53 protein-coding genes, 1 other RNA gene, 2 pseudogenes and 1 riboswitch are annotated in these 56,246 nt (G+C 66.4%); of the genes and pseudogenes, 26 read left to right on the top strand and 30 right to left on the bottom strand.

Features of this window, described 5'->3' with window-relative positions; all coding sequences use genetic code 11:
* The first annotated feature begins 95 nt into the window (after positions 1-95).
* The 3 genes from N7573_RS13960 to pepQ all read left to right on the top strand — a co-directional run bounded on the left by N7573_RS13960 (position 96) and on the right by pepQ (position 4,153).
* On the top strand, positions 96-2,375 hold the full coding sequence (locus tag N7573_RS13960) for a DUF1631 family protein (protein ID WP_279912585.1): 2,280 nt from the start codon (positions 96-98) through the stop codon (positions 2,373-2,375).
* Positions 2,372-2,746: a PilZ domain-containing protein gene (locus tag N7573_RS13965; RefSeq protein ID WP_049400720.1), complete on the top strand. Its 375-nt coding sequence runs from the start codon at positions 2,372-2,374 to the stop codon at positions 2,744-2,746. The genes N7573_RS13960 and N7573_RS13965 overlap by 4 nt, the downstream gene beginning before the upstream one ends.
* Before the next feature lie 75 nt (positions 2,747-2,821).
* Complete coding sequence (pepQ, locus tag N7573_RS13970; RefSeq protein ID WP_279912586.1) at positions 2,822-4,153, top strand: Xaa-Pro dipeptidase; 1,332 nt, start codon at positions 2,822-2,824, stop codon at positions 4,151-4,153.
* A 450-nt stretch (positions 4,154-4,603) separates the two neighbouring features.
* Here the strand turns inward: pepQ and N7573_RS13975 are convergent, their stop codons facing one another.
* Positions 4,604-5,926 (bottom strand): aminopeptidase P N-terminal domain-containing protein, encoded by a 1,323-nt coding sequence (locus tag N7573_RS13975; RefSeq protein WP_279912601.1) that lies wholly within the window; start codon positions 5,924-5,926, stop codon positions 4,604-4,606.
* Positions 5,927-5,931: 5 nt separating this feature from the next.
* Entirely contained in the window at positions 5,932-6,480 is a 549-nt protein-coding gene (locus tag N7573_RS13980; protein ID WP_189719986.1) for a YecA family protein, read from the bottom strand.
* 153 nt (positions 6,481-6,633) lie between these two features.
* On the opposite strand from N7573_RS13980, the gene N7573_RS13985 reads away from it, so the two are divergent.
* From N7573_RS13985 to N7573_RS14020, 8 genes are all read left to right on the top strand, one after another.
* Positions 6,634-6,855 (top strand): TIGR02449 family protein, encoded by a 222-nt coding sequence (locus tag N7573_RS13985; protein ID WP_005410898.1) that lies wholly within the window; start codon positions 6,634-6,636, stop codon positions 6,853-6,855.
* Positions 6,852-7,148: a cell division protein ZapA gene (locus tag N7573_RS13990; RefSeq protein ID WP_005410899.1), complete on the top strand. Its 297-nt coding sequence runs from the start codon at positions 6,852-6,854 to the stop codon at positions 7,146-7,148. Before N7573_RS13985 ends, N7573_RS13990 begins: the two co-directional genes overlap by 4 nt.
* 152 nt (positions 7,149-7,300) lie before the next feature.
* Positions 7,301-7,486: non-coding RNA, 6S RNA (gene ssrS, locus N7573_RS13995), on the top strand.
* Positions 7,487-7,569: 83 nt separating this feature from the next.
* Entirely contained in the window at positions 7,570-8,163 is a 594-nt protein-coding gene (locus tag N7573_RS14000; RefSeq protein WP_279912587.1) for a 5-formyltetrahydrofolate cyclo-ligase, read from the top strand.
* Positions 8,160-8,639, top strand: coding sequence for an EVE domain-containing protein (locus N7573_RS14005; RefSeq protein ID WP_032128370.1), 480 nt, complete (start codon positions 8,160-8,162; stop codon positions 8,637-8,639). Before N7573_RS14000 ends, N7573_RS14005 begins: the two co-directional genes overlap by 4 nt.
* A gap of 22 nt (positions 8,640-8,661) precedes the next feature.
* On the top strand, positions 8,662-9,309 hold the full coding sequence (gene rpiA, locus N7573_RS14010; protein WP_006389802.1) for a ribose-5-phosphate isomerase RpiA: 648 nt from the start codon (positions 8,662-8,664) through the stop codon (positions 9,307-9,309).
* A gap of 21 nt (positions 9,310-9,330) precedes the next feature.
* Entirely contained in the window at positions 9,331-9,777 is a 447-nt protein-coding gene (locus tag N7573_RS14015) for a DUF192 domain-containing protein (RefSeq protein WP_032128371.1), read from the top strand.
* Between the two features lie 297 nt (positions 9,778-10,074).
* Positions 10,075-10,920, top strand: coding sequence for a SirB1 family protein (locus N7573_RS14020; RefSeq protein ID WP_049400716.1), 846 nt, complete (start codon positions 10,075-10,077; stop codon positions 10,918-10,920).
* A 59-nt stretch (positions 10,921-10,979) separates the two neighbouring features.
* Here the strand turns inward: N7573_RS14020 and N7573_RS14025 are convergent, their stop codons facing one another.
* Positions 10,980-11,204: a rubredoxin gene (locus N7573_RS14025; RefSeq protein ID WP_080291769.1), complete on the bottom strand. Its 225-nt coding sequence runs from the start codon at positions 11,202-11,204 to the stop codon at positions 10,980-10,982.
* Between the two features lie 34 nt (positions 11,205-11,238).
* Here N7573_RS14025 and thiE point away from each other — a divergent pair, with 34 nt between their 5' ends.
* Together thiE and hemL are read left to right on the top strand one after the other, a co-directional pair.
* The gene (thiE, locus tag N7573_RS14030; protein WP_279912588.1) at positions 11,239-11,865 is read left to right on the top strand and encodes a thiamine phosphate synthase; all 627 of its coding nucleotides are present in this window, start codon (positions 11,239-11,241) and stop codon (positions 11,863-11,865) included.
* 16 nt (positions 11,866-11,881) lie between these two features.
* Positions 11,882-13,171, top strand: coding sequence for a glutamate-1-semialdehyde 2,1-aminomutase (gene hemL, locus N7573_RS14035; RefSeq protein ID WP_279912589.1), 1,290 nt, complete (start codon positions 11,882-11,884; stop codon positions 13,169-13,171).
* A 131-nt stretch (positions 13,172-13,302) separates the two neighbouring features.
* On the opposite strand, the gene azu is transcribed toward hemL, so the two are convergent.
* Entirely contained in the window at positions 13,303-13,752 is a 450-nt protein-coding gene (gene azu / locus N7573_RS14040; protein WP_049460658.1) for an azurin, read from the bottom strand.
* A gap of 123 nt (positions 13,753-13,875) precedes the next feature.
* Here azu and N7573_RS14045 point away from each other — a divergent pair, with 123 nt between their 5' ends.
* Positions 13,876-14,478 (top strand): HAD-IA family hydrolase, encoded by a 603-nt coding sequence (locus N7573_RS14045; protein WP_279912590.1) that lies wholly within the window; start codon positions 13,876-13,878, stop codon positions 14,476-14,478.
* 53 nt (positions 14,479-14,531) lie between these two features.
* Here N7573_RS14045 and N7573_RS14050 read toward each other — a convergent pair whose 3' ends face one another.
* On the bottom strand, positions 14,532-15,758 hold the full coding sequence (locus N7573_RS14050; RefSeq protein ID WP_279912591.1) for an acetylornithine transaminase: 1,227 nt from the start codon (positions 15,756-15,758) through the stop codon (positions 14,532-14,534).
* Between the two features lie 63 nt (positions 15,759-15,821).
* On the opposite strand from N7573_RS14050, the gene N7573_RS14055 reads away from it, so the two are divergent.
* Positions 15,822-16,694, top strand: a complete 873-nt coding sequence (locus tag N7573_RS14055) for an ion transporter (RefSeq protein ID WP_279912592.1) — start codon at positions 15,822-15,824, stop codon at positions 16,692-16,694.
* 65 nt (positions 16,695-16,759) lie between these two features.
* On the opposite strand, the gene N7573_RS14060 is transcribed toward N7573_RS14055, so the two are convergent.
* From N7573_RS14060 to N7573_RS14070, 3 genes are all read right to left on the bottom strand, one after another.
* The gene (locus tag N7573_RS14060) at positions 16,760-17,710 is read right to left on the bottom strand and encodes a YiiG family protein (RefSeq protein ID WP_279912593.1); all 951 of its coding nucleotides are present in this window, start codon (positions 17,708-17,710) and stop codon (positions 16,760-16,762) included.
* Between the two features lie 32 nt (positions 17,711-17,742).
* Positions 17,743-18,735, bottom strand: coding sequence for a YiiG family protein (locus N7573_RS14065; protein WP_180848019.1), 993 nt, complete (start codon positions 18,733-18,735; stop codon positions 17,743-17,745).
* Between the two features lie 93 nt (positions 18,736-18,828).
* Entirely contained in the window at positions 18,829-19,647 is an 819-nt protein-coding gene (locus N7573_RS14070) for an NAD(P)-dependent oxidoreductase (RefSeq protein WP_279912594.1), read from the bottom strand.
* Between the two features lie 108 nt (positions 19,648-19,755).
* Between N7573_RS14070 and N7573_RS14075 the strand changes: the two genes are divergently transcribed.
* Positions 19,756-20,439 (top strand): hypothetical protein, encoded by a 684-nt coding sequence (locus tag N7573_RS14075; RefSeq protein ID WP_279912595.1) that lies wholly within the window; start codon positions 19,756-19,758, stop codon positions 20,437-20,439.
* A gap of 44 nt (positions 20,440-20,483) precedes the next feature.
* On the opposite strand, the gene N7573_RS14080 is transcribed toward N7573_RS14075, so the two are convergent.
* The 3 genes from N7573_RS14080 to N7573_RS14090 form a co-directional block, all read right to left on the bottom strand.
* Positions 20,484-20,846 carry a DUF4288 domain-containing protein gene (locus N7573_RS14080; RefSeq protein WP_071228176.1) on the bottom strand — a complete coding sequence of 121 codons (363 nt, stop codon included), beginning with the start codon at positions 20,844-20,846 and terminating at the stop codon, positions 20,484-20,486.
* A 157-nt stretch (positions 20,847-21,003) separates the two neighbouring features.
* Positions 21,004-21,510: a DUF2867 domain-containing protein gene (locus N7573_RS14085; protein WP_279912596.1), complete on the bottom strand. Its 507-nt coding sequence runs from the start codon at positions 21,508-21,510 to the stop codon at positions 21,004-21,006.
* Positions 21,507-22,169 (bottom strand): serine/threonine-protein kinase, encoded by a 663-nt coding sequence (locus N7573_RS14090; protein WP_049403914.1) that lies wholly within the window; start codon positions 22,167-22,169, stop codon positions 21,507-21,509. The genes N7573_RS14085 and N7573_RS14090 overlap by 4 nt, the downstream gene beginning before the upstream one ends.
* 85 nt (positions 22,170-22,254) lie before the next feature.
* On the opposite strand from N7573_RS14090, the gene N7573_RS14095 reads away from it, so the two are divergent.
* Complete coding sequence (locus N7573_RS14095; protein ID WP_279912597.1) at positions 22,255-24,249, top strand: bifunctional DedA family/phosphatase PAP2 family protein; 1,995 nt, start codon at positions 22,255-22,257, stop codon at positions 24,247-24,249.
* Positions 24,250-24,423: 174 nt separating this feature from the next.
* Here the strand turns inward: N7573_RS14095 and N7573_RS14100 are convergent, their stop codons facing one another.
* The 3 genes from N7573_RS14100 to N7573_RS14110 form a co-directional block, all read right to left on the bottom strand.
* Positions 24,424-25,002, bottom strand: a complete 579-nt coding sequence (locus N7573_RS14100; protein ID WP_279912598.1) for an LON peptidase substrate-binding domain-containing protein — start codon at positions 25,000-25,002, stop codon at positions 24,424-24,426.
* The gene (mpl, locus tag N7573_RS14105) at positions 24,999-26,363 is read right to left on the bottom strand and encodes a UDP-N-acetylmuramate:L-alanyl-gamma-D-glutamyl-meso-diaminopimelate ligase (RefSeq protein WP_279912599.1); all 1,365 of its coding nucleotides are present in this window, start codon (positions 26,361-26,363) and stop codon (positions 24,999-25,001) included. The genes N7573_RS14100 and mpl overlap by 4 nt, the downstream gene beginning before the upstream one ends.
* 328 nt (positions 26,364-26,691) lie before the next feature.
* Positions 26,692-27,255, bottom strand: coding sequence for an adenylate kinase (locus N7573_RS14110; protein WP_032128385.1), 564 nt, complete (start codon positions 27,253-27,255; stop codon positions 26,692-26,694).
* A gap of 136 nt (positions 27,256-27,391) precedes the next feature.
* Between N7573_RS14110 and N7573_RS14115 the strand changes: the two genes are divergently transcribed.
* The 3 genes from N7573_RS14115 to N7573_RS14125 all read left to right on the top strand — a co-directional run bounded on the left by N7573_RS14115 (position 27,392) and on the right by N7573_RS14125 (position 30,158).
* Positions 27,392-28,648: a 6-phosphofructokinase gene (locus tag N7573_RS14115; RefSeq protein WP_049421714.1), complete on the top strand. Its 1,257-nt coding sequence runs from the start codon at positions 27,392-27,394 to the stop codon at positions 28,646-28,648.
* A gap of 205 nt (positions 28,649-28,853) precedes the next feature.
* Complete coding sequence (locus N7573_RS14120; RefSeq protein ID WP_049400701.1) at positions 28,854-29,648, top strand: hypothetical protein; 795 nt, start codon at positions 28,854-28,856, stop codon at positions 29,646-29,648.
* A gap of 120 nt (positions 29,649-29,768) precedes the next feature.
* A complete protein-coding gene (locus tag N7573_RS14125; protein ID WP_107431529.1) occupies positions 29,769-30,158 on the top strand; it encodes a DUF488 family protein in 390 nt (129 codons plus the stop codon).
* A 165-nt stretch (positions 30,159-30,323) separates the two neighbouring features.
* Here N7573_RS14125 and N7573_RS14130 read toward each other — a convergent pair whose 3' ends face one another.
* Positions 30,324-30,827 carry a hypothetical protein gene (locus N7573_RS14130; protein WP_032128388.1) on the bottom strand — a complete coding sequence of 168 codons (504 nt, stop codon included), beginning with the start codon at positions 30,825-30,827 and terminating at the stop codon, positions 30,324-30,326.
* Positions 30,828-31,135: 308 nt separating this feature from the next.
* Between N7573_RS14130 and N7573_RS14135 the strand changes: the two genes are divergently transcribed.
* Positions 31,136-33,163 carry a sodium-translocating pyrophosphatase gene (locus N7573_RS14135; protein WP_279943198.1) on the top strand — a complete coding sequence of 676 codons (2,028 nt, stop codon included), beginning with the start codon at positions 31,136-31,138 and terminating at the stop codon, positions 33,161-33,163.
* A 93-nt stretch (positions 33,164-33,256) separates the two neighbouring features.
* Here the strand turns inward: N7573_RS14135 and N7573_RS14140 are convergent, their stop codons facing one another.
* The 5 genes from N7573_RS14140 to N7573_RS14160 are packed head-to-tail and all read right to left on the bottom strand — an operon-like array spanning position 33,257 to position 36,209.
* Positions 33,257-33,976, bottom strand: coding sequence for an energy transducer TonB (locus N7573_RS14140; RefSeq protein ID WP_279943199.1), 720 nt, complete (start codon positions 33,974-33,976; stop codon positions 33,257-33,259).
* The gene (gene exbD / locus N7573_RS14145; RefSeq protein ID WP_279913015.1) at positions 33,973-34,398 is read right to left on the bottom strand and encodes a TonB system transport protein ExbD; all 426 of its coding nucleotides are present in this window, start codon (positions 34,396-34,398) and stop codon (positions 33,973-33,975) included. The genes N7573_RS14140 and exbD overlap by 4 nt, the downstream gene beginning before the upstream one ends.
* 9 nt (positions 34,399-34,407) lie before the next feature.
* A complete protein-coding gene (gene exbB / locus N7573_RS14150; RefSeq protein ID WP_279913016.1) occupies positions 34,408-35,136 on the bottom strand; it encodes a tonB-system energizer ExbB in 729 nt (242 codons plus the stop codon).
* Positions 35,123-35,590: a YbaN family protein gene (locus tag N7573_RS14155; protein WP_279947936.1), complete on the bottom strand. Its 468-nt coding sequence runs from the start codon at positions 35,588-35,590 to the stop codon at positions 35,123-35,125. Before N7573_RS14155 ends, exbB begins: the two co-directional genes overlap by 14 nt.
* Positions 35,591-35,621: 31 nt before the next feature.
* Positions 35,622-36,209 carry a biliverdin-producing heme oxygenase gene (locus N7573_RS14160; RefSeq protein WP_279913019.1) on the bottom strand — a complete coding sequence of 196 codons (588 nt, stop codon included), beginning with the start codon at positions 36,207-36,209 and terminating at the stop codon, positions 35,622-35,624.
* A gap of 105 nt (positions 36,210-36,314) precedes the next feature.
* On the opposite strand from N7573_RS14160, the gene N7573_RS14165 reads away from it, so the two are divergent.
* Positions 36,315-36,572, top strand: coding sequence for a DUF2789 domain-containing protein (locus N7573_RS14165; RefSeq protein ID WP_010483993.1), 258 nt, complete (start codon positions 36,315-36,317; stop codon positions 36,570-36,572).
* Between the two features lie 102 nt (positions 36,573-36,674).
* Positions 36,675-37,130: a hypothetical protein gene (locus N7573_RS14170; RefSeq protein ID WP_279913020.1), complete on the top strand. Its 456-nt coding sequence runs from the start codon at positions 36,675-36,677 to the stop codon at positions 37,128-37,130.
* Positions 37,131-37,220: 90 nt separating this feature from the next.
* Here the strand turns inward: N7573_RS14170 and N7573_RS14175 are convergent, their stop codons facing one another.
* From N7573_RS14175 to N7573_RS14190, 4 genes and pseudogenes are all read right to left on the bottom strand, one after another.
* Positions 37,221-40,139, bottom strand: coding sequence for a TonB-dependent receptor (locus N7573_RS14175; protein WP_279913021.1), 2,919 nt, complete (start codon positions 40,137-40,139; stop codon positions 37,221-37,223).
* A 335-nt stretch (positions 40,140-40,474) separates the two neighbouring features.
* Positions 40,475-41,407 (bottom strand): FecR domain-containing protein, encoded by a 933-nt coding sequence (locus tag N7573_RS14180; RefSeq protein WP_279913022.1) that lies wholly within the window; start codon positions 41,405-41,407, stop codon positions 40,475-40,477.
* Positions 41,408-41,511: 104 nt separating this feature from the next.
* Positions 41,512-42,012, bottom strand: a complete 501-nt coding sequence (locus tag N7573_RS14185; protein ID WP_014038389.1) for an RNA polymerase sigma factor — start codon at positions 42,010-42,012, stop codon at positions 41,512-41,514.
* 72 nt (positions 42,013-42,084) lie between these two features.
* Positions 42,085-42,557, bottom strand: a pseudogene (locus tag N7573_RS14190) (hypothetical protein).
* 184 nt (positions 42,558-42,741) lie between these two features.
* Between N7573_RS14190 and ppa the strand changes: the two are divergent.
* Together ppa and N7573_RS14200 are read left to right on the top strand one after the other, a co-directional pair.
* On the top strand, positions 42,742-43,278 hold the full coding sequence (gene ppa, locus N7573_RS14195; RefSeq protein WP_005410935.1) for an inorganic diphosphatase: 537 nt from the start codon (positions 42,742-42,744) through the stop codon (positions 43,276-43,278).
* Positions 43,279-43,430: 152 nt separating this feature from the next.
* A complete protein-coding gene (locus N7573_RS14200; protein WP_032128397.1) occupies positions 43,431-44,552 on the top strand; it encodes an HDOD domain-containing protein in 1,122 nt (373 codons plus the stop codon).
* A gap of 56 nt (positions 44,553-44,608) precedes the next feature.
* Here N7573_RS14200 and N7573_RS14205 read toward each other — a convergent pair whose 3' ends face one another.
* The 6 genes from N7573_RS14205 to thiC form a co-directional block, all read right to left on the bottom strand.
* On the bottom strand, positions 44,609-44,818 hold the full coding sequence (locus tag N7573_RS14205; protein WP_032128398.1) for a hypothetical protein: 210 nt from the start codon (positions 44,816-44,818) through the stop codon (positions 44,609-44,611).
* A 170-nt stretch (positions 44,819-44,988) separates the two neighbouring features.
* Positions 44,989-47,847 carry a TonB-dependent receptor gene (locus tag N7573_RS14210; protein WP_121504427.1) on the bottom strand — a complete coding sequence of 953 codons (2,859 nt, stop codon included), beginning with the start codon at positions 47,845-47,847 and terminating at the stop codon, positions 44,989-44,991.
* A 49-nt stretch (positions 47,848-47,896) separates the two neighbouring features.
* Positions 47,897-48,796, bottom strand: a complete 900-nt coding sequence (locus N7573_RS14215; protein ID WP_032128400.1) for a helix-turn-helix transcriptional regulator — start codon at positions 48,794-48,796, stop codon at positions 47,897-47,899.
* Positions 48,797-48,911: 115 nt separating this feature from the next.
* Positions 48,912-51,236 carry a winged helix-turn-helix domain-containing protein gene (locus tag N7573_RS14220; protein ID WP_071228159.1) on the bottom strand — a complete coding sequence of 775 codons (2,325 nt, stop codon included), beginning with the start codon at positions 51,234-51,236 and terminating at the stop codon, positions 48,912-48,914.
* A 260-nt stretch (positions 51,237-51,496) separates the two neighbouring features.
* A complete protein-coding gene (locus tag N7573_RS14225; protein WP_032128402.1) occupies positions 51,497-52,168 on the bottom strand; it encodes an ion channel in 672 nt (223 codons plus the stop codon).
* 138 nt (positions 52,169-52,306) lie between these two features.
* A complete protein-coding gene (gene thiC, locus N7573_RS14230; protein WP_049421745.1) occupies positions 52,307-54,151 on the bottom strand; it encodes a phosphomethylpyrimidine synthase ThiC in 1,845 nt (614 codons plus the stop codon).
* A gap of 82 nt (positions 54,152-54,233) precedes the next feature.
* Positions 54,234-54,335: riboswitch (TPP riboswitch) on the bottom strand.
* Between the two features lie 245 nt (positions 54,336-54,580).
* Between thiC and N7573_RS14235 the strand changes: the two are divergent.
* Positions 54,581-56,156 (top strand): annotated as a pseudogene (locus N7573_RS14235) (BCCT family transporter).
* Positions 56,157-56,246 lie beyond the last annotated feature (90 nt).

The following is a 56,246-nucleotide window of genomic DNA, read 5'->3' on the forward strand; positions in this document are numbered from 1 at the left end:
GAACGGGATGCACATTCGCCCTAAAGTAGCGCCGACAGCGGCCGACACGGTAGATTCACCAGATCGATCCGCGGGAATCCGGATACCGCCTGCCGATGTCAGCTGTCTTTTCCATCACTCCTGCCGACAAGAACCGCCTGGCCGCCAGCGACCTGCCACCGCGGGTACGTGAGCTGCTGGGCGCGCTGATCGGCCTGTGCCGGCAGACGCTGGCCGCGCCCCTGATCCTGACTGTCGAAGCGCTGGAGCAGACCCTGCTGCACGACGCCGATCGCGCACGCAATCCGCAGCAGCAGGCCGAGCTGATGGCCCAGCGTGGACAGCTGCACGCCTTCGCCGGTCACTTCGCCGACCGCATGCTCGATGCCGTTGCCGACGCCCTCGCACGGTTGCGCGAACCGGGCAGCGGTGTCAGCACCAGTGCTACGCCTCCAGCACTGCCGGGCATGCTCGGGCTGTCGCTGGTTGATGAGCACGAAGTGGATCGCGACCTGCTGCTGACCGAGATGGTGCGGCGCGAAACCCTGCGTTCAACCAACACACTGAACCTGCTGGGCCAACGCCTGGGGGTACTGGCGGCGGCGCCGGCCTTCGAGGCCGACACCCTGCCGCTGGCGCCGCAGGCACTGTGCGCGATGGTGCGCCGGATTGCCGAACAGGACGCGCTGAGCGTCGAGGTACAGCTGGCGCTGTATCGCAGTTTCGAACGACAGGTGCTGGAACGGCTGGGCGATATCCTTGACCGTGCCAATGCGCTGCTGGCCCAGTCCGGCGTACTGCCTGGGCTGGTCTACACCCCCTACCTGGCACGCTCGTCGAGCACGCGGCGGATCATCACCCAGTCGGTGGGTGGCGGCCGCACCACGCAGCCGGCCAAGCGCAGCGCGGCCCCCCTGACCGGCTGGAACGGTTCGGCACCGGCCGGCTCCTGGTCCAGCCTGGTACAGGACGCCTTCCACGAGGGTGGTGCAGCCGGCCCCGCCACGCCGGGCGTGACCACATCCACCGGCAGTGCTTTGCATGAGCTGCTGCAGCAGGCCCGGCACGCCAACCCTGCCCCGGCGGACCGCGGCGCAGTGCCCAGTGCCGCAGTCGACGCGGTACTCGCGCGTCTGCAGGCTCAGTCCAGCGCGGCAACCGGCGTGGCCGACCTGCAGGCCGCCGTGGTCGCGCAGCTGCGCAGCGAGCATGGTGCGCAGGCCCAGCTGGGCAGTCACGACCGGGACAACCTGGACCTGCTGCGCATGCTGATGCAGCAGGTGCAACAGCAGCAACGTCCCGATCCGGTGCCGGCCGCCCTGCTGGCCCGCCTGCAGGTGCCCCTGGCACGCGCGGCCATGGCCGACCCGGGCTTCTTCGTACGCGACGAACATCCCGCGCGCGAGCTGCTCAACCAGATTGCCGAAGTCGGCGCCAACTGGCTGGGCGACGATGACGTCGACCCGCAGCTGCTGCAGCGCATGGCGCAGAGCGTGCAGGGCCTGCTCGGCCAGGATGCACGCGCGCCGGAAGCCTTCGCCGCTGCCAACGAAGACGTGCAGCAGCACCAGCGCGCGGCGGCCCATCGTGCCGAACTGGCCGAGCGCCGCCACGTGGAAGCCGCGCGCGGCAAGGAACGATTGGAACTGGCCCGTCGCCAGGCCACCGCACAGATCGACCAGTGCTGCGACACGCAGTCGCCACCGCGCTTCGTGCAGAGCCTGTTGCGCCAGGCCTGGGCCGATGCACTGACCCTCACCCGCCTGCGCCATGGCGATGATTCGCCACAGTGGCAGGAACGCCTGCAACAGACCGAGCGCATCGCTGCCATCACCGCACAGGCCATCGACGCCCCCGGCGGCACCGATACCGCGTTGGCAGCGGACGTGGAGGCCGCACTGCTGCAGGTCGGCTACCACGCCGAGGAAGCCGCCGCCGTCGCGCGCAGGCTGGCCACGCCCGGCGGCGAGGATGAAAGCACCTCGCGTACCGAACTCAGTGCCCGCCTGAAGGCACGTGCGCGCCTGGGCGAACACGCCGGCGCGCCCACCGGCACGGCGCCTGCAACGCCCCGCAGCAGTGCCGAAGAAGCCGCCTACCAGCAGCTGTCCACGCTGCCGTTCGGCAGCTGGTTCGACATCGATACCGGTGATGGCACGCTGCGCCGCCAGCGCCTGTCCTGGTACAGCCTGCTGACCGGCCACGCCCTGTTCGTCAATCCACGCGGGCAGAAGATCACCGATACCGACCTGGATACGCTGGCACGGCAGATCAGTGCCGGGCGCGCGCAACTGGTCACCGAAGACAAGGGCCGGCTGGTCGACCGTGCCTGGGAAGCCAGCCTCGGTGCGCTGCGCGCACTGGCCACGGGCCGCGCACAGGAGACCCCCGCATGAAAGCCGTACCGCCGCAGGACACCCGCCGCGCGCCGCGCCGCCAGGTCTCGGACCTGGTGCCGGTCACCGACCAGATGCGCGAGTGCGTGGTCGGGCGCCTCGGCAATGTCTCCGAAACCGGCATGCTGATGCTGGCCAGCGTGCCGCTGCGCGAGGATGCGTTGTACCAGCTGCGCTTCCCGTTGCCACTGGGTGATGGCCGTCAGCAGGCCATCGATGTGGGCGTGCACCTGCTGTGGAGCGAGCCCGCACATGCACCCGGCCAGAGCTGGACCGGCTTCCGCTTCCTGACCCTGTCACGCGAACATCGGCAGCTGTTGCGCCAGTGGGTGGGCGAGGACAGCGACGAGGGACCGGTTTCGACGGCCTGAGTGCCGGTTCCGGCACAGCGGTTTTTCGCGGTATGCGGCAGAATCTAGGGCCGTTTTCCGTGTCGAGCCACCGCAATGATCCAGCAAGACCCCGGCGCCCTGTATTCCGACCACCTGGCCGTGCTGTGCCGACGCGCCGAACAGGCGCTGGCCCGCGGCGGCTTCGATCATCTGGTGGTGCCTAGCGGCACCCTGCACTACCAGGTGTTCGACGACCGCGACTACCCGTATGCGGTGAATCCGCAGTTCAAGGCCTGGCTGCCGCTGACCCGCGTGCCCAACAGCTGGATCGTGTTCACCCCCGGCAAGCGCCCGGCGGTGATCTTCCACCAGCCGTTCGATTACTGGCACGTGGTACCGGACGCACCCAGCGGCTGGTGGGTGGAGCACTTCGACATCCACATCATCCGCAAGCCCGAAGAGGCGCTGGCGCTGCTGCCGGCCGATCCGTCGCGCTGCGCGATCCTCGGCGAGCCGCAGAGCGCGCTGGGCAACTACGTGCCGAACAACCCGGCGCCGGTGGTGAACTACCTGGAATGGCACCGCGGCAGCAAGACGCCGTATGAAATCGCGTTGATGCGCCAGGCGCAGGTGCTGGGCGTGCGCGGCCACCGCGCCGCCGAGGCCGCATTCCGCAACGGCGCCGACGAGTTCAGCATCCACATGGCGTACTGCCAGGCCGTGGGCCAGGATGCCACCGAGCTGCCGTACGGCAACATCGTGGCGTTGAACGAACATGCCGCCGTGCTGCATTACACCGAGCTGGGCCGCAAGGCGCCGCAGCCGCTGCGCAGCTTCCTGATCGATGCCGGCGCCAGCGCGCACGGCTACGCCAGCGACATCACCCGCACCTACGCCGCACAGGGCCACGACGAATTCGCGGCGATGATCGCCGCCGTCGACGCTGCCCAGCAACAGATGTGCGCAGCGGTGCGCCCGGGCTTCGACTACAAGCAGCTGCACGTGGACGCACATCTTTCGCTGATGGGCGTGCTGAAGGACTTCGGCGTGATCAAGGTCTCGCCGCAGACCGCAGTGGAAACCGGCGTCAGTGCCGCGTTCTTCCCGCATGGCATCGGTCACCTGATCGGCCTGCAGGTGCACGACGTGGCCGGTTTCGCGGCCAGCGACGAGGGTGGCCGCATCGAGCGCCCGGCGGGCCACCCGTACCTGCGCCTGACCCGCGTGCTGGAACCGGGCATGGTGGTGACCATCGAACCGGGCCTGTACTTCATCGACATGCTGTTGAATGAAGTGAAGGATGCCGGCCATGGCGATGCAATCAACTGGGACCGCGTGGACTTCTTCCGTCCGTATGGCGGCATCCGCATTGAAGACGAAGTGCTGTGCACTGAAGGCGAGGCGGACAACCTGACGCGGCCGGCGTTTGCGGCGGCGAACGGCTGAGCCCCTCGTGGTTTGACGCTTGGAGCTAAAGCCGGCCTTTGACAGTTTCCTGCCGCGTTCAACCACAGAAAAGAAAAAAGAAAAGCAGAAGCGGGTCGCTCGCTGCGCTCGCTCTGTGTCGACCAAGGTCGACACCTACCAACAGCCGCGCGTTCCAACGGCCGCAGTGGCCAGTAGATCCACGCCATGCGTGGATGATTCATTCGATATCTGACAGATGTGCCGACCAACGGTCGGCACCCACCAACAGCCGCCTGAACCTGTCAAAGGCGAGGCACTGTGGGTTTGCGGGGTGTGAGCCGCATGGATGCGGCGACCAAGCCTACAGGGACGTACTTGCGGCGTCCCCGCAAACCCACAGTGCCCCGCCCTCCCACGGAATGCCGCTTCGGTTTTTGACGTTGCCGTTGATTGCAGCAGGTGCAGGGCTGTAAGCCCTGCCGAAACCCCTTACCCCGCCATCGCCGCTTCAATCTCGTCGGCGCTGCGCGCCAGGCCTTCGGTCAGCACGCGATGCCCGTCATCGGTGATCAGCACGTCATCCTCGGTACGGATCCCGATACCGCGCCAGCGCGGTTCCACCGTCGTATCGTCCACGCCGATATACAGCCCCGGCTCGATGGTGAACGCCATGCCCGGCTCCAGCAGCCGCGAATCGCCGGCCAGGCGATAGTCACCCACGTCGTGTACGTCCATGCCGATCCAGTGCCCGGTCTTGTGCCGGTAGAAGCGCTGGTACAGGCCCTCGGACAGGTTCTTTTCCAGCGTGCCCTTCAGCAGCCCCAGCCGCAGCAGGCCCTCGGTCAGGGTCTGTACCGCAGCCAGGTGGCCGGCCTCGTACGGTACGCCCGGCTTGGCCTGGGCCAGTGCCGCGGCCTGCGCGTCACCGACCAGGTCGTGCAGCGCGCGCTGCTCGGCGCTGAAGCGGCCGTTCACCGGGAACGTGCGGGTGATGTCGCTGGCATAGCCGCGGTATTCGGCACCGGCGTCGATCAGCACCAGCTCACCATCGCGCGAACGTGCGTTGTTGTCGCGATAGTGCAGGATGCAGCCGTTGCGGCCGGCACCGACGATGCTGCAATAGGCCGGCACCGCGTCGTTGGCGCGGAACACGCGTTCCAGCTCCGCCTGCAGTTCGTATTCGTGGATGCCGGCCTTCGCCGCTTTCATCGCCGCCAGATGCGCACGCACGCTGATCTGCGCGGCGTGGTGCATCAGCGCCACTTCGGCGCCGGACTTGAACAGGCGCTGCTCATGCAGCAGGTGGCCCAGCTCCAGGAACTCATGCGGCGGCTGCGCGCCGTGGCGCACCTGCGAACGCACGCGGTTGACCCAGCCGATCAGCTTCAGGTCGAAATCGGCGTCGCGACCGAAGTGGTAATAGACGCGCGAACGCCCTTCCAGCAGGCCCGGCAGGATGTCGTCCAGATCGTCGATCGGGTACGCATCGTCCATGCCGTACTGCGCCACCGCACCTTCCTGGCCGGCGCGGCTGCCGTCCCAGGCCTCGCGCTCGGCGTCGCGCTCACGGCAGAACAGGATGGCCTCGCCGTGACGGCGGCCCGGGATCAACACCAGCACCGCTTCCGGCTCCGGGAAGCCGCTCAAGTACTGGAAGTCCGAATCCTGCCGGAACGGGTAATGGGTATCGAGGCTGCGCACCTTCTCGGCGGCGGCGGGAAGCACCAGGATCGCATCCTCGCCGGCCATGTCCATCAGCTGGCGGCGGCGACGCTTGTATTCGCCGGCCGCGATGCCGGTGCGCTGCTTGATGTCCATCAGTTCAGGCGCTGCCGATGGCGCGAGGCCAGCACCACGTCACCGTGCAGCAGCAGTACCGCCACGCGGATGAATTCCTCGATCTCGGACAGGGCTTCGTCATCGTCATCGCCACCGGCCTCGAAATCCTCGCTGGAGGCACGCGCCAGGCTGGCCATGTCGGTCAGCGCTTCTTCACCCTCTTCGGACAGGATCGGGCGGCGGCCGCCGCTGCCCAGGCCGAAGCCGCCCAGGAAGGAACGGGTCCAGCTGAACATGGCATCAGCCTGCGCGGACACGTCGTCGCCATCGGTCAGCAGCAGTTCGAAGGCGAAATCGCGGTCTTCCAGTTGCTTGATGGTGACCTGCAGCAGCTGCCCCAGCACGCTGTCGGCGGCCACCGGCGGCAGGTTGTCGTCGGCCAGCACACGCGCCGGCCAATCATTGCCGGGGGCACCACCGGCGGCCAGCCAGCCGCACAGTGCGCCGTGCAGCTCGGCAGCGGTGGCGCCCAGGCCCAGTTCCTGGCTGGCGCGGGTAACGTCGTCGACGGAGGGAAGTTCGGTCATCGTGCGGCTCGTTCGGAAAGGAAACCCGGGGCGCGCACGCGCGCGCCCGTGAGACCCCGTAGTGTAGCAACCCGACGGCATCCTCTCTGCGACCGTCAGGCCTTGCTGCGACAACGCTTGACCGCCCTTACCCGGCTTGCCTATCGTGCCCGTATGGAACCCGCCGATCCCCTTGCCCAGCTGCAGGACTTCGCTGCCCGCGTGGAAGCGTTGCTTGAACGCAACCAGCGCCTGGCCGAGGAGAACCGCAGCCTGCGCCACCAGCAGGAACAGCTGGTGGCCGAGCGTTCCACGCTGCTGGCCAAGAACGAGCAGGCACGCTCGCGGGTGGAAGCAATGATCAGCCGGCTCAAATCCCTGGAGCAGCACACATGAGCGCCGAACCGGTCAGTGTCCGCATCCTCGATCGTGAATACACCGTGGGTGTCGGCGGCGATGAACGCGACAGCCTGATGGCCGCCGCGCGCCTGCTCGATGCGCGCATGCGCGAAATCCGCGGCAGCAACCGCATGGCCGCGGTCGACCGCGTCGCCGTGCTGGCGGCGTTGAACCTGGCCCATGAACTGCAGCTGCTGCGTGACGAGAACGCCCGCCAGGCAGTCGCCCTGCAGCAGACGCTGGCCGACCTGAACCGGCGCCTGGACCGCGCGATCGACGGCACCCCGTAGAAGAGGGGACGGAGGGAATCAAGGCGCATTCGCCCCTTCCGTGCCGGAAACGTCTTAATCCCCTCCGTCCCCTTTTCTCATATCTGAATTGGCACGGACTGTTGCCGACGAACGGCCTATCCAGATCCTGCGTGCTGGCTATAATGGCCACGCGTTCTCTGCGGTACTCGACGGCATGTGCAAACATTCGCCTTGTCCCTTAAGAACGACACCGGGAGCGCGACAGCGCCGGGAGTGCAGGTCCGCCTTGTAGCGGGAAGCCCGATGGTTCTCCAGCGTTCCCACTTGAGCCCCCGGGTTCAAGGTCGTTTCGCATGCATCGACATTGCGGAGAATGCAATATTCCAGCAAGGGCGGCGTCTTCGGGCGTCGCCCTTGTTCTTTCCGGCACAATGACGGCTGATCCTTGCCGCACGCTGCCATGACCGACCCGCGCCAGGCCCTGCGCCACGACCTGCGGCAACGCCGCCGCGACCTTTCCGCCGCTGAGCGCATTGCCGCCGCCGAATCCCTCGCCGATGCCCTGCTGGCCCTGCCGTTCGCCCCGCGCGAAGGCGCCGTGGCCGGCTACTGGGCGCTGGATGGCGAAATCGCCCTGCACCGCTGGCAGCTGCAGCTGCCCGAAGGACTCTCCTACTGCCTGCCAGTGCTGGCCGGCGACGTGCTGCGCTTCGCGCCGTGGCGGCCCGGGCAGCCGCTGACCAGCAACCGCTATGGCATTCCCGAGCCGGACGTGGCGATGGAAGACACCCTGGAACCGTCGCAGATGGCGCTGGTAGTGACCCCGCTGGTGGGCTTCGACACACAGTGCCGGCGGCTGGGCATGGGGGGCGGCTGGTATGATCGCAGCTTCGCCTTCCGCCACGACCGGCCGGCGCCGCCCTGGCTGGTCGGCGCTGCATTCGCGGTGCAGCAGGTCGAGTCCTTGCCGGTGGCGTCGTGGGACGTGCCGGTGGATGCGATCTGCACCGAAGACGGCACCCTGTTCCCCTCCGCTGCCCCCGTGAACGCATGACCGCCCGCAAGCGCTACTGGCTGATGAAGTCCGAACCGGACGCCTTCTCCATCGATGACCTGGCCAAGGTCAAGGTCGAACCCTGGAACGGGGTGCGCAACTACCAGGCGCGCAATTTCATGCGCGATGGCATGCAGGTGGGCGACGGCATCCTGTTCTACCACTCCAATACCAAGGTGCCCGGCATCGTCGGCCTGGCCACGGTGGCCAGCCCGGCCTATCCGGACGACACCCAGTTCGACCCGAAATCCGACTACCACGACCCCAAGAGCACGCGCGAGAACCCGCGCTGGATGCTGGTGGACGTGGCCTTCGACCGCAAGCTCAAGCAGGTGATCGCGCTGGACGAGATCAAGCTGCACGCCGAAGAACTCGGCGAGGGCTTCCCGCTGGTTGCCAAGGGCAACCGCCTGTCGGTGTTCCCGGTGACGGCTGCGCAGTGGAAGCTGCTGCTGTCGCTGGAAAAGAAATCCTGATTCCCTGCCTGAGAGTTCTCCCATGTCCGAAGCCAAGCGCCTGGCCGCCGAGAAAGCCATCGAGTACGTTGAAGACGGCATGATCGTCGGTGTCGGCACCGGTTCCACCGTGGCCTATTTCATCGATGCCCTGGCCCGCATCCAGCACCGCATCAAGGGTGCCGTGTCCAGCTCCGAACAGAGCACCGCGCGCCTGAAGCAGCACGGCATCGAGGTGATCGAGCTGAACCACAGCGGCAACCTGTCGCTGTACGTGGACGGCGCCGATGAGTGCGATGCCAACAAGTGCCTGATCAAGGGTGGCGGCGCCGCACTGACCCGCGAGAAGATCATCGCCGAGGCCAGCGAGCGCTTCATCTGCATCGTCGACCCGAGCAAGCAGGTGCCGGTGCTGGGCAAGTTCCCGCTGCCGGTGGAAGTGATCCCGATGGCGCGCAGCCTGGTCGCCCGCCAGATCCGCGACATGACCGGCGGCCAGCCGACCTGGCGCGAAGGCGTGGTCACCGACAACGGCAACCAGATCCTGGACATCCACAACCTGCAGATCACCGATCCGGAAAAGCTGGAGCGCGAGCTCAACCAGCTGCCCGGCGTGGTCTGTGTCGGCCTGTTCGCACGCCGCCGGGCCGATGTGGTGATCGTCGGTGGTGAGCCGCCGGTCGTGCTCTGACCCTTTCGAAGGATCCTGACGATGTCGCTGTTGCGTTCGCTGCTGATGCTTCCGCTGCTGGCCCTGGCCGGCTGTGCTACCGACGCGGCCCGCCATTGGGTCGAGCTGGATGGCGCCCGCTACCAGGTGGAGCTGGCCACCAACGATGAAACCCGCGCGCGCGGGTTGATGTTCCGCGACCAGATGGCCGCCGATCACGGCATGTTGTTCATCCACGACCGCGAGGAAATGCAGGCGTACTGGATGAAGAACACCAAGCTTGCGCTGGACATCCTGTACTTCGACAGCCAGCGCAAGCTGGTCAGCCAGCAGCGCGACGTGCCGCCGTGCTCGGCCGGCGACATGTGCCCGCCCTACCCCAGCGGTGGCCCGGCGCGTTACGTGCTGGAGCTCAACGCCGGCCAGGCCGAGAAGCTCAAGCTGAAGGACGGGACCCAGCTGACCTTCGGCCCGGGCATCGAGAAGTAAACGATGCGACCGGCCAGCGGCCGGCACCCGCCGAATCAACATCAAAGGCAAAAGCTGGGTTACCGAGGGATGGCGGGGCGGTGTGGACTTGCAGGACACGCCGTAAACCCGTCCCGGGGGGCTCGTAGGCGCCATCCATGGCGCCTGCGGTCCTGCAAGCCCACACCGCCCCACCTCTGACAGTTGGCCGGCGGCTGTTGGCAGGTGTCGACCTTGGTCGACACGACATTTCCAAGGCGATGTTCTTTTCACGCGGCACCGCTTGAAACCGCCTGCAATTGCCGCCAGTCTGTGGTCATGCAGGACCAGATCTCACTCCCCGACTGGGATGCACTGGCCGACCTCGAAGACGAGGCGCTGCCACTGTTGCCGACCGCGCTGCTGATCGCGCGCGATGAATACCCCGATCTGCAGCCGTCCACCTACGACGCGCTGATCCAGAGCCATGTCGACCACCTCCGTTCGGAAGTGGACAGCATCGACAACAGCCCATTGAAGATGGCAGCGATCAATCGCCATCTGTTCGACGAGCTGGGCTACAGCGGCGACCACGACGAGTACTACGACCCGCGCAACAGCTACCTCAACCAGGTATTCGAGCGCCGCCTGGGCAACCCGATCTCGCTGGCGCTGGTGCAGATGGAAGTCGCGCGCCGGCTGGGCATTCCGCTCGACGGCGTGTCCTTCCCCGGCCATTTCCTGGTGCGCCTGCCGGTGGACGACGGCGTGCTGGTGATGGATCCGTTCAATGGCGGCCGCCCGCTGGACGTGGACGAACTGCGCGAGCGGGCCAAGTCACACCTGGGCGGGCAGATGCCCGACGACCAGGTGCTGGCGCAGATCCTCGACCCGGCCCCTGCGCGCGCGATCCTGATGCGGATGCTGCGCAACCTGCACGGTGTGTATGCCGAAGCGGGCGAATGGGACCGTGCCGCACGCAGTGCCGACCGCCTGCTGAAGCTGGCCCCGGAGCAGGACGACGCGCTGCGTGACCGTGGCCTGGCCTACCTGCAGCTGGAGTATCTGGCCGGTGCCCGCCACGACCTGGGGCAGTATCTGAAGCGCAACCCGGAAGCCAGCGATGCGCAGTGGCTGCGCGAGAAGCTGATCGACCTTGGCGGGCCGGTGCCGCGGCTGCATTGAGGTTGTCCGGTGTGCGGACCAACGGTCCGCACCCACAGAAGGGCCTGCAGGCCCCGCCATCAATCGACCTCGACCATCTCGAAATCGGCCTTGGTCACCCCGCAATCCGGGCAGGTCCAGGTCTCGGGAATGTCTTCCCAGCGCGTCCCCGGCGCGATGCCCTCTTCCGGCAAGCCTTCCGCTTCGCTGTAAAGGAAGCCGCAGACCACGCACATCCAGGTACGCAAGGTGGTGGGGGTGGCATCGCTCATCGGATAATCAAGGCTGGATTCACGGGCCGCCATTGTCCCATCGCGGTCCACTCACCGGTAGCCATCGATGACTTCTGCTTCCCCGGCGCCCCGCGGCGTCTACCTGATCACCCCGGACGAGCCGGATACCGCGCGCCTGCTGGCCCGTACCGCGCCGCTGCTGGCCGCCGGCGCCACCTGGCTGCAGTACCGCAACAAGACCGCCAGCGACGCGCTGCGGCGCGAGCAGGCCTTCGCCCTGCAGGCGCTGTGCGCGGAACACGGCGTGCCGCTGATCGTCAACGACGACCCGGCGCTGGCCAAGGCGGTCGGCGCCGCCGGCGTGCATCTGGGCGGCACCGACGGTGACATCCCCAGCGCGCGCGCGCTGCTTGGTGCCGAGGCCATCATCGGCGCCTCCTGCTACGACCAGCTGGCCAATGCCGAGCAGGCCGTTGCCGCCGGCGCCAGCTACGTGGCCTTCGGCGCGTTCTTCCCGACCACCACCAAGGTCACCAACAGCCGCGCCCATACCGACCTGCTGCGGCAAAGCGCCGCACTGGGCGTGCCGCGGGTGGCGATCGGCGGCCTGACGCCGGACAATGTCGGTCCCATCATCGACGCCGGCGCCGATCTGGTCGCCGTGGTCAGCAGCGTGTTCGCCGCCGAAGACCCGGTTGCGGTCCAGCGCGCCTACCTCGCCCAGTTCGCGTAACGCCCAGGAAAGCCCCATGAACCACGACCAGTCCCACGCCCTGTTCTCCCGCGCCCAGCAGTTGCTGCCGGGCGGCGTCAATTCGCCGGTGCGCGCGTTCAAATCGGTCGGCGGCGAACCGTTCTTCGTCGAGCGCGCCGATGGCGCCTACCTGTACGACGTCGATGGAAACCGCTACATCGACTATGTCGGTTCCTGGGGCCCGATGATCGTCGGCCACAACCACACGGCGGTGCGCCAGGCGGTGAAGAAGGCGATCGACAATGGCCTGTCCTTCGGCGCGCCCTGCGCGGCCGAAGTGACCATGGCCGAGACCATCACCCGACTGGTGCCGTCGTGCGAGATGGTGCGCATGGTCAACTCCGGCACTGAAGCCACGCTGTCGGCGATCCGGCTGGCGCGCGGCGCCACCGGCCGCAACCGCATCGTCAAGTTCGAAGGCTGCTACCACGGCCATGGCGACTCGTTCCTGGTCAAGGCCGGCAGCGGCATGCTGACGCTGGGCGTGCCGACCTCGCCGGGCGTGCCGGCCGGCCTGAGCGAACTGACCCTGACCCTGCCCTACAACGACTTCGAAGCGGCTACTGCCCTGTTCGAACAGCAGGGTGACGACATCGCCGGCCTGATCATCGAACCGGTGGTCGGCAACGCCAACTGCATTCCGCCACGCGAAGGCTACCTGCAGCACCTGCGCGACCTGTGCACGAAGCACGGCGCGCTGCTGATCTTCGACGAAGTGATGACCGGTTTCCGCGTTGCCCTTGGCGGTGCACAGGCGCACTACGGCATCACCCCGGACCTGACCACCTTCGGCAAGATCATCGGCGGCGGCATGCCGGTGGGTGCCTACGGCGGCCGCCGCGAGCTGATGCAGCAGATCGCCCCGGCCGGCCCGATCTACCAGGCCGGCACGCTGAGCGGCAACCCGGTGGCGATGGCCGCCGGCCTGGCGATGCTGGAACTGATCCAGCAGCCGGGCTTCCACGCCGACCTGGCCGAGCGCACCGCGCGCCTGTGTGCCGGCCTGGAAGCGGCCGCCGCCGACGCCGGCGTGGCGGTGACCACCACCCACGTGGGCGCCATGTTCGGCCTGTTCTTCACCAGCGAGAAGGTGGAGACCTATGCGCAGGCCACCGCCTGTGACATCCCGGCGTTCAACCGCTTCTTCCACGCGATGCTGGAGCAGGGCGTGTTCCTGGCGCCGTCGGCGTACGAGGCCGGCTTCCTGTCCAGCGCGCACGACGATGCCGTGATCGAGGCCACGCTGGCCGCCGCACGCGTGGCGTTCAAGGCCGCCAAGGGCTGAGCCCGCTCTGCACGAAAAAGGGGACGGAGGGGATTAAGTCGTTTTTGCACAAACGACTTAATCCCCTCCGTCCCCTTTTTCATCCACGCATGGCGTGGATCTACTGGTAGAGCCACGCCATGCGTGGCTGCTCAACCGAAGACGAACTTGCCCTTCATCATCGCGAAGTGGCCGGGGAACGAGCAGAAGAAGGTGTAGTCACCGCCCTTCTGCAGGCCCTGGGTAGAGAAGCGCACGCGCGCGGTTTCACCACCGCCGATCACCTTGGTGTGCGCCAGCACGCGCTTGTCGGCCTTCGGCAGGTAGCTGTCGGCCAGGGTCATGCGCATGCCAGCCATCGCCACCGGCTGGTAATCCGCGCTGCGGGTCAGCACCCAGTTGTGGCCCATCGCGGTAGCGGCCAGCTTGCCGGTGTGGCGCAGGGTCAGGTCCACGGCGGTGCAATCAGCGGCCACCTTGATCTCGCGGCTGCTGAAGCTCATCTGGTCGGTGCTGTCGATGCTCACCGCACACACCCGCGCCATCGCTGACGGCGCCAGCATCAGCGCGCCCAGTCCCACTGCCACCATCCAAGCCTTCATCGTTGCATCTCCTGCGGATTCAAGCGCCATTCTAGGCAGGCCCCTGCGGCCGCGTCTGCGACCGTCTGTCGCATGGCTGCTCCAGGGTTTCCCGCGTGTTCACTGCAATGGCATGCTCGACCAATGCGGATCGACCTGTTGCTGCTGGATGTGGATGGCGTGCTGGTGCACTACCAGCGCGCGCAGCGCGTGCTGCACCTTGCGCAGGCGCTGGACGTCGCGCCGGAAACCGTGCAGGCCGCGCTGTACGACAGCGGGCTGGAAGCGGCACATGACAATGGCACGCTGGATGGCCCGGCCTATCTGGCGCAGCTGAGCAAACAGCTGGGCCGCACCGTTGATGTGCACACCTGGACCGCGGCGCGGCGGGCCGCCAGCCATCCGCAGGCTGCCGTGTTGCAGCGGCTGCAGGCCCTGCAGTTGCCGATGGCAGTGCTGACCAACAACGGCGCGCTGATGCAACAGGCCTTGCCCACCCTGCTACCGGAACTGTTCCCTGCCCTGCAGGACCGCGTGTTCTGCAGCGCCGATTTCGGCCTGCGCAAACCGGCGCCGGAAGTCTTCCTGCGCACGCTTGATGTACTCGGCGTGGCGCCTGCGCGCACGCTGTTCGTCGATGACCTGTTCGCCAACGTGCGCGGCGCACGCGCCGCCGGCCTGCACGCGGAAACCGTGCGCGATGGCCGGGGATTGGGCAAAGTGTTGAAGCGTTACGCGGTGAGCTGATCGGGGTCAGAGCCCTCTCCGCAGGAGAGGGATCCGACCCCAGCGCCGCGGCGTCAGCGCGCGGCGATGAACGCAGCAATCGCTGCGCGCAGGCGCTTCAGGCCTTCGGCCACTTCTTCGTCAGTGATGTTCAGCGACGGCACGAAGCGCAGCACGTCCGGGCCGGCCTGCAGGGTCAGCAGGCCCTGCTCGGCGGCGTGGTCGAGGATCGCACCGGCCTGGCCGGCGAAGTCCTTGCTCAGCACCGCGCCCAGCATCAGGCCACGGCCACGCACGTCGCTGAACACACCGAACTCGTCGTTGATGCGGGCGAAGCCATCGCGCAGCGCCTTCGACTGGCGGCTGACGTTGGCGGCGATCTCCGCCGAGGCCAGCTTGCGCAGTGCCACGCGGGCCACCGCAGCAGCCAGCGGGTTGCCGCCGAAGGTAGTGCCGTGTGCGCCGAACTGCATGGTTTCGGCCACCTTCGGGCCGGCCAGCATCGCGCCGATCGGGAAGCCGCCGCCGAGCGCCTTGGCCAGGGTGACCATGTCCGGCACCACGTCGTCCTGCCAGTGCGCGAACAGCGTACCGGTACGGCCCATGCCGGCCTGGATCTCGTCCAGCACCAGCAGCGCATTGTGCTGGTCGCACAGCTCGCGCACGCGCTTGAGGAAACCGGACTTGGCCGGCATCACGCCGCCCTCGCCCTGGATCGGCTCCAGCATCACTGCAGCCACGTCGCCGGCGGCCATCGCGGTTTCCAGCTGCACCTCATCGTTGAAATCGATGTAGCGGAAGCCACCGGGCAGCGGCTCGTAGCCTTCCTGGTACTTCGGCTGGGCGGTGGCGGTCACCGCGCCCATGGTGCGGCCGTGGAAGCTGCCGCGGAAGGTGATGATCACCCGCTTGTCGGCCGGACGCCCCTGGCTGGAGGCCCACTTGCGGACCATCTTGATCGCCACTTCATTGGCTTCGGCGCCGGAATTGCACAGGAACACGCGCTCGGCGAAGCGGCTGGCCTTCACCAGCTCCTCGGCCAGGTGCAGCGGCGGCGCGCTGTAGAACACGTTGCTGGTGTGCCAGAGCTTGCCGGCCTGCTCGACCAGTGCGGCCATCAGGTCCGGGTCGTTGTGGCCCAGGCCGCACACCGCGATGCCAGCCGCCAGGTCGATGAACTCACGGCCCTGGCTGTCCCACACGCGGGCGCCCTGGCCTCGCTCCAGTACCACCTGGCGGGGCTTGTAGACCGGCAGGTAATAGTGCGAAAGGGAGATCAGCGGATCGGTAGCAGCGGTCATGGCAGTCGGCAGGGTTCAGGAATCCCCATTCTCGCGCCGGAACCCCTGCGGCACAATGCGCCCATGCGACCGTTTTCCGCCCCCCAGCTGAACCCCGCCACCGAGACCGGCTGGCGCCGTCGGTGGTTCGACATCATCTACCGCCACGACACCCGGCCTTCGCGCAATTTCGACCTGATCCTGGTGGTGGCGATCATCGCCAGCATCCTGGTGGTGATGATCGACAGCGTGCAGCACCTGCATGCCGAATGGTCCACCGGCCTGTACATCCTGGAATGGGGCTTCACGATCATCTTCACCGCCGAGTACCTGCTGCGGCTGGCGGTGGTCAAGCGCCCGCTGCGCTACGCGGTGAGCATCTGGGGCATCATCGACCTGCTGTCGATCCTGCCCGCCTACCTGTCGATGTTCATCCCCGGCGCGCAGAGCCTGCTGGTGGTGCGCGCGCTGCGCATCCTGCGCGTGTTCCGCATCCTCAAGCTGACCCGCTACATCGAGGAAAGCGGCATCCTGATGACGTCACTGTGGCGCAGCCGGCGCAAGGTGCTGGTGTTCCTGTTCACGGTGATCACCATCACCATCATCGCCGGTGCGCTGATGTACGTGATCGAGGGCCCCGAACACGGCTTCACCAACATCCCGGCCAGCATGTACTGGGCGGTGGTGACCATGGCCACGGTCGGTTTCGGCGACATCGTGCCGCAGACCGTGCTCGGCCGCTTCGTCACCTCGGTGCTGATCCTGATCGGCTACAGCATCATCGCCGTGCCCACCGGCATCTATACCGCCGAACTGGCCAGCACCATGCGTGAAGCCGAGCAGGCCGCGCGCCGCGATGCGCGCGGCTGCCCGGACTGTGGGCTGGAAGGCCATGAACCGGATGCACTGCACTGCCGCAAGTGCGGCGGCAAGCTGCCGGATGCGTTCAACCATTGAGGCACATGCCGGCCAGCGGCCGGCACTACCTCTCGGCGGTTACGCATGGATGCGTGTGCCGTTGCTCACCGCATGCGGTTGCTGGTGGTCACCAGATCATTGTATGCGGCGAGGATCGTTGACTGCGCTCCTTCCGGGTCGGTGGTGAGCCAACTACCCGACGCCTTCCGCTCTGCCGCCAGTGCTTCGGCGGTGATCGGCTTGTGCTGCTCCAGGCGCTCGACGCCACGTCCCGCAGTACGCACCAGCTTGTCCGCCGAACGCTGCACGTGGCCCCACATCGGGTCGTCCTTGCCGACGCCGCCGTTCTGGATTTCCGTCACCAGTGCCTGATAGTCAGCCAGCTGCACGCGCAGCGCCGCAACATCCGGTGCGTCGTCCTGGAACGCCGTGGCCAGTAGCTTGCCGTCGCCCAGCAGGCGAAGGTGATAGTAGGCCAGCGAGCGCCCTTCGCTCTCCTCGATCTGCTTCAGCTGCGCGGCACGGCGATCGTTCTCGTTCTTTTCCAGCGCCACATCCATCGCTTCGCTGGCCTTGAAGAAATCAGCATAGGCCTGCATCAGCGGGGCATGCTGGCTGCGCATCCCTTCACCGCCATCACGACGATAATCCTCGCGGGTGAAGTAACCATCGGCGCGCTCGACCAGGGTGTTCAATGCCTGGAAGGCCTGCTGATAGTCACGCGCGGGGCCATCCATCGGCAAGGCCGGGGTCTTCGCCAGCGCGTCGGTCAGTGGCTGGCCGCAGTACTCGACGCGGTGCGACAGCACCTTGCCGGGCGAACGCGGTTGCGCTTCATTGCCGGTCGGGCCGGCTTCAGGGTCCTTCATCCAGCTGGTGTAGGTCTGGAAACCCTCGTGAATGGGTTGTTCAACGCCGTTGTAGCACTCGATGTAGGCGTTCACCTTCTCCAGGCTGGGGTCGGCCAGCGACAACCCTGCCGGTTTGTTGCAGCCGCTCAGGCCAGCCACAGCGCCGATCAGCAGCAGCGGCGCGATACGCAGACAGGAAGTCATCATGGTCTCTCGCATGGGTGCTGGCGCGCCGGTCACTGGCGGTTGCTCTGGAAAACGAGCGTGTTGTATTCCTGCATGAGCTTGCTGGCAGAGCCACGCGGCGCCATCGACGGCGAATCAAGCATGCGTCGTTCGAAATCGGTGTAAGGCTTTTTCTCGCTGACGCGCTGCAGCCGCTCCTTGCCTTCGCGCCGGAAATTCTCGGCCCCACGCTCGAAGCCTTCCCAGTCCGACTTGCCCGGTTCCTGGTCGGCAACCTTGGCGTGCGCTTCATCGGAAATGCGGTTGAAGGCATCCAGGCGTTCGCGGGCCTTGGCCTGATCGAAATCATCCTCGCTCATCAGATCCATGATGGCCTTCGCTTCCAGCATCATCGCCAGACGGTAGTACTCGCGCGTGCGCCCCTCGGCCTGTTCCAGCGCCTTGAGCTGCTCGCGCTGGGCAGCGTCGTTCTGGCGCTCCAGCTCGGCATTGAACGTTTCGCTGGCAGCCACGAAATCCTTGAAGGCGGCCATCAAGGGCGCGTGCAGCTGCTTGCCCTTGGCGAACTGGTCGTCTTCGTAGTCCTGGCGATCGTAGTAGTCATGCGCGCCCTTGCTGACCGGCACCAGCGCCTTCAGCGCCTGCTGGTAGTGACCTGCAGCCGCATCGAGTTCGGCCAGCGCCGGCTTGGCAGCAATCGCCTCGGTCACCGGAGCGTCGCACTGCTTCATGTCGTAGTCGCTGATCTCGAACGGGCCGTACACGTGCGTCTCGCGTCCGGTCGGGCCAGCGTCGACATCCTTGATCCAGCGCGTGTAGGACTGGATGCTGCCGTGGGTTTTCGAATCCAGCGCGTTGAAGCAGCCGATGTAGGCGTTGAGCTTGGCGGTCAACTGCTGCTGTGTATCGGACGGGGCCGTGCTGGCGTCCGGCGTGCCGGAGGCAGCGGCGCCACCCGCAGCTACGGGTGCCTTGCCACCGCAGGCGGTCAGGATCAACGACAGCGAAGCGGCCAGCGCCGCGACGGAAAGAGTGCGTGACATGTGCTCACATCCTTGTTGAAAACGATTACAGCCACGCATTCTAGCGCAGCAGGCCGAGGGTCGCAGCCCTCGGCCTCTTCCAGCGACGCGCGGTCAATCCAGGAACAGATCCGGCAACAACGGCCGCGACGGATCCACCGCGTATCCGGAAAGATCGGTGATACCGGCCTGTGCCAGCACTTCATCGTCGATCAGGAACTGGCCGTGGAAGCCGGCCGCTTCACGCACCAGCACCGCATGTGCGGCATCGGCCATGATCTGCGGCGTGCGGCAGCCAGCCGCATCCACGCCCGGAATCATGTTGATCGCATCGGTGGCGATCACCGTGCGGGGCCACAGCGCATTCACCGCCACGTCCTGCGGACCGAATTCGGCGGCCAGACCCAGGGTGACGAAGCTCATGCCCATCTTCGCCAGCGTGTAGCCGGTGTGCGGTGCCCACCACTTCGGCTCCAGGCTCGGCGGCGGCGCCAGGGTGAGGATGTGCGGGTTCGGCGCCTGCAGCAGGTACGGCAGGCAGGCCTGCGCACACAGGAAGCTGCCACGCGAATTGACCTGCTGCATCAGGTCGAAGCGCTTCATCGGCGTATCCAGCGTGCCGCGCAACCAGATCGCGCTGGCGTTGTTGATCAGGATGTCGATGCCACCGAAGGTATCGACCGTGGCCGCCACCGCCGCCTGCACCTGTTCTTCCTCGCGGATGTCGCACTTCAGGGCCAGGCCCTGGCCGCCAGCCGCCGTTACCGCTTCGGCCGCGGTATGGATGGTGCCCGGCAGCTTCGGGTTCGGCACCGACGACTTGGCCGCAATGGCCACATTGGCGCCGTCGCGCGCAGCGCGCAGTGCGATGGCCAGGCCGATGCCGCGCGAGGCACCGGTGATGAAAAGCGTTTTGCCCTGCAGACTGCCCACGTTCCACACTCCAGCGTATGCAATGAGCCGCTAGTATGCCGCGCCGACGCGGAGTTCACCTGTCCTTGACGATACTCGGGCCTCCAGACAACGCACGAGGTCCACGCCATGCGCCGTTCCCGCCTGTTGCTGCCTGCCCTGGGGCTTGCCCTGCTGACTGCCTGCCAGGGCCGTTCGCCGGAACCCGGAAAGGAGCCGCCCGCCGGTGACGCGCCCAGCGCGGAGAAGGCCGCCGCCGACGGCAAGATGCGCTGGAGCGAGGCGGTGGTCTGGGATGGCGATCTCAACGCCTGCCGCCAGGGTGAGAATGCTGCGACCCGCGATTGCCTGCGTGATGCGATGCGCGCCGGTGGCGCCAGTACCGATGCCGTTACCGCCGCCGAGCAGTTGTCCAGCGGCGGTGAGCTGGCCTATGTGACCGCCTGGCACGAGAACGAAGGACTGGGCATTGCCACGGTCGAGTATCCGTTCCGCGCCAACACCAATGAAGGCACCCGCCTGGTCGATGCCGGTGGCAAGCGCATCGACGTGGATGCGGTGCAGCTGGACGACACCCTGCGTGCCGACCCCACTGTGCAGGAGCTGCTGAAGGCCAACCCGCAAGCCACGCCGTTCGCACCGGCACAATCGGCCGGCGCTTCGCCATTGGAGAACGGCGGCATCCGCCTGCTGTACCGCACGCCGCTGCGCGACTGCCACGCCTGCCCGGATGTGGGGCAGTTGCAGATCGCCTATGACTTCGATGCCAAGCGCAACTTCATCGGCCAGCAGGTGGTGCCGGCGACGCCGTAAAGCCACCGCCCCTATAGAGCCGAGCATGGCTCGGCTCTACATTTCTATTCCTGGTACAGCACTGCCACGCCATCACCACGGGCAAGCCGCTTCACCTGGTCCAACGTATCCACCGCCATGACGGAGTACGTGACCTCCACACCCGAGTGCAGGCGTCCCTCGGCAGTGTCCTCATCACTCGCCACTGATATCAGCTTGCGAATTCCGGCGAATCGATAGAGGGAAGGCCTACCGTCTTCACCCACCAGGCGACCGGTCAGATCCTCATACCCGGAAGCAAGCGCTTCTGCATTCTCAAGAGCGTGTTCATCGTTGTCGGCACTGATCAGATACACGTTCTCATGCACCCGGAACGCCCCCTGTCCTGGACTCTCGTAGTAGAAAATGGCGTGTGCGCAATACCACATGCATCACCTCAATGATTCTTTTGCGGGTTGTCCCTGGTTTGGATGTCGCGAGCCTTCTGCTGCCAGCGGAATCCACATTTATGCGGCACTTGGCAATGAGCCGTTTAGCCGTTAAGCAGCCCACGGATCACAAACCACATCCACGCATGGCCTGGATCTACCGGTACAACCGCACCTGCTTCTCCAGCAGATGCGGCACGATCAGCCGATGCACCGGCGCAACCGGCAGCATGTACACGCGCCCGAACGCGTTGTGCGTATGCACCACCGTCGCCACTTCCAGCACATCGCCCTGCCACTGCAGCGCCAGCTGCACACGCAGGTGGCGGTCGTCGTCTTCCAGCACGATGGCATCGTCGTCCAGCGACTGCAGGGTGAAGATGCCCAGCCGCTGGCCGGGTTGAGGATCCTCAACATCCTGCACAGCACGCAACGAGCCCAGGTGCTTCATGCCGAGCAGGCGCATGCCGCGATTGCGCAGTGCCATCAGCCCATCGAACCAGCCGGGAATGGTCGCCGCCATATCGCGATAGGCCTGCAGGGCCGAGCGCCCATCGCGACGGGTCGTCGCCTGGCAGGCGTGCACGAAGTCGGCACCGGGCAACTGCGCACGCAGCACGCTGCAGGCAGTTGGCGGCCTGCTCACGACGGACGCACTGCTCACGGCTTCGGCCCCTGCCCTTCGTTGTCTTCCCAATGCAGGATGCGGCGGGTCACGAAGCGATAGACCGGCTTGCCGGTAGCGAACCACAGCTCGCGCACCCACGACGTACGCTTGAGCACGCGCTTCTCCACCGGGGTGAGTGATTCGCGGCAGTACATGCGCTTGTGCTTGAGCAGGTGGCGCAGGTCCTCGCGGGCCAGCAGCCGCATCCAGCGCGAGCGCGGGTTGCCGATCACCGCCAGCTGGAAGTCGATCAGCGCCGGTCGTCCATCTTCAGTGACCAGCCAGTTGGCTTCCTTGGCCAGGTCGTTGTGGGCCACGCCATTGCGATGCAGCTGCTGCAGCAGGCGACGCGCGGCGCGGAACCAGGCCAGATCGCCGCGCGGCGGACGCTGGTACATGGCATCGCCGGCCATGAAGCTGCGGTCGAGGTGGCGGCCATCCCAGGCCAGCAGCTGCGGCACGTCGGCCATGCCATGGATATGGCGCAGCGCGCGTGCTTCGCGACGTGCAAGCCACCACGCGGGCAACCGCAGCCACAGCGGCGTGGCCCCCAGATCGCGGCGTACGAACGGGCCATCGGGCCCTTCAACCAGAAGGATCCGGCCGAAACTGTCGGCCTTCAAAGCACGGTGGGGAGCGTCTGGCGTATGCGGCATGACTCCATTCTAGGCGATGGCGCCGGTTGCAAACGGTCACCAAGCGGCTGGGAACCAGTCACCTTCACGCCCCTATAATCGGGCAATGGACTCTTCATGGATCGACGCCACGCTCGCGTGGATTGCCGCTCACCCCGTGCTGGCGGGCGCCGTTATCTTCCTCATCGCCTTCTGCGATGCGGTCATCATTCTTGGCGCCATCGTGCCGGCGCTGCCACTGCTGTTCGCGGTGGGCGTGTTCATTGGCCTGGGCCAGATCTCCGGGCCGTACGCGGTGGCGGCTGCGGCATTGGGTGCGTTTGCCGGCGATGGCATCAGTTACTGGATCGGCCGCCGCTGGGGCGACCGCCTGCGCGGCGTGTGGCCGTTCAGCCGTTACCCGCAGCTGCTCGACCGCGGCGAAAACCTGTTCCGCCGCAATGCCTTCAAGAGCATCCTGGTGGCACGCTACGTCGGCGCGATCCGCCCGTTCGTGCCGGCCATCGCCGGCATGATGAAGATGCCCGCCAGCCGCTACGTGCAGGCCAGCGGCATCGCCAGCATTTCCTGGGCGGTGCTGTTCCTGGCCCCGGGCTGGATTCTTGGCGAGGCGTATGACGCCGTGGCCGCCGTGGCCGGACGACTGGTGGTGGTGGTCGGCCTGCTGGCGGTGATCCTCGGCCTGGTCTGGGCCATCGTTCTGTACGGCTATCGCTGGTCGGCCGCGCGCATGGACAACTGGCTGGCGCGGCTGCTGGATTGGTCCAACCGTCACCCGACGCTGGGCCGCTACACCGTTGGCGTGCTGGACCCGAAGCGGCGTGAGTCCGTGCCGCTGGCAATGCTGGCGTTGATGTTGCTGGTACTGGGCTGGGGCTGGTTCGCGTTGCTGACCGTGGTGGTCGCACACGGCGAGCCGCTGGCGATCGACCTGCTGGTGCACCAGGCCATGCTGGCGCTGCGCAACCCGCTGGCCGACTACCCGATGGCCGCACTGGCATCGCTGGGCGCCTGGCAGGTCCTGCTGCCGGCCACCGCCGCGGCGATGGGCTATCTGATCTGGCGCCGACGCTGGATGGCCGCTGCTCACTGGCTGGCGGCACTGGCCTTCGGCCTGGCGCTGACCATGCTGCTGGGCGCCACCGTGGATGTGGTGCGCCCGATCGACGCCAGCAGCGGCTTCGGCTTCCCGTCGGTGTCGGTGACCATGGCCACCATCACCTTCGGCTTCTTCGCGGTGCTGATCGCACGCGAGATGCCCGGCCGCACCCGCGTCTGGCCGTACCTGGTCTCGGGCATCGTGGTCAGCCTGATCGGCTTCTCGCGCCTGTACCTGGGCGCGCATTGGCTGAGCGACGTGATCGGCGGCATGCTGTTCGGCACGTTCTGGCTGCTGGTGCTGGGCATCGCCTATCGCCGCCGCTTCAACCGCTCGTTCTGGGTGAAGCCGGTGGCCTGGCTGTTCTACGGCGTCTTCGCCGTGGCGGCGATGTGGTACGCGCCGCGCCACATTCCGGTGAAGCTGGAGCGGTTCGAGCCGACCCTGCCGGCACCGCAGGCGATGGACATGCAGACGTGGTGGCAGCACGACTGGGCCGCGCTGCCAGCGCGCCGCAACGAGTTCGACGACGACCAGCGCTGGCCGCTGGACGTGCAGGTAGCGGGCCCGCTGGCGCCGCTGCAGGCGCAGCTGGAAGCCCGAGGCTGGAAGCGGCAGGAGCAGGCCGGCTGGCAGCAGGCGCTGCTGATGCTGGACAAGAACACCGGTGCCGACGAGCTGCCGGTGTTGCCGGCGACGCTGGATACCCGCGTGGAAGCACTGCTGATGGTGCGCCAGGGTGCGAAGCCGGATGAGCGCTATGTGCTGCGCTTGTGGCCGGCACCCGCGCAGCTGCAGCCGGGCAACACGCCGCTGTGGCTGGGCAGTGCACAGACCCTGCGTTACGAGCGCCACTTCGAATGGATCGGCATGTGGCACCCGCTGCGTGGTGTCGACCCGGCGTTGAACGCGGTGAAGGACGCCGTGCAGGACCTGCCGCAGCGGGAGGATGTGCACAGCGAAACCGGGCTGCCGGTGCTGCGGTTGAAGACCACGCCGTGATGGCGCCGGTGCTTCTCTGGTAGTCGCCAACCTTGGTTGGCGCTTCGGGAAAAGGCCGCCAACCAAGGTTGGCATCTACCGGTTCCGGTGCGCTCTGGCTGTCGCCAACCCTGGTTGGCGTTTTCCGGTTCCGCTGCGCCCTGGTAGTCGCCAACCTTGGTTGGCGTTTTCCGGTTACGGCATCCAGCCCAGCAACTGCTGCAATCGCTGGTGCGGGTCATCCATCTGCAGCAGCTGCAGGCGCTGCTGCTCGCTCAGTGGCAGCAGTTCGGCCAGCCGCCAGCCGACCCAGCTGGCCTGGTCCAGCAACGCCGGGTTGGTCGGCGCATAGGCCTCGCCGGCCTGTTCGATGATGTGCCCCAGCACCGTGGCCAGCAGCGCATGCTGCGGCCGTAGCTCATCGTCCGGGTCTTCATCGCACCAACGCACGTCGGCCACCACCAGGCCGTTGTCGCGTACGCGGGTGCGCTCGACATGGAAGCGGCGGGTGCCACGCAGGCGCAACTGCAGCACGCCGTCGGCGCCGACATCGAAGTCTTCGATGCGTACCTGCACGCCATAGGCGGCCGGCGTTGCTGGTGCGCCGACTTCCTCGCCATCGAGGATCAGACAGACACCAAACCCCTCACCACTGCGGCCGCTGTCGCGGACCAGGTCCAGATAGCGGCGCTCGAACACGCGCAGGCCCACCGCCGCACCCGGCACCAGCGTGGTGTGCAGCGGAAACAGCGGCAGCGAACCGTCGACGCTCATCGGGCCTGCAGCGCGGCCAGGAAACGGCGCGGTGCACCGTCGAAGCCACCGTTGGACATGAACACCACGTGGTCGCCGTTGCGCGCGCTGGACTGCAGCTGCGCCAGCAATGCGTCGGTATCGGGCACCGCGTGGGCTTCGCCACGTACCGCAGCGATCACCGCAGCGGCATCCCAGGCCAGTTCCGGACGATGCAGGAACACCACTTCATCGGCCAGCGCCAGCGACGGTGCCAGCGCCTGCGCATGTGCGCCCAGCCGCATCGAATTGCTGCGCGGCTCCATCGCGACCACGATGCGCGCATCACCCACCTTGGCACGCAGGCCTTCCAGTGTGGTGGCGATCGCGGTCGGGTGATGGGCGAAATCGTCGTAGATGGTGATGCCGTCATGCTGGCCGATCACTTCCATGCGGCGCTTGACGCTGCGGAAGCGTGACAACGCAGGAATCACGTCGGCCGGTGCCACGCCCACCGCATGCGCGGCAGCCAACGCAGCCAGGCCGTTGAGCACGTTGTGGCGGCCCAGCAACGACCACTGCACATCGCCCAGCGCCTGCCCACGATGGTGCACGCGGAAGGCACTGCCATCGGCAGCCAGCAGTTCGGCATGCCATTCCAGCGACGGATCGAATCCGAAGCGCTCGACCGGGGTCCAGCAGCCCATCGCCAGCACTTCGGCCAGGTGCTGATCCTCACCGTTGACGATCAGGCGGCCACGCGCCGGCACCGTGCGCACCAGATGGTGGAACTGGCGCTGGATCGCGGCCACGTCGGGGAAGATATCGGCGTGGTCGTATTCAAGGTTGTTGAGGATGGCCACCAGCGGCCGGTAGTGCACGAACTTGCTGCGCTTGTCGAAGAAGGCGGTGTCGTACTCGTCGGCCTCGACCACGAACTCGCGGCCCTGGCCCAGGCGGGCGGAGACGCCGAAATCCTCGGCGACGCCGCCGATCAGGAAACCGGGCGAACGACCGGCGCTTTCCAGCAGCCAGGTGAGGATGGTGGTGGTGGTGGTCTTGCCGTGGGTACCGGCCACGGCCAGGGTGTCGCGGCCCGGCAGCACCTGTTCGGACAGCCACTGGGCGCCGGAGATGTAGCGCTGGCCGGCGTCGAGCACGGCCTCCACGGCCGGGTTGCCGCGCGAGAGCGCGTTGCCGATCACCACCTCATTGGTGCCGGCCGGCACGCTGTCGGCGCGGTAACCCTGGTCCAGGGTGATGCCCAGCTGTTCGAGCTGGGTCGACATCGGCGGATAGATGGCCTGGTCGCTGCCGCTGACCGTATGGCCCAGTTCCCGCGCAAGGGCGGCCACGCCGCCCATGAAGGTGCCGGCGATTGCAAGGATATGTACGCTGCTCATGACCGAGGATTGTGACCGATGACGGCTGTATAGGGCCAATGTCCGATCCGGGGTAAGACAAGTCCTACACAGGATGTGAGAAAACTCCAATCATCTGTCAGGGAAATCCCGATAGCGATGTTCTGTGAACCCGGACACAATTCGAACTGCCAGCCGCAGTACCCGAACCGGTCCTACTCCCCAAGAGGCCATCCCCAAGGGAGCTCATGCTGCGGGGCCCTGAGCAAGCCCTCTGCTGGCGCCTATCAAACGACACAGGCCTGGTCCTCGCGGACCAGGCCTGTGCTTTTTGCGCCCGAAGGACCGGCAGTGCACCGGCCCTGCAGGATCAACCCTTGATCGCCGCCAGGATGCGGGCTTCGATCTCGTCCAGCTCACCGACGCCGTCGACGCGGGCCAGGGTGCCACGGCCGGCGTAGAAGTCGACCACCGGGGCGGTCTGGTCGTTGTAGACCTGCAGGCGCTGGCGCACCGCTTCCGGCGTGTCATCGGCGCGGCCCTGTTCCTTGGCACGACCGGCGATGCGCTCGACCAGCAGCTCGGTGGCCACGTCCAGCTGCACCACGGCATCCAGCGGCTGGCCGATCTTGGCCAGCAGGCCGTCCATCGCATTGGCCTGGGCCACATTGCGCGGGTAGCCATCGAGGATGAAGCCCTTGGCGACATCGGCCTGGGTCAGGCGCGACTCCAGCATGCCCAGCAGGATGTCGTCCGACACCAGGTTGCCGGCATCCATCACCGTCTTGGCCTGCTTGCCCAGCTCCGTGCCCGCGGCGATTTCCGCGCGCAGCATGTCACCGGTCGAAATGTGGGCGATCCCCAGCTTTTCCTTCAGGCGCGTCGCCTGTGTCCCCTTGCCCGAACCGGGCGGTCCCAACAGAACCAATCGCATTGACCTGACTCCAACGTGTTGAAAACAAAGAAGGTTCGCGTCCCGGACGGACCGGTATCGCTGCACCGCAATAGCGCCACTTTACCGCATCCGGGTAATGTCCCTGCAATGTCCCCTCCCCCGAGCAGGTAGAAGCATGCGCAACGGTACTCTCCTTTATGCCCAGTCCGGCGGTGTCACCGCAGTCATCAATGCCACTGCAGCGGCGGTGATCGAGCAGGCCCGGGCCAAGGGCATCAAGGTCCTGGCCGCCCGCAACGGCATCCTCGGCGCCCTGCGCGAGGAGCTGATCGACACCAGCAAAGAGAGTGCTGCGGCCATCCGCGCCCTCGCCCACACCCCGGGCGGCGCCTTCGGTTCGTGCCGGGTCAAGCTGAAATCGCTGGACGCCGACCGTGCCCGCTACGACCGCCTGCTGGAAGTGCTGCGCGCGCACGACGTGCGCTGGTTCCTCTACAACGGCGGCAACGACTCGGCCGACACCGCGCTGAAGGTCTCGCAGCTGGCCAAGGCCTCCGGCTACGACCTGACCTGCATCGGCGTGCCCAAGACCATCGACAACGATCTGGCGGTGACCGATACCTGTCCGGGCTTCGGCTCGGCGGCCAAATACACCGCCGTGTCGGTGCGCGAGGCGGCGCTGGACGTGGCGGCAATGGCCGAGACCTCCACCCGTGTCTTCATCTACGAGGCCATGGGCCGCCACGCCGGCTGGCTGGCTGCGGCCGCCGGCCTGGCCGGCAATGGCGATGACGAGGCCCCGCACATCATCCTGCTGCCCGAACGCGCCTATGACGAAGCGGCGTTCCTGGCCAAGGTCAAGGCGGTGGTCGAGCGCGTCGGCTACTGCGTGGTGGTGGCGTCGGAAGGCATCGCCACCGCCGATGGCCGCTTCGTCGCCGACGCCGGTGGCGGCAAGGACTCGTTCGGTCACTCGCAGCTGGGCGGCGTGGCCGCGCACCTGGCCGGCCGGGTCAAGGACCAGCTGGGCCTGAAGGTGCACTGGGCGCTGCCCGATTACCTGCAGCGCTCGGCCCGCCACCTGGCCAGCAAGACCGACTGGGAGCAGGCGCAGGCGGTCGGCAAGGCCGCCGTGCAGCTGGCGCTGAAGGGCCAGAACGGTGTGATGCCGGTGATCGTGCGCAGCAGCGATGCACCCTATCGCTGGAAGATCGAAGCGGCGCCGCTGTCGAAGATCGCCAATCATGAAAAGAAGATGCCCGCCGGCTTCATCCGCCGCGACGGCTTCGGCATCACCGCCAAGGCGCGGGCCTACCTGTCGCCGCTGATCAAGGGCGAAGCCCCGCTGCCGTACGGCACCGACGGCCTGCCGAAGTACGTGACGCTGAAGAACGTGGCCGTGAAGCAGAAGCTGCCGGCCTTCGAGGGCTGAGCCGAAAAAGGGGACGGAGGGGATTAAGTCGTATACGCCCCTTTGTGTTGAGCCCTGTGCGGAGCGCAGGGCACATTGCGGCGGCCGTCGAAGCACCCCACAATCGGGCTCCGGCCCGGGGCAAAGGGGCCGCCGCAAGCCAGATTCGACGCTGCCCGGCCTTCAAGGCCCGGGCCTGTGCTGCCATTTCACAAGGACTGTAACCATGAAGCACCCGATCCTGATCGCCGCGCTGCTGTGCGGTGCCGCCGCGCCGGCCTTCGCTGCGACCTGCGAAAGCAACTTCCAGAAGAAGGGCAATCCCTTCGTCGGCACGACCTTCACCTCATCGGTCACCCATCCAGACCTGACCGTGGCCAGTGCCATCGGCCAGATGCGGGTGATCGCCAAGAACGCCAACATGGACGTCCTCAGCGAGGACGTGGAAGGCGGCTCGATGCTGATCGAAGAGCCGGAATCCATGGCCCACAAGCCGATTCCGATGATCATCAGTGCCACCTCCGAAGGCGGCCAGGGCACCGTCGGCATGGTGGTGAAGGTCAACAAGGGCGCCATTGCCTCGGCCGATGGCGTGCGCGAAGAAATGTGCAAGCTGCTCAACCAGATCAAGCCGGGCAAGGCTGGCGAACAGGCAGCCAAGGCCACTCCGCAGGCGTCGGTGGTAACGATTGCCGCCGACCGCTTCGGCTTCCAGCTGCGCAACCAGAACAAGGACAACCCGGCCGCGGTCGAGCCGCGCTACAAGGGCAAGACCTACGCCATCACCGGTCGCATCACCTCCGTGCTGCGCAGTGGCGGCACCTACAACACCAGCTTCGACCTGCCCAGCGATGGCAGCATCGACTTTGAGCGCGTGGCCATTTCCTGCTCGTTTGCAGCCAACCAGGCCGCGTATGCGCTGGCCCTGCGCCCGCGCGAGAAGGTGACGCTGACCGGCGTGGTCGACAGCTACGACCAGATTGGTCGTGTGTTGTGGTTGAAGGACTGCCGCGGCAACTGATCGCTGCCAGCATGGGAAAAGGCCCGGGTGCGCAGGCGCCCGGGCCTTTTCGTTTCCACAGCGGTTCACACCTGGCGCACGTGCATCGCAGGATGATGGATACCCCGTCCGGAGGTCATCATGGCACTGCGTGTTGTTCGACTGGGTACGCCGCGCCACCCCGGCGAAGGGCTGCGCATCGGTACCGTGCGGCGGCCGCCACGCGGCGTGCCGCGCAGTGAGTTCGCGGAACAGGACTGGTACGACGTCTGGTTCCCGACCCTGTCACCCAGCGCGGAACTGGTAAAGCGCGCGCACGAAGCGAAGACCGCCGCCGACTGGAATGCGTTCTTCCGCCACTACAAGGCCGAGATGAAGGCGCCCGATGCCGCCCACGCGCTGGACCTTCTGGCTGCGATGTCGCAGCACAGCGACATCAGCGTGGGGTGCTACTGCGAGGATGAAGCGCACTGCCACCGCAGGGCATTGCGCGAGCTGCTGGTGGCACGTGGGGCAATGCTGGCGGAGTGATGATGGCAGGGTTGCCGGCCAGCGGCCGGCACTACCAGGTTGCCCGCCGGGCATGGCCCGGCACTACCGATGTGCAGCGAAGTAGATCCACGCCATGCGTGGATGCGCAGCGCCGGGCACGTCAGTAGATCCACGCCATGCGTTGATGCGCGCTGCTGGACGGCCTCAATTGCAGGCCTTGCCTTCCATCTGCAGCTGCGCGGCGAACATCGTCACCTGCGGAATCTGGCCGGCGGCGGCCTGCTTCTTGGCCTCTTCCAGATAGATGCGCGACTGGCCCTGCCCGTCCAGCTCAACCTTGTTGCTCGACGGCAGGCGCCACACCCGCACTACCGCCTGTTGCGCCGGGCACGCGGCATTGGGTACGCGGATCACATCATTGAGCTTCCAGCCCTTGTCGGCGCTTGGCTGCGCCTTGGCATAGTCGACGAAACGCGCGCGCGGCTGGCACTGCTCGCTGGTCCGCACCGGTGCGAAGCGATACGGCTCGGCCGCCTGACCGGTGAAGGCACCTTCCAGGCGCGCGCAGGCCTCGGGAATCTGCCGCAGGGTGTGCACCGCGCCCACGGCTTGGGGTGCACCCACGGCACGCTGCAGCTCCGGGGTTTCCGCGGCGAGTGCCGGTACGGCCGGGACCAGGGCGGCAAGCATCAACAGGGACAGGCGCATGGGGAATCTCCTACGGGACTGAGCGCAGGCTTGCAGAGGCTGGCTTAACGGGGTGCAAAGGCCTGCGGCTTTCGAATCATGCCCATGGACTGGCGGCATGCGGCGGGGCTCGTAAAAACCAGTCGAGCACGGCTCGACTCTACAGTGCGCGGCACGCATACTGCGGGCACCAGGGAATGCTGAACACCGCCATACGTCGGACGACCACCAAGGTCGGTACGGGTTGGTTCCAGGCTGCAGCCCGTCGTCCCCCTCGTGGTGCCGTTCATCGCCACTGGATGCCTACATCCATTCTGCGGAGGGGTCTAATGCTGGAACGTCACGGGCTGTCATTGGCGCTGGGCTGCGCCATTCTCGCGATCCTGTTCGGAATCGTCTCGGCGCGCTGGATCCTGCGCCAACCCACCGGCAATGAACGCATGGTCGCGATCGCCACCGCGATCCAGGAAGGTGCGCGTGCCTACCTCAACCGCCAGTACCTGACCATCGGCGTCGCCGGCGTGGTGCTGTTCGTGCTGGTCGGCATCTTCCTCAGCTGGTACACCGCGATCGGCTTCGCCATCGGTGCGGTGCTGTCCGGCGCGGCCGGCTACATCGGCATGAACGTGTCGGTACGCGCCAACGTACGCACTGCCGAAGCTGCACGCCACGGCATCAGCGCGGCGATGGACGTCGCCTTCCGCGGCGGTGCGATCACCGGCATGCTGGTGGTCGGCCTCGGCCTGCTGGGCGTGGCCGGCTACTACGCGCTGCTGCTGCGCATGGGCCTGCAGATGGACCAGGCGCTGCATGCACTGGTCGGGCTGGCGTTCGGCTCCTCGCTGATCTCGATCTTCGCGCGCCTGGGCGGCGGCATCTTCACCAAGGGCGCCGACGTCGGTGCCGACCTGGTCGGCAAGGTCGAGGCCGGGATTCCCGAGGATGACCCGCGCAACCCGGCGGTGATCGCCGACAACGTCGGTGACAACGTGGGCGACTGCGCCGGCATGGCTGCTGACCTGTTCGAGACCTATGCAGTGACCGTGATCGCCACCATGCTGCTGGGCAGCCTGATGCTGGCCGAGGCCGGCGCCAATGCAGTGCTGTATCCGCTCGTGCTGGGCGGCGTATCGATCATCGCTTCGATCATCGGCGCACTGTTTGTCAAGGTGAAGCCAGGCGGTTCGATCATGGGCGCGCTGTACAAGGGCGTGATCGTCTCCGGCGTGCTGGCCGCGATTGCGTTCTACCCGATCACCACCGGGTTGATGAGTGACAACGTGCATGGGCCGATGGCGCTGTACGGCTGCGCGTTGATCGGGCTGGTGCTGACCGGCCTGATCGTGTGGATCACCGAGTACTACACCGGCACCCAGTACAAGCCGGTGCAGCACGTGGCGCAGGCCTCGACCACCGGACATGGCACCAACATCATCGCCGGCCTTGGCATTTCGATGAAGTCCACCGCGCTGCCGGTGGTGGCGGTGTGTGCGGCCATCTGGGGCGCGTTTGCGCTCGGCGGCCTGTACGGCATCGCCATTGCCGCCACCGCGATGCTGTCGATGGCCGGCATGATCGTCGCCCTCGATGCCTATGGACCGATCACCGACAACGCCGGTGGCATCGCCGAGATGGCCGAGCTGCCCTCGGAGATCCGCGACATCACCGACCCGCTGGATGCGGTGGGCAACACCACCAAGGCGGTGACCAAGGGTTACGCGATCGGATCAGCGGCGCTGGCCGCACTGGTGCTGTTCGCCGACTACACCCACAACCTGCAGGCAGCACATCCGGGGCAGGAATTCCGCTTCGACCTCAGCGACCACACGGTGATCATTGGCCTGCTGATCGGTGGCCTGATTCCGTATCTGTTCGGTGCGATGGCGATGGAAGCGGTCGGCCGCGCCGCCGGTGCGGTGGTGGAAGAGGTTCGCCGCCAGTTCCGCGAGATCCCCGGCATCATGCAGGGCACCGGCAAGCCGCAGTACGACAGAGCGGTGGACATGCTGACCCGCTCGGCGATCCGCGAAATGATCGTGCCGTCATTGCTGCCGGTGGCGGTGCCGGTGGTGGTCGGCCTGCTGCTGGGGCCGCGGGCACTGGGCGGGCTGCTGATCGGCACCATCGTGACCGGCCTGTTCGTGGCCATCTCGATGACCACTGGTGGCGGTGCCTGGGACAACGCCAAGAAGTACATCGAGGATGGCCACTTCGGCGGCAAGGGCAGCGAGGCACACAAGGCGGCAGTGACCGGCGATACCGTCGGTGACCCGTACAAGGACACCGCCGGTCCGGCGATCAATCCGCTGATCAAGATCATCAACATCGTGGCGCTGCTGCTGGTGCCGCTGCTGTAGATCCACACCATGCGCAAACCCGTAGAGTCGAGCTTGCTCGACTGCTTCTGGCCCACACCGCAAGAGCAGTCGAGCAAGCTCGACGCTACGAGGTCAACGCCCGCGCAGGAAGAACGACACCGGCACCATCACTTCCACCGGGTCGCCGGCCACTTCGGCCGGCGGCGGCGGTACCGGGCTGGCCCGCTGCACGGTGTCCAGCGTCTCCTGGTCGAGCAGCGCGAAGCCACTGCTGCGGCCCAGTTTCAAGCCCGAGACCGCGCCATCGCGGGCAACCGCAAAGCGCACGTAGACCACACCCTGCTGGCTCAGCCGCTCGGCCTGGCGCGGATAGCGGCGGTGTTTCTGCAGGTGCCCGAGCAGGCGTCCTTCCCAGGTCGCCTCGGCACGACTGCGCTCACCCGCCGTGGTCTGCGGTGCGGTGTAGCGTGTGGCCGCATCAGCCGCCACCTGCGGCGGTGCGCTGGTCTGCGCGACGTTGGCGTCAGCGGTGTCCGGCGACGGCGTCGGCTCCGGTGTACGCGGCGGTGGCAGCTCACCCTGCGGCTGCACCGGCGCCTTGGGTTGCTCGCGCAGGGCCGGCGTCGGTGCCTGCCGCTGTTGTTGCTGCTGCAGCGGCCCGGTCGCGACATCGCGCGGCGGCACCGGCGGTGCCTGTGCCATCGGCGCCAGTTCCAGCATCAGCGCCGCAGGCGGAACCGCAGCCGTCAGCGCCGGCGCACGGGCCGCCCACCAGCAGGCCGCGCCGATCAACAGCGCATGCACCAGCAGCACGATCGCCAGGCTGGTCGCCCAGCGCCGCAGTCCACTCATCGTGCGCCCTGCTCCAGGCCGACCAGTGCCACCTTCAGGTAGCCGGCCGCTCGCAGCGCATCCAGCGTGGCCATCAGTTCGCCATAGGGCACACGGGTATCGGCACGCAGGAAGATGCGCTGCGTGGCGTCACTGTGAGTGGCCGCCTGCAATGCAGCCGCCAGGCTGTCGCGCGCCACGGCCTGTTCACCAACGCGCAGCGACAGATCGGCCTGGACGGTCACGTACACCGGTGCCTGTTCCGGCGGCGTGGCGCTGGCGCTGCTGGCCGGCAGCTGCACCGGCACCGACACGGTGGCCAGCGGTGCGGCCACCATGAAGATGATCAGCAGCACCAGCATCACGTCGATGAAGGGCGTGACATTGATCTCATGCGCTTCTTCCGGCGCATCGTCACGGTCGGACGCGGTCCTGATCGCCATCGTCGCGCCTCAGTGCACCGCACGCAGCGGCGCCGCTGCGGTACGCCGAACGGCACGATCGAGATCGCGTGAGACCAGTTGCTGCACGGCCGCCGACAGATCACCGAGCAGACCCCGCAGGCCGGCCAGTACACGGCTGAAGTGGTTGTAGACCAGCACGGCGGGAATCGCTGCGACCAGACCCAGCGCGGTCGCCAGCAGAGCCTCGGCGATGCCGGGCGCAACCACCGCCAGGTTGGTGGTGTTGCTGTGTGCGATGCCGATGAAGCTGTTCATGATGCCCCACACCGTGCCGAACAGGCCGACGAACGGCGCCACCGCGCCGATGCTGGCGAGCACGCCGATGCCGCGCCGCTGCACGCGCGCGGTTTCCAGTTCAATGCGGTCCAGGCGCGAGGCCACGCGCTCCTTGATGCCGTCGCGGCTATCCAGTTCCTGCGACAGGCGCAGTTCGGTGCGCGCTGCGTCCAGCATGGCGAGTGCGGTGCCCTGCTGCACACTGGCGTCGGCGCTCTCGCCGGGCAGGCTCGGCGCCTGCAGCAGCAGCGCGCGCGCTGCACGCAGCTGCCGGCCCTGCCGGGCCAGTTCCCAGCCCTTGGCCAGCAGCACGGTCCAGGTGGCCAGCGACGCCAGCGCGAGCGCGATCATCACTGTCTTCACCACCACGTCGGCGGCCAGATACATGCCCCAGGGCGTCAGTGCAGGGGCAGCCACGGGGGCCAGGTCAGCAGGCAGCATCGTCTCGTTTTCCATCAGCATCAGGGGTCGCTGCACGGCGGCGGGCCGCGCGCGGATCATTGGCGTCGTCCACTTCCACGACCGGGTTGGGCTCCAGCCGCGGTGCGGGCCGACTGAGCACGTAGCCGGCGCTGACCGCGAAGAACAGGCCCACGCCCAGCAGCAGCCGCCAGGACGGATGTGCGCCCCAACAGAACAGCGCGAAGCCCACCGCCATGCCGGCGCTGGCAAACGCCTTGCCCTTGCGCGACACCGCGCCCTGCTCGCGCCACAGCCGCAGTGACGGGCCGTAGCGCGGGTGCGCCAGCAGGCGTTGCTCGAACTTCGGCGAACTGCGCGCGAAGCAGCCCACGGCCAGGATCAGGAAGATGGTGGTCGGCATCACCGGCAGCAGCGCGCCGATCACCCCGAGCCCGACCATCACCCAGCCCAGCGCGAACCAGAGCCAGCGCATCAGCGTTGCGCCGATAGGCGGGAGGCGTGCATCAGGCGAATTCCACTTCAACGTGGCCGTGCACGCTGCGGAACGCTGCATCGGCCGCATCGATCACCTGCTGCTCCTGCTCGGCGCTCAGCGGCACCGCATCCAGCGCAGCGGTGAATTCACGCCAGTGGCGCGCCGCGCCATCCGGGTGTGCGGCAAGGTGGCGGGCGCCGAAATCACGATCCAGGCCGAGCTTGGCAGCCATCTTGTACAGAATGGTGCCGCCGAGATTGGAGCCTTCGGCCACATACAGCCACCCCAATGCGGCGGGTAGCTCCAGATCGGACGGCAACGCCGCGATGTCGGCCGCCGGCAGGGTCTGCTCCAGATCCTGCAGGTCGCGCGCGACCTGTGTGAGGCGGCGGCGCTCACCAAGATCGGGCAGCAGTGCATCCAGCGCAGGGTTGGCATACAGCGCATCGATGCTGCGATGAAAGCGGTACTGCACGCGCAGGAAACGGGCGAAGTTGCTGCGGTCGGCGAAGATGTCGCCGGCCATGATGCGCTTGTCCAGCGCGCCATGGCTGTCGCGGGTGGCGGCCTTGAGCCGCAGGCTGCGGCTGTCTTCAGGGGCGATGTGTGCGTTCATGGGGATGCCAAGGGGGTCGTCCTGCTGTAGACGTTCGCCACGGGGCTTTCCCCAAGGCCATGTGCACCGATAATGGCGCATCCCTTCTTCCCGCAGGAACCGACGATGATCACCACCGAACCGCGCATGACCAACCTGTTCCTGCAGCTGGGCCTGGACGCCAGCGCCGAGGGCATCGCCCGCTTCATCCGCGAGCACCAGCTGGCCACCGATGTGGAAGTGGTCGAGGCACCGTACTGGAACGATGCCCAGCGCCAGTTCCTGTCCGAGTCGCTGCAGGCCGATGCGGCGTGGAGCACCGTGGTGGATGAGTTGAACGAGTCGCTGCACGAAGATGCGGTGAAGGCGGCGACCGGGCTGTAACCGGCTGGAGGAAGGCGCCGGGCATAGCCCGGCGCTACCCGCAGATCCACACCATGTGCGGATGAATTCCCTTGCCGGGAGAATTCTGAACCTGAGTCGCAATTGGCCCTCGATGAAGCGCGCCATTTCCATCACGATGAGCGCAGTAGCAAGGCTGATCCACTCATGGCGAAAGCAGCGAACATCAACTATATCCATTACCTCTACTACCCGCTGTTGTCCATGTCGGACGATGAACTGGCGGCGTTTGAGATAAACGATGCGCAGGACAGAGCTTGGCTGTTCGGTGAGATGGGCAAAGTCCTGGAGACATTCGGTCCTGCTGCCCGTGCCCATGTCTGCAACACTCTAGGCTTTTTTGCAGGGATGAATGGCGCCGAAGATCACTGGCGAAACCTGATCCCACACGAACTTCCGCTTGGCGAAGTCGAGAACAGGGCTGGCTACGTGAGCGAACTATTTCTCAGCCTTTTCCATCGCCTCCCCGTTGAAGAAGACTGGGCGGATGTCGAGCTCTTACTGGACCTTCCAGCCGACGGACTGAGAACCAATATATAGAGCGGTAGTTACGGGCAAGCGGACTCTTCCGCATTTCAAAGGCGGTGCGGACCAAGGTCCGCACCCACCGAAGGCGCACTGCACAGCCGATCAGTACTTCCAGGTCAACGCCAGGCGCGCGGTACGGCCCGGGGCCGGCATCACGCCCAGGGCAAGCGGGTCCAGGTAGTAGCGGTCGGTCAGGTTGTCCACGCCGGCTTCCACCGACAGCTGGTCGTTGAAGCTCCAGCTGGCGAACAGGTCGACCAGGGTGGTCGGCCGGTACAGCTGCTGGATCGCCGACAGACCCACGTTCCAATCCTTGTCCAGCTTGCTGATCGGACCGGCGTTGTGGACCACGCGGGTACCGAAGGTCAGGCGCTCGTCGAACAGGCGCGAGCCCAGGGTCAGGTTGACCATGTAGCGCGGCGGGTTCTGGGTATTGGTGTACGAGCCCTCGAAGCCGCCGTCCACGCAGTTCGGCGTGTTGGCCAGTTCATCGTTCCTGCGCTGTGCACCATAGGCACGGCGCTCGGCGGCGATGTCCGGTGCGCAGGTCTTGGCCTTGAAGTAATAGTGCGCGGACAGATCAGCAAATACCTTGCCGCTGTCATAGCTGGACTGGAACTCCATGCCCGAGACCTTGAACTGGTCGACGTTGCGGATCAGGCCGGCCGAGAGCGTGCGGTAGTCACGGGTGATCAGGTCGTCGATGCGGGTATCGAAATACGCCAGCTTCAGCGCCAGGCGGTCGCCGGCAGTGAACAGGTCGTAGCGGATGGTACTGGCGCCGATTTCCCAGCTGCGCGCGCGCTCCGGCTTCAGCTCGCCCACCGGTTTGGCGGCAGTGAACAGGCCCAGCGTGGTCTCGAACAGGCTCGGCAGCTTGGTGCCTTCGGCGTACTTCACGTAGACCATGGTGTCTTCGCTGAAGCGGTAGGCCACGCTGGCGGTCGGCGAGAACGCGGTGTCACGACGGCGGATCGGCTGCGACCAGCTCCAGCTGACCGGCACTTCCAGGTCCTGCGCCTTGCCGGCGTCGTAGAAGTTCCAGCCACCGATGTCACCCACCGTGCCCTTCTTGTACGGTGAAGCCAGCAGCGATTCCTGGGTGAAATTGCCGTTGGCGTCCGGATACCAGTTCAGCAGCGCGATGCGCTTGGCCCGCCACGACGGCAGCGCCGGGTTGCCATTGAGCAGCTCGGTGTAGCGGTACTGGCCCTGCACCTCATAGGCGTCGGGCGTGGCCAGGCGGTTGCGGTCGTGCACATCCACGCGGTTCCAGCGGCCGCCGGCCAGCAGTTCCCAATGCTCATCGGGCTGCCACTTCAGCGAGGCCACGGCACTGTATTCCTTGCGCTCGGCGTTGCGCAGGAAGCGGTTGTTGATCAGGTCATCGTGCATGACCGGCCCCGAACTGCCCGGTGCAATGTCCTCATCGCTGTAGGACAGGCCGTAGTCGAGGGTGAATGCACCGGCGTGGGTATCGAACTTCGAGGTGTTGCTGGCATCCAGGCCGAAGCGCTTCTGCCGCAGCGGATTGCGGTAGGCATCCTTGTAACCGGGGTCGCCACTGAAGCTGGGCGCGTCGTACCACTCGGTGCGCCGATCGAAGTACCAGGGGGTGATGCCGGTCAGGCTGTTGTACATCACGCTGTCGGTGTCGGTGTACGTGGCGTTGACGCGCAGGTCGACCAGCTCGCTGTCCGGGTTGAAGCGATAGCGCAGGGTGTAGCTGTCCATGTCGACGTGGCCCGGGTCCCATTGCGGAATGCGGTCACGATCCACACGGATGATCTGCGAGGCCATGATCTCGCCGGCGGTGCCCTCGTAGCGGCGGTAGCCCGCTTCCAGGGTCTGTGCATCGTCGATGCGCCAGGTGCCCTTGAGCAGCGCCGACTTCGAGCGGGCCGAGGTATTGAACACCTCGGTACGCGGCGGATTCAGCGGTGCCAGCGTGCGCCGGGTCTGCGGGAAGTCATCGTAGCCATGCTTGCCGGAGAAGTAGTTGCCGTTGTCGCGGTAGGCGTAGGCGGCAACCAGATCGAAGCGATCCCAGTGTCCCGCAGCGGCCACGTTGAAGAACTGGCTGCCGGTGGCGCTGCGGTCGGTACGCGGCGCGGCGCTGTAGGACGGCAGGTTGTTGGCGCTGTTGTTGGCCAGGCCGCCACGCACGCGCACGCCGAAGTCCCGGCCTTCGCGCAGCACGTCACCGATCTTCAGCGTCTCCATCTCGACCACGCCGCCGATGCCACCGGAGGCGTTGGCCTGCAGGCTCGGGCCCTTGGTGATGGTCAGGCTGGAGATCAGGTCCGGGTCGAGGTAGGTGCGCTGCGACTGGCCGGCATAACCACGGTAGGTATCCATGCTGGACTGGCCACCGTCGATGATCACCGGCACGCGGCCCTGGCCCTGGATGCCACGGATGTTGACGTCGAAGCCGTTGCCCACGCGCGGATCACCGGCGGTGACGCCAGCCACGCCCTTGACGATGTCGCCGTTGGACGTACCGCGGAATCGCTCCAGGTGCGTGCGGTTGAGCGTGGTGGTGGAGCCGACGCTGCGATAGCCGTCGAGCAGGCGCGCCTCGTCGCTGGTTGCGCCGCTGTCGATACGGTCGCCGGCCACGCTCAGCGTATCGGTGACGATCACACCGCTGTCGGCCTGCGCCGACGCTGCCGCTTCCAGGGTCACCGCATCGGCACTGACCCGGCGCACCGCCAGGCCACTGCCCTGCAGCAGGTGCTGCAACGCCTCGCTGGCCGACAGGCTGCCGCTGACCGCACGCGAGGTCACCCCCCGGGCCAGGGTGGCCGGGTACACGACCTGCACGCCGGACTGGCGCATGTAGCTGCGCAGCGCCTCGTCCAGTGGCTGCGCGGGGATATCGAAGCGCTGCACGGCAGCGTGGTCACCGCTGGCATCCTGCGCGAGTACGGAGGGCGCGGCGCTGGCCAGGCCGGCCGCCAGCAGGGCGATGCACAGGCGGGACGGGCGCGGCATGCGGCCCGGACGATGGAGATCGAACATGGGGGAACCTGTCAGGTAATCGGTGCCGCGGGCGCGGCGACATCCGCAACACGGGCGGACACGGCGACGTACTGGCGGCGGCGGGTACGTTCGCGGAGTAAGACGGATGAAAGCGTGGCAACCCCAAGGGCGATTTGCGGTCGCGGTGGGTGCCAACCGTTGGTCGGCTGCTTGCAGCGGTGGGTGCCAACCGTTGGTCGGCTGCTTGCAGTGGTGGGTGCCAACCATTGGTCGGCTGCTTGCAGTGGTGGGTGCCAACCGTTGGTCGGCTGCTTGCAGCGGTGGGTGCCAACCGTTGGTCGGCACAGGGACGGTCATCCACGCATGGCGTGGATCTACTGCACGATGGCGACGCCGAATGGAAGACGAGTAACCCGAAGACCTGCTGTTGCCGCCAACGCGTCCAGCGCCTGCTCCGGGCGATCAATGCGCAACGCTGCACTGACGGCCGGCAGCTGCGACAGATCGCCACGCACGAAGGTCGGGCCAGCGCGATAGCGCCCGACCCATTGCACGGCCTCGGCGACGCTGGCCTGCTCCAGCAGCAGTTCACCCTGCCGCCACGCGCCGACACTGTCGGCCGCCACATCTCCCAGACGCGTCACGCCACTGCGCTCGCCATAGACCGCACGCTGTCCCACCTGCAGGTAGGTCCAGCCACCGTCGGCCGGGCTGGCCACGCGCACCCTGCCCTGTCCGACCTGGGTTTCCACCTGATCGTTGTCGCGTGCGACGGAGAACGCGGTCGAGATGTCCTCGACCACGCCATTGCCCGCGCGCACGCTGAAACGCCGCTGGGCATCCGGGCTGACCTCGAACCAGGCGCGCCCGCGCAGCAGCTCGATCCGGCGTGCATCGGCATCAAATCGCACGGCGATCGCGCTGTCCGCATCCAGCACGGCTCGACTGCCATCGGGCAGTTGCACGTTCTGCACGACATGCGTACTGCGATGGTCGGCCTGCAGCCGCAACCAGGCCTCCGGCCATGCCACCAGCACCGCCAGCGCAGCTGCAGCGGCCATTGCCCAGCGCAGCCGCCGCGGGCGCCGGCGCTCGGCGGGCCGGGCCTGCGGGCGTGGTCCGACGCTGCGCCACAGCGCGCGCTCGTGCTCGAAGGCCCGACGGTGCCCCGGCTGTGCCAGCCAGCGTTCGAACTCATGCATGCGCCCCTCGCCGATGTCACCCGAGGCCAGCCACGCGATCCAGCCCCGGGCCTGTTCGGCCAGGGCATCGTCATTGGCGGCGGGCAGCGTGTTCGGCGGGCTCATCGGCTGGCGGACAGGCGCATTCAAGCGCGGGCGGAGGAACTAGACCGCATCCACGGTCCAGTGATCAAGACGTTTCAGCGAGGGCCAGCCCCAAGCCGGGGCGATCATCGGCCGCTGCGCGCCCAGGCCAGGCGTTGCAGCGCGGTGCGCACATGGTTCTCGACGGTAGTCACCGACACACCCAGACGGCGGGCGATCTCGGCCTGGGTCAGGCCCTGCAGGCGGTTGAGCCGGAAGATGGTGCGGGTCGGCTCCGGCAGGTGTCCCGCCGCGTCGAGCACCCGCTGCAGCTCGTCCTGTGCCATCGCCTGCTCTTCGGTCGAGATCACCTCGTCCGGCCCCCACAGGTAGTGGTCGGCCAGCAGACGGTTGCGCCGGGTCGATTCGCGGCCATGGTCGGTGGCCAGGTTGGCGGCCAACCGGTACAGATAGGCGCGCGGGTTGTCGATGGCCTGGCTGTCATCGACGCCACGTGCCTTGAACCACACCGCCTGGATCACGTCCTCGGCGCCGTTGTCGCCCCCCAGGATGCGTTGCACCCGGCGCAGCAACGCAGGCCGCTCGCGGATCAGCAGTTCGGTGAGGGAGGCGGCATTGGAGGACATGCGCGGAACCGGGACGACAGACGGAAGGCGCCGCGCATGCTACTCCGTTAATGAGAATCAGTCACGTTCTCATCAATGGATGCATCCGGTCAGCCCGTCATAGACGCTCTGCGAGGTCCCCGGCAGCGGGTCATGCAGTGGATTGCGGGCGGCGAGCGCGGCATGGAAGGCTTCCACCGGGGTACCCGCCACCAGCGGCAGGCGGCACAACCAGGTCGGCTGCCGGGCCACGATCGCGCCATCGTTGCGGGACACCTCCAGATCGCTGGCGGCGAATGCCCACAGGCATTCATGCACGGTTCCCCGCACCGCATCCACCGAACAGCGCAGGCGCAGGCGCGGATATCGCTGTATTCGCCCTCGCAGAAGGTGTCGCCACAGATGGCATCGAAGCCATGCTGCAAACGGCCTTCCAGGGCAAAGAAGCGGTCCCAGTTGGCCTCCTGATGCGGGTAGTCGATCAGGTCGACATAAGGGGACGCCTGGGCCAAAGGCGCAACCAGCAGCATGCAGGTCAGGCCAAACGGCAGGGCAGACACGTTCATGGGCAGACTCCTTGGGAAGGTTGGACCAGCCTGCGCTCCCATGCCGGCCGCCCCCATCAGCCAATCCCGGCCTGCCGGGTAGGCCCCCGCCCCACAGCGCCGTCGGCCCCTCCCTCTGCACAGCGCCCGGCAAAGGCATAAAATGGGGGGCTATCCGTCTACATCCCCCACCTGGAGCACGACCATGGGTCTGGAACTCGTCTCGCCCGGCAAGAACCCGCCGGAAGAAATCAACGTCATCATCGAGATCCCGAAGGACTCGGAGCCGGTGAAGTACGAAGTGGACAAGGAAACCGGCGCGATCTTCGTCGACCGTATCCTGTCCACCCCGATGCGCTACCCCTGCAACTACGGCTACGTGCCGAGCACCCTGTGCGGCGACGGCGATCCGGCCGACGTGCTGGTGGTGCTGCCGCTGCCGCTGGTGCCGGGCTCGGTCGTGCGCTGCCGTCCGGTCGGCGTGCTGAAGATGAGCGATGAGGCGGGCAGCGACGAGAAGATCCTGGCCGTGCCGGTGTCGAAGATCTTCAGTGGCTATGCCCACGTCGAAGACATCGCCCAGGTGTCCAGCCACTGGCTGGAGCGCATCGGCCACTTCTTCGAGCACTACAAGGACCTGGAGAAGGGCAAGTGGGTCAAGCTGGACGGTTGGGGCGGCGCCGCTGAGGCCAAGCAGATCCTGATCGAGGCGCACCAGCGCCATCTCGACAGCAAGGCCTGAGCCTGAACCGGATCGCTCCGGCGGCACCCCGCCGGAGCGATGCGGGTCACGTTTCATGACGACGGCACATCACACGTGCCGCCGTATTAGGTAAATTGCGTCACTTCACACGTCGTCGACATCCATCGTCGAGACAGCCAGGGGAATGTGTCGTGCGTATTCTGCTTGTTGGGGATGCAGCCAGCCTGCCGGCCGAGCTGACCGAATTCATTGCCGATCTTGGGGAAGACTGGCAGCCGCTGACCGCCACCGATGGCCAGACCGCGATGACTGCGGTGGCCACGCAGGGCGTGGATGCGGTGATCGTCTGCCCGCAGCTGCCGGATCTCAATGCCACCACGCTGCTGGGCCAGATCCGGACCTTGCGCCCGGAAACCATCCGCATCGCGCTGATCGATGCCCAGCACGGCAACCGGCCGCCGCCGGCACGCCTGATCGGTGTCGCTCACCGTTTCCTGCCGTTGCCACTGGCACCGGAAGTGCTGCTGGAAGCGCTGACCAGCCTGGAAGAGCTGCGCGAAGTACTGGACAGCCCACGCCTGCGCGATGCCATCGGCCGTATCGAGAAGCTGCCCTCGCCGCCGCACCTGTACCTGAGCCTGACCCAAGCGCTGGAGCATGACGACGACGCCGACAGCGCCGACGTCGCCAAGCTGGTGGCGGCCGACCCGGCCATTGCCGCGAAGGTGCTGCAGCTGTCGAACTCGGCGTTCTTCAGCCAGGGACGCACCATCGCTGACCTGCGCACGGCCGTGACCCGCCTGGGCCTGTCGACGCTGCGCGACCTGGTTCTGGCCAGCGAGGTGTTTTCCGCACCCACGCTGTCCACCGCCGAACGCAATTCGCTGCAGCAGCGCGCCCTGCTCGCCTCGCGCCTGGCCGCGCGCCTGCTGCCCGAATCCAGTGCCGAACTGGGCGCGACCGCCGCTCTGCTGGCCGACATCGGCCTGCTGCTGCCCGGCGTACGCAACGAGCGCAGCGAACCGTCGCTGGCCGGTGACACCCGCCCCGGCCATGCCGAGGCCGGCGCCTACCTGCTGGGCCTGTGGGGCCTGCCGATGCCGATCATCGAAGCGGTTGCCTTCCACCTGCAGCCGCAGCGCGCCAATACGCGCAGCTTCTGGGTGACCGGTGCGGTGCATGTGGCGCTGGCGCTGGTCAACGGCGATCCGGTGGATGAGGACTACCTGCAGCGCGCAGGTGTACTCAACAGGCTGCCGCAGTGGCGCGAGCATGCCAATGCGTTGATGGGACTGGTACCCAGCGAGGCCTGAGCTGTCAACGCAGGAACAACCTCGAAGGCGCGCCCAAAGGCGCGCCTTTTTTTGCATCAGCGCGCGCCGCAGGCGTCCTGCACGCAGTGGCGATACTGCAGATCGCACATGACCTTCGAATTGCCTGCAGCCAGGCATTGCTGGCGCAGCTCTTCGCAGTACAGCCCGCCCCCACAGACGCCACCGGTCTGGGCGAACACCGCACCCACCAATGTTGCATAGATCAGTGCAGCAGCAGACAGTTTGTGCAACAGCGTGCTCTTCATCGCTCTCTCCATGTGCAAGTGTCCGAAAGTGGACCCAGCAACTGTGTTGATTACGACACGACAGGAACGTGACTCTGCTCACCTTCCACGACATTTCGGAATTCCCCTACAAAAAAAGAGGGCGGACCTTGCGGTCCGCCCTCCCGGTATTGCTATCGCACTTCGAACGATCAGAAGCGCTGGGTGTACTTCATGTACAGGAAGCGACCGACGTCGAAGCCACCATAGTAGGCGAAGCTCGAGTTCGGCGCCGAGTACTGCAGCGCACCGCGGTGATCGAACACGTTGTTCGCACCCAGGGCGATGGTGGCATCCCACGGAGCCTTCCAGCTGACCTGCACGTCGTGGAAGGTGTTGGAGCCGGTGTGGCGCAGCGGATCCGGCTCACCATTGGCGTAGTGGTTCGGGGCGTCGCACCATGCGTCGTCGATGCAGCTTTCCTTCATGCCCGAGTAGTAACGAGCAGTCCAGTTGACACCGAAGTCACCCAGCTCCCAGTTCACGCCCAGGTTCGAACGGACGCGGAACAGGCCCGGCTCACCAACGCGACCGATGGTGATGTTCTCACCCTTCTTGTTCTGGCCGGCTTCGTCGTACTTGGCCAGGTAGCTGGTCTGCCAGTCGATGCTGAACTTGCCGATCGACAGTTCCGGCAGGCGGTACTTGACACCCAGGTCGTAGCCTTCGGTCTCCATCGAGCCGAGGTTGGCCAGGCCGTAGGTCAGCGCCTCGATATGGCCATCGGCGGCACGGGTGACGCCTTCGCAGCGAGCTGCGTTGCCCAACACGTAGCAGTCACGCAGGATGCGATCAACGCTGTCAGCGATGATCATGTTCTTCAGCTCGTAGCGGTACCAGTCGAGCGAGATGTCCAGGCCCTGCACCCAACGCGGGCTCCAGACCAGGCCAACCGTCTTGCTCTTGGAGGTTTCCGGCTTCAGAGCCGAATTCGAACCGCTGACGAACTGGTCCGGGGTCGCGCACGGGAAGGTGCTGCAAGGCGCGAAGCCCTGGCCGACCTGCACGTAGTTGGCCGGCACGCCAGCCCCGGCGCAGGCAGCATTGCCAGCGACGTTGCCCGGCGAGGTCGAACCGCACGGATCGGTGTAACGCTCGAAGCTCGAGTTGGTGCCGCCGTACAGATCGTCGACGGTCGGCGCGCGGAAGCCTTCTGCGTAGGTACCGCGGACCAGCAGCTCTTCGATCGGGCGCCACACCAGGCCGAACTTCGAGTTGATCGTGTCACCGAAGTTGCTGTAGTCGGAGTAGCGGCTGGCGACGTTGAAGGTCAGTTCCTTGGCAAACGGCAGGTCCGACAGGATCGGCACGTTCAGTTCCAGGTAGAACTCATCCAGCGAGTAGTTGCCCGAGGTGGTGGTCGACGCCAGGCCGGTCGACTGGCCCGACTGACGGAAGGCGTCCGGCACGAAGCGGCCTTCTTCCTTGCGGTGCTCGTAGCCCATGGCCACGCCCAGGTCACCGGCCGGCAGCTCGAACAGCGAACCGGACAGGTTGGCGGTGTAGCTGGTGGTCTTGGTCACACCGGTGTCGGTGTAGGTCGGGAACAGGAAGTTCTGCAGATCACGGTCGGCAAGCGAGCCCTGGCCGTTGACGCCATACGGCAGCAGCGGGTTCCACGGACGGCACTGGCTCAGCGGGATCGGGTTGGCGGCGGTGCCGCACTGGGCAACACCCTGGCCGTTGATGAACGACTTGCCAAGTGCCTGCTCGGATGCGATCAGGCTCATGTCGCCATAGCCGGTCTTGGTCAGCTCGTTGCGGTTCCACAGCGCACCGACGTCCCAATCCCAGGTCTTGCCGGCGAATTCGAAGAAGCCGCTCAGGCTCGGCGCAAAGCGCAGGGTCTTGAGGTCGCTCTTGGTGGTACGCGGCACTTCCCACAGGCGGCGACGGAACTCGACGTCCTGACCGATCGGGTTGAACGCGCTGTCCTTCGACAGCGGGGTACCGAACGACAGCGACTGGTACGGGTAACCCGCGATCTGCTGGTCAGTGGTGCGTTGGTTGTACAGCACGTCAGCATTGAAGGTGATCGAGTCGGCCAGATCGTAGCTGCCGTTGACGTACACGGACTTACGCTCGATGCCTGTCTGCACCATCATCTGCTGGTTGGCATTGGAGTACTCGGCCGGGGTCAGCAGGTGGTAGTCGGCCGCATTCTTCGGGTCACCGCCCGGATTCAGGGTCATCCACTCCGGCTGCGGCTGGCCTGCAGCGCGCGGCTTGCAGTCGCCCCACACGCGCGGGTCGCACCAGGTGCTGTTCTGGCTCAGCGGGCTCCAATCACCGGAGGTGGTGTTCGGGCCCAGGCCGCCGTCGCGGCTGAACCAACGATCCTTCGCCCACACCGGATCCTGCTTGGAGTATTCGGCCGACAGGGTCACGCCGCCACGCTCGCCTTCGGAGCCGAGGGTGAACGAGTAGGTGTTGGTGTCGCCGTCGCCGCGGCCGTACTGGCCGACATAGACGCTGGCTTCAGCACCGTCGAAGCGCTTGCGGGTGATCACATTGACCACGCCAGCGATGGCGTCCGAACCGTAGATGGCGGAGGCGCCATCCTTCAGCACTTCGATGCGCTCGACGGCGGCCATCGGAATCTGGCTCAGATCCTGGTAGCCGGCAGTGGTCGCGCCCAGGCGCTTGCCGTTCATCAGCACCAGGGTGCGCTGCGCGCCCAGGTTGCGCAGGTCGACGTAGTAGCCGCCAACGTTTTCGCCGGAGGACAGCGAGTCCGCACGGGAAATGGCCGGCGAACCTGCCGAGGTCAGGTTCTGCAGGACATCGGCGACGGTGGTGTAGCCCTGCTTTTCCAGGTTCTCACGGCTCAGGGTGAGGACCGGCTGCTGGGTCTCCATCGAGGCGCCGCGGATGCGCGAGCCCGTGATTTCGATGCGATCCAGGGTGGTCGCATCCTTTGCTTCCTGTGCAGAAGCAAAGGCGGGCGTCAGCGCCAACGCAATGCCAGCCGGCAGAAGGCCCAGCCGCACTGCGGGATTACGAACGTTCATCTATCTCTCCAAGGTACGTGTTAGCAGCGTGTTAAAACACCCCAGCACGTTACGATTGCGTTGCAGCGCTGTATTTGCGCGAACCAACCGGAGACTTTGCAGATTGTGGCGGCAGCAAGCCGCCGTTCTCCCTGAAGCGCGATGCGGACTGGCCGTAGCGGGCGCGGAACGCACGCGCGAAGCTGCAGCAGTTGTCGAAGCCACTGGCTGCAGCAACTTCGCCGACCATCATGTCGGTGTCACGCAGCAGGTCGGCAGCGCGCTCAAGGCGCAGCCGCGCCGAAAGCGACTGCGGGCTTTCCTCGTACAGGCTCTGGAAGGTCTTGGAGAGATACCAGCTGGAGAAGTTGGTCAGCTCGGCCAGTTCACCGATGCGCACCACGCGGTGGCTGTTGCCTTCCAGGTACAGGCGGGCGCGCTGCATGCGGCCGAACACCTGGCGCTTGCGGCTGCGCGAGCGCCCCGGGCAACGCTGCACGTTGTCGGCCAGCCCACGCTGCAGGCCCGCCAGGTGCAGCAGCAGCGGGCGCAGTGCCTGTGCCGGCTGGCCACTGGCCAGCGCATCGCGCCACAGGCGCAGCGCAACGCGGGCATCGCCACGGTTCATGCGGCCACGCCCGGCATACAGACCGCAATCGGCCATCTCGGCCAGCACGCGCAGCGCTTCGACCGTCAGGTTCAGGCCAACGCACAAGCCGTTGCGACCGGCCTGCACCAGCGGCCGCGACTCCTTCTCGAAGGCGATCCACTCGCCCTGGCGCAAGCGGAAGCGTCCTTCCTTCGCTTCCACCCAGGAGCTGCCGCGCACCTGCATCCACACAGTGAAGCTGCTGCCTGCGGTCTGCAGGCTGCCGAGCCGGGCCACGCCCAGGCAGGTCGGCGCAGCATCGTCGAGCGACCGGTCCAGAGAGACGGTTTGGCCGCGATCGGCCAGCGAGAGTTGACGCATGGGGGCACCACGGATTTGCCTAGTACAGGCCTCCGTTTTGCCAAATCAGGCGGCACCACGTCAGGAAAGTCAGACGAGATCGCCACGAATTCGCGGCGAGGTCGCCACGAAGAAATTACGAAGGCCCATTTCCGTTGAACAACAACAACTTGGAGAACGCCGGAAGCAGCGTCGGCGAGCGCTCGGGCAAACGCATCACACCGATGTCGGCACCGTCGCTGACCGCCATTGCCACGAACAGGGTGCGCCCATCGGCGCCGGCACTCAGCCCGTTGCCGGCACTGAGGCGTTCCGCATCCAGGCAGCGTTCCGGTTCCTCGCGCCCGGCCTGGATCAGCACCAGTGTCGTACCGCAGCGGGTGGACGTACCGAGATAGCCGATCGCACTGTTGCCGGCCACGGTCCAGGCCCGGTACCGCCACCGGCTGGGCTGGTCATCGCTGATCTGCTGCACGCTGCCTGGCGCCAGCGCCGCATCCACCGACCACAGGCCACCTGCTGCCAGGCGGGTGAACAGCACACGCCCGCTGCTGCGATCGAACCGCGCCTGAGACACGCCCTCGATGCTGGCAAGGCGGCGCCAAGGCTGCACGCTTCGATCAAACAGGCTCAGCCGGGTCTGTTGCTGGTCATCGCGCTCGACTACCAGCAGCTGGTCCGGGTTTGCGCCGTACAGTGCCTGCAGCGGCTGCTCCGACGGTACCGGCAACGGCTGGACGCGTTCGTCACGTGGGGCGATCTCATAGACCACCGTGCGTCCGTGTTCGTCGCGCCCGACCACCAGCAACCGCCGGCTGTCGGCCGACCAGTCCGGTGCCTGACGTGCCTCCGGCCGCAATCCTTCGATAGGCCGCAGCGAATCGGGGCGCTCCATGTCCGCCCACCACAGCGCGAAGCTGCCTGAACGATCAGACGTGAACACCAGTTGGCGTCCATCCGGCGCCGCCATCGGCTGCCCATCCCGGCCGCTGGACGCAAACAGGCGCTGCGGGGGTGAACCGCCCTCCATCGGCACCTTGAAGATGCCGAACTGCGCGCGGCGGTGAACGAAGGCCAGCATCCCCGCGCGGCGCGCCGTCGCCGGCCATTGTGCGTCGTCGAGCCCGGCGTCGCGCAGCGTGCGGCTCTCGACGTCCAGGTAGTACAGGCGCACCTCACTGTCGACACGGCGTCCAAACACGATCGTCCGGCCATCACGCAACCAGGCCCAGCCACGCAGTTCAGCGGCCTCGTTGGTCAGCTGCTCGGGCGTGCCACCTGCGGCCGGCATGCGCCACAGGTCGCCCAGCTGCGGATTGCGCACGAATACCAGCCACTTGCCATCAGGCGAGTAGCGCGGCGCATAGTCGAAGTCATCCTCGGCGACACCGTAGTCCAGCGCCTCCCATTGGCCACTGGCCAGATCAAGCTTGCGGATGCCGCGATGGGCATAGCGCCCCACCATGCTGCCGAACACCAGACCACGGCCGTCCGGCGTCCAGTCGAAACTGAGCAGCTCGGTGCCATCGCACCGTGTGGCCTGGCGCAGGGCACCACCGGTCGCGCTGGCGATCAGCACCTGGCAACCGCCGTTGTTGCTGAACCGCGCGAAGGCGATCTCGCGTCCATCCGGCGACCAGCTCGGGAAGCGATCGACCGAGCCGGCCGGCGGAGCCAGCAGCTGCCGCGCAGGCGCGTTGCCGGAGGTCTGCACCTTGATCGCGCCACCGCCCTGCCCGTCTTCGTTGGCGCCCTCATAGGCCACCAATGAACCATCGGGTGAAAGCGTGGGATAGGTTTCAAAGCCGCTGGTCGCGGTGATCAACCGATAGGGACGCTGCGGGCTGCCGATCACGCGCGTGCCGTTCTCCACGGCCGCGTCCACAGCTGAACTGCTGGCCGGTGCCCGCCGCAGCAGCAGCGCGGTCAGCACCACCACCGTGGTCAGCATCAGCACGCCCAGCACCAGCAGTACGCGCCGGCGGACGTGGCGCCAGCGGCGGCGCGATGCCTGCACGTGTGGCGGCATCATCTCGGCGATGGCCATCGCCGGTTGCATGTCCACGATTTCGTCATCGGCTCCCGCGGGCGGCGCCGGCTCGACATCGTCCAGTACCTGCACCGGCACCAGCAGGCGATAGCCGGTCTTGGCGATGGTCTCGATATAGGCCTGGCCGTTGTCGTCGTCGTTGCTGAACGCCTTGCGCAGCTGGGTGACGGCCTGGGTAAGCACATCATTGGTCGGCAGCGTGTCCGGCCAGACTTCCGCGAACAGTTCATCGCGGGTGACAACACGCCCCGGCTGGCGCAGCAGCACACGCAGCACGCCCAGCGCCTTCGGCGTCAGCCGACGCGGGCGACGCGCACCGACGACCTCGACTTCGCGCGAGGACAGAGTGACAGTGCACTCTCCTATCCGGATCCGATCGAATCCGGGGGGCTGGTTTTCACTGCTGTTCATTTTCCGCTACACAGTAGAGACAGGTCCGGGGCAGCGTTTGCCTTCGATACCCTCCCGTCCTGGGAACAGCAAAAAGCCAGACTCCGCACAAAGCATCGGCGCATACCGCAAAAACAATGAAGCGGGCGAATACTAGCCTATGCGGGTTACCTCGCCTATCGCGTGGTCGACATCCAGGCTCTCTCTCGCCGACGCATTCACATAATTTGCTGCACCATTCGCGCCCTGCGGGGCGCGAAATTTTTATCTGGCGTTCATTTTCACATGCGCCGCAGCATGGTCAATCCAACCAGTCGCGAAACCACCAAAGCTACGTACATCACGCCTGAAAACTGCTCCAGCATGACCAAGGCGCGCGCCTGCGGATGCAGTGGCACAACGTCGCTCAAGCCAACACCCGAGAGCAAACTGAAGCTCAGATAAAGAAGCTCCATCCAGGTGCGCTGCGCGCCACCACCGGTGCCCTGGAAACTGCCCGGATACCATTGCTGGCACACGGCGAAAGCAAACGCGAAGGCCCACGCCAGCAACGTGAATGTCGCACCTGCTGCGAACAGTTCATCGCGGGTGACTTTATGGTCCTGGAGCATGTAGGCGATGAGCGCACCGGCCGTATAGAAGTACAGCAGGCTTTCCAGCAGCTGCGCGGTGGTCAGCAGCGCACTGCGATCCAGCAGTGCGCCGGCCAGCGAGAACACCACCGAAGGAATGGCCAGCAGCAGTGCCAGCCAGGTGCCCAGCGGACTGCGCTGGACCACCCACAGCGCCAGGCCGAGTACTGCCATGCCGAACATGCCCAGCGCCGCACGGCCGCCGGCGGTGTCATCAAGTGCGGGATACAGCAGCACCGCGATCAACTGGGCACCCAGCAGCCAGGCCGAAGGATGGCGGCGGGCAATGGCCAGCCAGCGGGTGGTGATGGCAACGGGCATGGCGTCCTTCCCCAGGGTGATGGGCGGAGGATAGCCGGGAGCGGCGTGATGAGCGGTAGTGCCGGCCACTGGCCGGCACTCTCCCCGGTCCCACGCACGACGGAATGCCGGCCAGCGGCCGGCACTACCCGTTACACGTCAGCCCTGGTGATAGACCTCGGCGCCGGCCGCGCGAAACTCCTTCGACTTCTCCTTCATGCCGGCCTCGGCGTAGTCGCGCACGTCCTGGGTGATCTTCATCGAACAGAAGTGCGGGCCGCACATCGAGCAGAAATGCGCCAGCTTGTGCGCATCCTTCGGCAGGGTCTCATCATGGAATTCCTTGGCCTTCTCCGGGTCCAGCCCGAGATGGAACTGGTCTTCCCAGCGGAACTCGAAGCGCGCCTTGCTCAGCGCGTTGTCGCGCACCTGCGCGCCGGGGTGTCCCTTGGCCAGGTCGGCCGCATGCGCGGCGATACGGTAGGCCATGATGCCGTCGCGTACGTCCTGGCGGTTGGGCAAGCCGAGGTGTTCCTTCGGCGTCACGTAGCAGAGCATGGCCGTACCAAACCAGCCGATCATTGCCGCACCGATCGCGCTGGTGATGTGGTCGTAGCCCGGTGCGATGTCGGTGGTCAGAGGGCCCAGCGTATAGAACGGCGCTTCGCCACACTCGCGCAGCTGCTTGTCCATGTTCTCCTTGATCAGCTGCATCGGCACGTGGCCGGGGCCTTCGATCATGGTCTGCACGTCATGCTTCCAGGCGATCTTCGTCAACTCACCCAGCGTCTCCAGCTCACCGAACTGCGCCGCGTCGTTGGCATCTGCGATGCAGCCCGGGCGCAGGCCGTCACCCAGCGAGAAGGTCACGTCATAGGCCTTCATGATCTCGCAGATCTCTTCGAAATGCGTGTAGAGGAAATTCTCCTTGTGGTGCGCCAGGCACCACTTGGCCATGATCGAGCCACCACGGCTGACGATGCCGGTGACCCGCTTGGCGGTGAGCGGCACATAGCGCAGCAGCACGCCGGCGTGGATGGTGAAGTAGTCCACGCCCTGCTCGGCCTGCTCGATCAGTGTGTCGCGGAAGATCTCCCAGGTGAGTGCTTCGGCGCGGCCATCGACCTTCTCAAGCGCCTGGTAGATCGGCACGGTACCGATCGCCACCGGCGAGTTGCGGATGATCCACTCGCGGGTCTCATGGATGTGCTTGCCGGTGGACAGGTCCATCACCGTGTCACCGCCCCAGCGGATCGCCCACACCAGCTTCTCCACCTCCTCGGCAATGCCCGAGGACACGGCGCTGTTGCCGATGTTGGCGTTGATCTTGGTCAGGAAATTGCGGCCGATGATCATCGGCTCGCTTTCCGGATGGTTGATGTTGTTGGGCAGCACCGCACGGCCGCGGGCGATTTCGTCGCGCACGAACTCCGGGGTGATGATCTTCTGGATCGACGCGCCGAACGCCTCGCCCGGGTGCTGCTGCAGCAGGCCGGCATCGCGGATCGCGTCCAGCCGCTGGTTCTCGCGGATGGCGACGAATTCCATTTCCGGCGTGATGATGCCGCGGCGCGCGTAGTGCATCTGGGTGACGTTGGCACCTGCACGCGCACGGCGTGGCAGGCTGCGCGCGGGGAAGCGCACCGCATCGAGCTTCGGGTCATGCTCGCGATCGCGACCGAACGAAGAACTCAGTCCTTCCAGCCGCTCGGTATCACCGCGTTCTTCCACCCAGCCGCGACGCAGTGCCGGCAAACCAGCGGACAGATCGATGCGCACCTCCGGATCGGTGTACGGGCCCGACGTGTCGTAAACGGTCACCGGTGCATTCTCTTCGCCGCCGAACAAGGTCGGCGTGCGGGTCAGCGCGATCTCGCGCATCGGCACCTGCAGATCCGGGCGTGAACCGGGCACGTGGATCTTGCGCGAGCCGGGAATGGGCCGGGTCACGGATTCGGAGAGTTGCTGGGCCTGTTGCTGCAGGGCGGAGAGCTGTGCGTTCATCGGGCATCGTCCAGGAAGGTCAGGGACGAAGCGGCGGCGCACTGCTGCCGCGCCCGGACGGTCCTTGGGCGGAGTCCGGGCATGGCTGCACTGCAAAGCTTCCCTACGCCGGTATGAGCCGGATCAGGTTCCAAGGGACTGTCTCAACCGTGGCCACATGGCCGCGGTACCCCCGCTTCTTGGTGTGCATTAGAGCATAGAACGCACTGCAGCTCCTGGCTGTTCCATCCACGCACGGCGTGGATCCGCTGTTTCTGTATTAACAGAACCGTGACATCGCATTCAGTAACGTGCACGCGCATCGTGCCGCTGCGGCCGGTGTTTCCCCGCCGCCTCCGCGGCCCCTGCCCGGTCTGTGCTGCATGTCGCCGGCCCCTCGCAGCAAGCTCTGCTCGCTCCCCTCAATCCCTTGATCGGAGAAGCTCCTTCATGGTGTTTCGCGTTTCCATCGCACTGGTTCTGCTTCTGGTGCTGCTTGCCGGTGTTGCACCCGGCCCCTTCAATACCGTGGTGCAGTCGGTACTGGCCGATGTCATCCGCAGTGTCGGCTGGCTCTATCTTCTGGTCGTGTTCCTGGCGCTGACATTCCTGATGTACCTGGCATTCGGTCGCTTCGGCAACCTGCGCATCGGCGGTGAAGATGCCGAGCCGGAGTTCTCGCGCGCCAGCTGGATGTCGATGCTGTTCGCCGCCGGCATGGGCATCGGCCTGGTGTTCTGGGGCGCCGCCGAGCCGATTTCCCACTTCACCAAGCCTCCGGAAGGCCTCGCACCGCAGAGCATGGACGCGGCGCGGGCTTCGATGCGCTATGCATTCTTCCATTGGGGTCTGCATCCATGGGCAATCTACGCGCTGATCGGCCTGGCGATGGCCTGGTTCCAGTTCAACCGCAATGGCCGTGGACTGGTCAGTGACATGCTGCAACCGATCATCGGCCGGCACCATCGCGGCTGGATCGGACGCGTGGTCAACATCGCCGCGGTTGTTGCCACTGCCATTGGCGTGGCCACCACGCTGGGCTTCGGTACCATCCAGATCGCTGCCGGCATGGAACGCGTGTTCGGCCTGCACGCGGGTGTGCCACTGCAGCTGACCATCATCGCCATCGCGTTCGTGCTGTACATGGCGTCCACCGCCAGCGGAGTCGAGCGCGGGGTGAAGTGGCTGTCCAACTTCAACCTTGCGCTGGCCGCGCTTCTTGCGGCCACCGTACTGGTGCTGGGTCCGACCGGATTCATCTTCGATACGTTCACCACCACACTGGGGTCGTACCTCAACCAGCTGGTGACGATGAGCCTGCGCATGTCACCGTTCTCGGGCAGCACATGGGTGGCGGACTGGACCATCTTCTACTGGGCGTGGTGGATTTCCTGGGCCCCGTTCGTCGGCTCGTTCATCGCGCGCATCTCGCGTGGGCGCAGCGTCCGCGAGTTCGTCATCGGCGTCGTGCTGGCACCCACGGTGCTGGGCTTCTTCTGGTTCGCGGTGTTTGGTGGTACTGCGCTGTGGGCGCAGATCTTCGGCCACGCCGACCTGGTGCAGGCGCTGGGCAATGGCTATGAAACGGTGCTGTTCACCCTGTTTGACAGCATGCCGCTGCCCTTGCTGCTTTCCTGCATCGCACTGGTGCTGCTGATGATCTTCTTCGTGACATCAGCCGATTCGGCGGTGCTGGTACTGGCCAGCATGTCCACTGACGAGGCAGGCGATCCGCCGTTGAAGCGCAAGCTGGCCTGGGGCATCGCGGTGGCGCTGATCGCAGCGGCGTTGCTGCTGGCCGGTGGCCTGGATGCACTGCAGGGCATGATCACGATTGCGGCGTTGCCATTCGCGCTGCTGATGGTGCTGGTGATGGTGTCGCTGTACCGGGCTGGACCAGGAGTACACGCGCGAGCGGCGGCAGGCGCAGCGCCAGCGGCATATGATCGATGCGTGGATCGCGCGCGAGATGGCGGCGCAGGAGGAGACCCAGGCGGAGGCGGCGCGCGCGCACGATCAGGATTGAGGGTGTTTTGCAGCCTGCGGCTGCACCGCTTTTTCAAGCAAGTGCAAATTCAAAAGCCAGGGCAGCTCTGGGTTTCTGCTGGTTGGGCGG

Origin of the sequence: Stenotrophomonas sp. GD04054 (assembly GCF_029836955.1) — a bacterium.
Classification (GTDB): Bacteria; Pseudomonadota; Gammaproteobacteria; order Xanthomonadales; family Xanthomonadaceae; genus Stenotrophomonas; species Stenotrophomonas maltophilia_A.

Coding starts and splice junctions, on each gene's coding strand:
- N7573_RS13960 (WP_279912585.1), top strand. CDS start 96: ATGTCAGCTGTCTTTTCCATCACTCCTGCCGACAAGAACCGCCTGGCC.
- N7573_RS13965 (WP_049400720.1), top strand. CDS start 2,372: ATGAAAGCCGTACCGCCGCAGGACACCCGCCGCGCGCCGCGCCGCCAG.
- pepQ (WP_279912586.1), top strand. CDS start 2,822: ATGATCCAGCAAGACCCCGGCGCCCTGTATTCCGACCACCTGGCCGTG.
- N7573_RS13980 (WP_189719986.1), bottom strand. CDS start 6,480: ATGACCGAACTTCCCTCCGTCGACGACGTTACCCGCGCCAGCCAGGAA.
- N7573_RS13985 (WP_005410898.1), top strand. CDS start 6,634: ATGGAACCCGCCGATCCCCTTGCCCAGCTGCAGGACTTCGCTGCCCGC.
- N7573_RS13990 (WP_005410899.1), top strand. CDS start 6,852: ATGAGCGCCGAACCGGTCAGTGTCCGCATCCTCGATCGTGAATACACC.
- N7573_RS14000 (WP_279912587.1), top strand. CDS start 7,570: ATGACCGACCCGCGCCAGGCCCTGCGCCACGACCTGCGGCAACGCCGC.
- N7573_RS14005 (WP_032128370.1), top strand. CDS start 8,160: ATGACCGCCCGCAAGCGCTACTGGCTGATGAAGTCCGAACCGGACGCC.
- rpiA (WP_006389802.1), top strand. CDS start 8,662: ATGTCCGAAGCCAAGCGCCTGGCCGCCGAGAAAGCCATCGAGTACGTT.
- N7573_RS14015 (WP_032128371.1), top strand. CDS start 9,331: ATGTCGCTGTTGCGTTCGCTGCTGATGCTTCCGCTGCTGGCCCTGGCC.
- N7573_RS14020 (WP_049400716.1), top strand. CDS start 10,075: ATGCAGGACCAGATCTCACTCCCCGACTGGGATGCACTGGCCGACCTC.
- N7573_RS14025 (WP_080291769.1), bottom strand. CDS start 11,204: ATGGCGGCCCGTGAATCCAGCCTTGATTATCCGATGAGCGATGCCACC.
- thiE (WP_279912588.1), top strand. CDS start 11,239: ATGACTTCTGCTTCCCCGGCGCCCCGCGGCGTCTACCTGATCACCCCG.
- hemL (WP_279912589.1), top strand. CDS start 11,882: ATGAACCACGACCAGTCCCACGCCCTGTTCTCCCGCGCCCAGCAGTTG.
- azu (WP_049460658.1), bottom strand. CDS start 13,752: ATGAAGGCTTGGATGGTGGCAGTGGGACTGGGCGCGCTGATGCTGGCG.
- N7573_RS14045 (WP_279912590.1), top strand. CDS start 13,876: ATGCGGATCGACCTGTTGCTGCTGGATGTGGATGGCGTGCTGGTGCAC.
- N7573_RS14050 (WP_279912591.1), bottom strand. CDS start 15,758: ATGACCGCTGCTACCGATCCGCTGATCTCCCTTTCGCACTATTACCTG.
- N7573_RS14055 (WP_279912592.1), top strand. CDS start 15,822: ATGCGACCGTTTTCCGCCCCCCAGCTGAACCCCGCCACCGAGACCGGC.
- N7573_RS14060 (WP_279912593.1), bottom strand. CDS start 17,710: ATGACTTCCTGTCTGCGTATCGCGCCGCTGCTGCTGATCGGCGCTGTG.
- N7573_RS14065 (WP_180848019.1), bottom strand. CDS start 18,735: ATGTCACGCACTCTTTCCGTCGCGGCGCTGGCCGCTTCGCTGTCGTTG.
- N7573_RS14075 (WP_279912595.1), top strand. CDS start 19,756: ATGCGCCGTTCCCGCCTGTTGCTGCCTGCCCTGGGGCTTGCCCTGCTG.
- N7573_RS14080 (WP_071228176.1), bottom strand. CDS start 20,846: ATGTGGTATTGCGCACACGCCATTTTCTACTACGAGAGTCCAGGACAG.
- N7573_RS14090 (WP_049403914.1), bottom strand. CDS start 22,169: ATGCCGCATACGCCAGACGCTCCCCACCGTGCTTTGAAGGCCGACAGT.
- N7573_RS14095 (WP_279912597.1), top strand. CDS start 22,255: ATGGACTCTTCATGGATCGACGCCACGCTCGCGTGGATTGCCGCTCAC.
- N7573_RS14100 (WP_279912598.1), bottom strand. CDS start 25,002: ATGAGCGTCGACGGTTCGCTGCCGCTGTTTCCGCTGCACACCACGCTG.
- mpl (WP_279912599.1), bottom strand. CDS start 26,363: ATGAGCAGCGTACATATCCTTGCAATCGCCGGCACCTTCATGGGCGGC.
- N7573_RS14110 (WP_032128385.1), bottom strand. CDS start 27,255: ATGCGATTGGTTCTGTTGGGACCGCCCGGTTCGGGCAAGGGGACACAG.
- N7573_RS14115 (WP_049421714.1), top strand. CDS start 27,392: ATGCGCAACGGTACTCTCCTTTATGCCCAGTCCGGCGGTGTCACCGCA.
- N7573_RS14120 (WP_049400701.1), top strand. CDS start 28,854: ATGAAGCACCCGATCCTGATCGCCGCGCTGCTGTGCGGTGCCGCCGCG.
- N7573_RS14125 (WP_107431529.1), top strand. CDS start 29,769: ATGGCACTGCGTGTTGTTCGACTGGGTACGCCGCGCCACCCCGGCGAA.
- N7573_RS14130 (WP_032128388.1), bottom strand. CDS start 30,827: ATGCGCCTGTCCCTGTTGATGCTTGCCGCCCTGGTCCCGGCCGTACCG.
- N7573_RS14135 (WP_279943198.1), top strand. CDS start 31,136: ATGCTGGAACGTCACGGGCTGTCATTGGCGCTGGGCTGCGCCATTCTC.
- N7573_RS14140 (WP_279943199.1), bottom strand. CDS start 33,976: ATGAGTGGACTGCGGCGCTGGGCGACCAGCCTGGCGATCGTGCTGCTG.
- exbD (WP_279913015.1), bottom strand. CDS start 34,398: ATGGCGATCAGGACCGCGTCCGACCGTGACGATGCGCCGGAAGAAGCG.
- exbB (WP_279913016.1), bottom strand. CDS start 35,136: ATGCTGCCTGCTGACCTGGCCCCCGTGGCTGCCCCTGCACTGACGCCC.
- N7573_RS14155 (WP_279947936.1), bottom strand. CDS start 35,590: ATGCGCTGGCTCTGGTTCGCGCTGGGCTGGGTGATGGTCGGGCTCGGG.
- N7573_RS14160 (WP_279913019.1), bottom strand. CDS start 36,209: ATGAACGCACACATCGCCCCTGAAGACAGCCGCAGCCTGCGGCTCAAG.
- N7573_RS14165 (WP_010483993.1), top strand. CDS start 36,315: ATGATCACCACCGAACCGCGCATGACCAACCTGTTCCTGCAGCTGGGC.
- N7573_RS14175 (WP_279913021.1), bottom strand. CDS start 40,139: ATGTTCGATCTCCATCGTCCGGGCCGCATGCCGCGCCCGTCCCGCCTG.
- N7573_RS14180 (WP_279913022.1), bottom strand. CDS start 41,407: ATGAGCCCGCCGAACACGCTGCCCGCCGCCAATGACGATGCCCTGGCC.
- N7573_RS14185 (WP_014038389.1), bottom strand. CDS start 42,012: ATGTCCTCCAATGCCGCCTCCCTCACCGAACTGCTGATCCGCGAGCGG.
- ppa (WP_005410935.1), top strand. CDS start 42,742: ATGGGTCTGGAACTCGTCTCGCCCGGCAAGAACCCGCCGGAAGAAATC.
- N7573_RS14205 (WP_032128398.1), bottom strand. CDS start 44,818: ATGAAGAGCACGCTGTTGCACAAACTGTCTGCTGCTGCACTGATCTAT.
- N7573_RS14210 (WP_121504427.1), bottom strand. CDS start 47,847: ATGAACGTTCGTAATCCCGCAGTGCGGCTGGGCCTTCTGCCGGCTGGC.
- N7573_RS14215 (WP_032128400.1), bottom strand. CDS start 48,796: ATGCGTCAACTCTCGCTGGCCGATCGCGGCCAAACCGTCTCTCTGGAC.
- N7573_RS14220 (WP_071228159.1), bottom strand. CDS start 51,236: ATGAACAGCAGTGAAAACCAGCCCCCCGGATTCGATCGGATCCGGATA.
- N7573_RS14225 (WP_032128402.1), bottom strand. CDS start 52,168: ATGCCCGTTGCCATCACCACCCGCTGGCTGGCCATTGCCCGCCGCCAT.
- thiC (WP_049421745.1), bottom strand. CDS start 54,151: ATGAACGCACAGCTCTCCGCCCTGCAGCAACAGGCCCAGCAACTCTCC.